Consider the following 56,717-nt stretch of genomic DNA (forward strand, 5'->3'; position numbering starts at 1 on the left):
GCACCCAGCGCCGTACCGCCGTCCGCCTCACGCTTGAACCAGATGTTCGGGAAGCCCAGGAAACGGTGCCACGCCACACCCATGTTGGTGTTGAGCGAGACCGTGATCATCCAGATCAGCGAGGTGCCGATCTTGATCATGGCGGTGAAGTAGATCAGCGTCTGGAGCGAGGAGACGCTCAGCCCGTCGAAGGCGAGGACCAGCGGGTACGACACGAAGTACGCGGCGTCGTAGCCGTCGACGTGGTGGATCGCGCCTTCGAGGCCGCGCAGCACCAGGATCGCCAGGCCGATCGTCAGGATGATGTATTCGACGAAGTACGCCTGCCAGGCCTTCGAGCCCGCGAAGCGCGACTTGCGGCCGGCCCGCGAGGGCAGGTTGAGCAGTCGGATCGCCATCAGGACGACGATGCCCAGCACCGTCATCAGACCGATGAACTCGATGTACATCTCGAACGGCAGGAAGCCGCCGATGACCGGCAGCACCCAGTCGGCCTGGAACAGCTGGCCGTATGCCTGGGCGAGGGTCGGCGGCAGCGTCAGGAAGCCGATCGCGACGAACCAGTGCGCGACGCCGACGATGCCCCACCGGTTCATCCGGCTGTGGCCGAGGAACTCCTTGGCCAGGGTGATCGTGCGCTGCTTCGGGTTGCCGGTGCGGCTGCCCGCGGGAACGGGCTGGCCCAGCTTGACGAACCGGTAGATCTGCGCGACGGCTCGTGCGATGAGCGCAACGCCGACCACGGTCAGGACCAGCGACACGATGATCGCGGCGAGTTGCATTTGGGGGCTCCTCGGGCCTGCGAGGGTGAGAAATTCGGGGGACGGCTGAGCATCTGAGGGATTACTAAGCGGTAACTTATTCAGCCCGTGCTGAGCGTACCCATTTATGCCGCCGCACTGTAGTTGGGCCGGCGGTGATCTGTGTCGCGTAAGGCTTCCCTCAGCACCTGGCGGCGAGGGCCGCGGGAACCGTACGGGCGAGGATGGCCAGGTCGAGGCCGAGCCAGTGCTGCTCGATGTAGTGCAGATCCAGTACGTCCATCTCCTCCCACGGCAGCTCGGAACGCCCGCCGACCTGCCACAGCCCGGTGATACCCGGCCGAACCACCAGCCTCACCCATGTCGCCGAAGGGTGGTCCGGCGGCAGTGGGCACGGCCCGACCAGGGACATCTCACCGCGCAGTACGTGAAGGAGCCGGGGCAGCACGTCCAGACGCGACCGGCGCAGCAGGCGGCCGGCCGCGGTGCGGGGATCGGTGCGGAGCGTCAGCATCCCGAAGGGGCGGCCGTGCAGGCCCGCGCGGGTCTTCCGTACGAGCAAAGGGCCCGGCGAGGTTACGGACGAGGTCATGGCGGTGAGGAGCAGTAGGGGGAGGGCGAGGGGCAGCAGGGCGGAGGTGACCGCCAGGTCGAAGATCCGCTTCGCGTGCATGGGTGTACCATTTCACGCCTTTCGTCATGATATGGCGCTCGGTCGGATGTGGGCGTGCCGTGCTCATGCCGATAAGGGCCGCATAAGAGTTGAGTCGCCCCCACTCAGGTCTGTTGACGCGAAAGGTTCCGTCATGCATCCTTGAGTCTGTTCCACTCAAGTCAGCTGGAGGAATCGAAATGGCACGTGCGGTCGGCATCGACCTGGGCACCACTAACTCCGTCGTCAGCGTTCTGGAGGGCGGCGAGCCCACCGTCATCACCAACGCCGAAGGCGCCAGGACCACGCCGTCCGTCGTCGCTTTCGCGAAGAACGGTGAAGTGCTGGTAGGCGAGGTTGCCAAGCGCCAGGCAGTCACCAACGTCGACAGGACGATCCGGTCGGTCAAGCGCCACATGGGCACCGACTGGAACATCGAGCTCGACGGCAAGAAGTTCAACCCGCAGCAGATGAGCGCCTTCATCCTGCAGAAGCTGAAGCGCGACGCCGAGGCGTACCTGGGCGAGAAGGTGGCCGACGCGGTCATCACCGTCCCGGCGTACTTCAACGACTCCGAGCGTCAGGCGACGAAGGAGGCCGGCGAGATCGCGGGCCTGAACGTCCTGCGTATCGTCAACGAGCCGACGGCCGCCGCCCTGGCGTACGGCCTCGACAAGGACGACCAGACGATCCTCGTCTTCGACCTCGGTGGCGGCACCTTCGACGTCTCGCTGCTGGAGATCGGCGACGGCGTCGTCGAGGTGAAGGCCACCAACGGTGACAACCACCTCGGTGGCGACGACTGGGACCAGCGCGTCGTCGACTACCTCGTGAAGCAGTTCCACTCCGGTCACGGCGTGGACCTCTCCAAGGACAAGATGGCGCTCCAGCGCCTGCGCGAGGCGGCCGAGAAGGCCAAGATCGAGCTGTCCTCCTCCACCGAGACCTCGATCAACCTGCCGTACATCACGGCGTCGGCCGAGGGCCCGCTGCACCTGGACGAGAAGCTCACGCGCTCGCAGTTCCAGCAGCTGACCGCCGACCTGCTGGACCGCTGCAAGACGCCGTTCCACAACGTCATCAAGGACGCGGGCATCCAGCTCTCCGAGATCGACCACGTCGTTCTCGTCGGTGGCTCGACCCGTATGCCGGCCGTCGCCGAGCTCGTCAAGGAGCTCACGGGCGGTCAGGACGCCAACAAGGGTGTGAACCCCGACGAGGTCGTCGCCATCGGCGCCTCGCTCCAGGCCGGTGTCCTCAAGGGTGAGGTCAAGGACGTCCTGCTCCTCGACGTCACGCCCCTGTCTCTCGGTATCGAGACCAAGGGCGGCATCATGACGAAGCTCATCGAGCGCAACACCACGATCCCGACCAAGCGTTCCGAGATCTTCACGACGGCCGAGGACAACCAGCCGTCCGTGCAGATCCAGGTCTACCAGGGCGAGCGCGAGATCGCGGCGTACAACAAGAAGCTCGGCATGTTCGAGCTGACCGGTCTGCCGCCGGCCCCGCGCGGCGTCCCGCAGATCGAGGTCGCCTTCGACATCGACGCCAACGGCATCATGCACGTCGCCGCGAAGGACCTCGGCACCGGCAAGGAGCAGAAGATGACCGTCACCGGTGGCTCCTCGCTGCCGAAGGACGAGGTCAACCGGATGCGCGAAGAGGCCGAGAAGTACGCGGACGAGGACCACAAGCGCCGCGAGGCCGCCGAGACCCGCAACCAGGCCGAGCAGCTCGTCTACCAGACGGAGAAGTTCCTCAAGGACAACGAGGACAAGGTCCCGGGTGACGTGAAGACCGAGGTCGAGACGTCCATCACCGAGCTGAAGGAAAAGCTCGCGGGTGAGGACACGGCCGAGATCCGCACGGCGACGGAGAAGGTCGCGGCCGTCTCCCAGAAGCTGGGCCAGGCCATGTACGCCAACGCCGAGGGCGCTCAGGCCGCGGGCGGCGACGCTCCCGGCGCCGAGCAGGCCAAGGCGGACGACGACGTCGTGGACGCCGAGATCGTCGACGACGAGAAGGACGCCGGCCGTCAGGGAGGCGCCGCATGACGGAGGAGACTCCGGGCTTCGAGGAGAAGCCCGACGTCCCTTCCGGCGCCACTCCCGAAGACGCCGAACCGCAGGCTGCCGCGCCCGAAACGGCAGGGACCGACTCCGTCGAGGAGTCGGGCCCGGCAGCCCCGGCCGGGGACGTACAGGACGTATCTCTGACCGCACAGCTGGACCAGGTACGCATGGCGCTCGGTGAGCGCACCGCGGACCTCCAGCGGCTGCAGGCGGAGTACCAGAACTACCGTCGCCGCGTGGAGCGGGACCGGGTCACGGTCAAGGAGATCGCTGTCGCGAACCTCCTGAGCGAGCTCCTCCCGACCCTCGACGACATCGGCCGCGCGCGTGAGCACGGCGAGCTGGTGGGCGGGTTCAAGTCGGTCGCCGAATCGCTGGAGACGGTCGCCGCCAAGATGGGCCTGCATCAGTTCGGCAAGGAGGGCGAGCCCTTCGACCCGACGATCCACGAGGCTCTGATGCACTCGTACGCACCGGATGTCGACGAGACCACGTGCGTCGCGATCCTGCAGCCGGGCTACCGGATCGGCGAGCGGACCATCCGCCCGGCGCGCGTAGCGGTGGCCGAGCCCCAGCCGGGGGCCACGCCCGCCAAGGCGGACGAGGCCGTGGCCAAGGCTCCGGACGAGGAGAACGGTGGCCCGGACGAGGGCTGACGTGACCAGTAGCGGTATCAGGTGTGGTAGCGGCAGCAGGAAGGAGGGACGTCGGGGATGAGCACGAAGGACTTCGTCGAGAAGGACTACTACAAGGTTCTCGGCGTCCCGAAGGACGCCACCGAGGCCGAGATCAAGAAGGCGTACCGGAAGCTCGCCCGCGAGTTCCACCCGGACGCCAACAAGGGCGACGCCAAGGCGGAGGACCGCTTCAAGGAGATCTCCGAGGCGAACGACATCCTCGGCGACCCCAAGCGGCGCAAGGAGTACGACGAAGCGCGTGCTCTGTTCGGGAACGGCGGCTTCAGGCCGGGCCCGGGCGCCGGCGGCGGCTCCTTCAACTTCGACCTGGGCGACCTCTTCGGAGGCGCCCAGGGCGGGGCCCAGACCGGCGGTGCCGGCGGGTTCGGCGGCGGCCTCGGGGACGTGTTCGGGGGCCTGTTCAACCGGGGCGGGCCGGGTACGCGTACGGGTACGCAGCCGCGCCGCGGCCAGGACATCGAATCCGAGGTGACGCTCAGCTTCACCGAGGCGGTCGACGGGGCCACGGTCCCTCTGCGGATGTCCAGCCAGGCGCCCTGCAAGGCCTGTTCGGGTACGGGCGACAAGAACGGCACACCGCGTGTGTGCCCGACCTGCGTCGGTACGGGCCAGGTGTCGCGCGGCGGCGGTGGCGGCTTCTCGCTCACCGACCCGTGCGTGGACTGCCGGGGCCGCGGGCTCATCGCCCAGGACCCCTGCGAGGTCTGCAAGGGCAGCGGGCGCGCCAAGTCGTCGCGCACCATGCAGGTCCGGATCCCGGCGGGCGTCTCCGACGGCCAGCGGATCCGGCTGCGCGGCAAGGGCAGTCCCGGTGAACGGGGCGGTCCGGCGGGTGACTTGTACGTCGTGGTCCATGTGGACACGCACCCGGTGTTCGGCCGCAAGGGCGACAACCTCACCGTCACGGTGCCCGTCACCTTCGTGGAGGCGGCGCTCGGCGGCGAGGTGAAGGTCCCGACGCTGGGTGGCCCGCCGGTCACCCTCAAGCTGCCGGCCGGCACGCCCAACGGCCGCACGATGCGCGCCCGCGGCAAGGGCGCGGTCCGCAAGGACGGCACGCGCGGCGACCTGTTGGTCACCGTGGAGGTCGAAGTGCCCAAGGACCTTGACGACAAGGCCCGTGAGGCGCTGGAGTCCTACCGTGAGGCGACCGCCGGGGAGGACCCGCGGGCGGAGCTGTTCCAGGCCGCGAAGGGAGCATGAGATGGACCCGCGCATGCGTCGTAACCCGTACCAGCTGACCGACGAGTCACCGGTGTACGTCATCTCCGTCGCGGCCCAGCTCTCCGGTCTGCACCCGCAGACCCTGCGGCAGTACGACCGCCTCGGCCTGGTCTCCCCGGACCGCACGGCCGGGCGCGGCCGGCGCTACTCGGCCCGCGACATCCAGCTGCTCCGTCAGGTGCAGCAGTTGTCGCAGGACGAGGGCATCAACCTGGCCGGCATCAAGCGCATCATCGAGCTGGAGAACCAGGTGACCGCGCTCCAGCAGCGCGTGGCCGAACTCTCGGCGGCGGTGGACGGCGCGGCGGCCGCGCTCCAGCAGCGCGAGGCGCAGGTGCACGCGTCGTACCGGCGGGACCTCGTCCGGTACGAGGACGTGCAGCAGGCGAGTGCGCTGGTGGTCTGGCGTCCCAAGCGGTCGTCGGAGTAGTCCGGCTCCGTACGCGCGTACGCGAGGAAGGCCCGTCACCCACGACTCGGGGTGACGGGCCTTCCGCTGTGTGTGCGCCCTAGTCCGTGGGCCTCACGGGCGCTTCCACGAGCGCCGGAACGGACTGCGTGCCGTCGGCGAAGACGCTGAGGCATGAAGTCGGGGAGCGCTCTCGGTCCGGTCTGAGGCACCAGGAGTGTGGGGGGCACGCCGGGCGTGATCGTCGCACGGTGCCCGGCGACCCGGCAACGGACCCCGCTACGGGACCGCGTCGGCCCTCGGTGTCGCGGAGACCTCCGCCGAAAGCGCCGCCTCGCCGCCTTCCGCGTCCACGGCCGCGACGGCGTAGTAGTACGTCGTCCCGTTGGTCACGTCCGTGTCCCTGAACTCGTTGTCCGTGGTCAGGGGCAGCGCGGTCGCGTTCTCCTTCGTGACGCCGGGCTGCGTCGCGCGGTACACGCGGTAGCCGGTGATCGCGGGCGCGCCCTCGTCGGCCTCCACGTGGTCCCAGACGAACCACACCATCCCGTCGTGGCCGGACACGTCGTAGATGCGGGTCGCGTCCGGCGGCCGGTGCGCCTGGTAGACCGGCTTGAAGGAACCGGAGGCGGGCGAGGCGACGCCGTACTGCGTCACGGCGACAACCGCGTAGAAGTGGTCGCGCTCGCCGGCCGGGATGTCGTCCACGGTCAGGGCGGGGGTCTGCGTGACGCGGAAGGGCTCGGTGCCGGCGTCGGTGGGGACGGGGCTCGTCGCGCTCTTGTAGACGCGGTACTCGGAGACCGGGACGTACGGGCCCGCCGCCCACGTCAGCTCCAGCCGGCCGCCGGTGAGCGTGCCGGTGAGCTCCCGGGGTGCGGTGGGTACGGCCCCGGGGCCGACCGCGCGCGTGCCGGACACCCAGTCGGTCCTCGCCGACTCGTTGCCCGCCGCGTCGACGGCGGCGACGCGGTAGCGGAACCGCTGTCCCGCCTGGCCGGTCGTGTCCTGGAACGTCAGCGCCTCGGTGGTGCCGACCTCGGTCTCGACGTCGAGGTCCTCGGGGGCGCGGTAGACGGTGTACGCCTTGGTGCCGGCCGCGGCCCCGCTCTGCCAGGCCAGGGTGACGCCCGTGTCGTCCTCGGCGGTGACGGCGGGCGCGGTGGGCGGCGCGGGCGGGGTGGTGTCCGCGACGGCGACGTGGGTGGCGTACGGCGACGCGTTCCCCGCCGCGTCGACCGCCTTGACCGTGTACTTGTACGACGTCACCGCCGGGTCGAGGGCGGTGTCGGCGTACGACGCGGTCTCCACCGTCGCGATCTTCGCGTAGTCGCGGGAGTCCCCGGCCGCGCGGTACACCTCGTACTTCGCCGCGTCCGTGACCGCCTGCCAGGTGAGGGAGTTGGCGGAGCCCCCGGACGTCCCCGCGAGGCCGGTGGGCGCGGCGGGCGGTGTCGCGTCCACGGTGGTGACGGGCATGTCGACGCTGCCGGGGCCCTCGCGGCCCGCCTTGTCGACGGCGCGGACCTCGTAGTACCAGACCTCGCCGGTCACCGGCGGGACGCCGACATACGTGGTGCCGGTGATGTGGGTGGCGCCCGTGACGTTGATATACGTACTGGTGCCCTTGAGGCGGCGGAAGACGCGGTATCCGGCCAGGTCCATCTCGGCGTTCGGCGACCAGGTCACGGTGGCCCTGCGGGTGGCCGTGTCGTACGTCGTCCTCGCGCCCGCGGGGGCGAGGGGCGGCGTGGTGTCGACGTCCGGCGAAGCGCGGGGCGTGTAGGCGAAGTTGACGCTCGCGGAGCCGGTGAAGGCGGCGTAGTCGACGCGCAGGGTGTGGACGCCCTGGGGGATGGCGATGTTGACCGTCTTCTTCTGGACGGTGGTGGCGTCCTGCCACAGGTCGATCCGGCGCACCCCGTCGACGTACACCCGGATGCCGTCGAGCGCCTCGGCGGTGAGCGAGAACGGCCCGCCGGAGCCGAAGTCGCGGGTGAGGGACCAGCGGACACCGAAGTGGTCGTTGGGGAGGGTGACGCCGGCCGGGTCGCCGGTCCCGTAGTTCTCGCTGATGGCGGCGTCGCAGACGGTCGCGGCGGGGGTGCCGGCGAAGGTCGTGTTCGGGAAGAACTGCGCCTGCCATTGCGGGAAGGCGCAGGCGGCGGCGGAGGCGGGGGTGACGCCGAGTGCGTACACGGTCCCGGTGCTCATGGCCAGGGCGGTGGCAGCGGCGGCGGCGCGGAGGGCGGCTCTGGAGTCCACGTACACGGCTGGGCAGCTCTTTCTGTTGAGGAAGAGAAGTCACAGACGTGGGGGGAAGGACGACTGTACAGGTGGCCATGGTGCGGAACTACTGGTTCTTCAGGCCAAGTTGAGGCTGTGCACGACCCCGTCGCGGCGACGGTCCCGGACTGTACGGCGACACGAATCTCAGAACTCGGAAGGAGCGTGGCCCTGGTCCAGGATGCCCGACCGTGCGATGAGGTAGCCGAGTTGTGCCCGGCTGCCGCTGCCCAGCGCAGTGTTCAGTTTTGCGATGTGGGCCCGGCAGGTGCGCACGTTCATGCCGAGGCGGCGGGCGATCGAGTCGTCGACGTGGCCCTCGACGAGAAGTTGGGCGATGGACCGCTGGACACCGCTGATGCCGTGGGGCGTCGGGTCGTACGGGACCTCGTCCAGCAGCGGGACCGCGCGCTGCCAGAGCTGTTCGAACACCTTGGTGAGGTAGTCGACCAGACCGGGATGGCGCAGTTCCAGAGCCACCTGGTCGTCGTTGCGAGCGGGAATGAAGGCGACGGTCCGGTCGCAGATGATGAGCCGCTCGATGAGCTCTTCGAGCGTGCGGATCTCGACCTTGGCGCCGGCCATGCGTTCCGCGTAGGCGAAGGTGCTCTGGCTGTGGCGGACCGTGTGCTGGTAGAGCGTACGGACGCTGATGCCTCGCTCGATCAACGGCTTGCTGCGCTCCAGCGCCTCGCTCAGGATGTGCTCGCTGCGGCCGCCCCCGGGCTGCACGGTGAGTACTTCGGTCCTGCTCTCGGCGATGGCGACGTCCAGGGCCGCGTTGATCCGGCCGAGGCCCTCGAGCACGGTGATCGCATGGGTGGTGGGGGGTCTCTGGGCGCTGATCGCCAGGAACGGCTCGAACGTGTCGGACAGGTCGACGGCGAGCCGCCTGCGGTCCTGGATCTCACGCTCTATGGGATGGAGCCGCTGCGCCAGCGCGGCCGACGGCGCGACGGGATGCAGCCAGTTCTCGTCGTCGGGATCCGGATGCAGCAGGGCGAATTCCAGGAGGCAGGGAGCCGAGCCGACCTCGGACCTGGCGATGCGCCCGGTGCTCAGTGCGCTGGCGTAAAGTCGCGCCCCCTCGTCGCAGAGTTCGGTGACGAGGTGCGGATGTGCCGCTTTTGAGTCGACTGTACGCAAATCTCCACCCCCCAGGGTCCTGAACGTACAGGAACATGATGCATCGTTCCTGTGGCGTTGACGTGCCTGAATGAGCCATCGTCTTGTGACGCGGGGGAGAGGAAATCATCAAGTGAGGACGAAGCCGACTATGTACAAGAAAATGCTTCGCTCAGTGCTTGTCGCCGCCTTTGCTGCTGCCGCGCTGATGATCGGTACGACTGCTAACGGCGACGTTGGCTGGGGCAGTGCTGGTCATACGGTTCAGGCTGGAGTAGGAGACGTGGGCTGGGGCACCGGCACACCGGCAAACGTAGACGTATGACCGTGCCACCGGACGACCGGACCTTCAGACGCGAGATGGCCACGGCGTACCGCTCGGGCTGGCACTTCATCGACCTGGTCACGGCCATTCCCCACCGTGGCGACTCGCTGATGGTCACCCTGTTCGGCGAGCCGATCCTGGTCGCGCGTGAAGAGGATGAGGACGTCCGTGCCTACCGGTGCCTTCGCAAGCCCCGGGGCGCCCCGCAACCCGTTCGCTGTGCCGTGCGGTACGGCATGGTCTTCGTCAATCTCGACCAGCGTGACCACCAGCTGATCGAGCCAGAAACCAGCACCGCCACCCCCCGCAGCGCCTGACGCGATTCCCCCGTCGTTGACAATCGCCCAGGCGCTCCCCCACACAGCGGCGCCATCGTGGACCTGAACACGATGGCGCCGTTGTGCTGCCCGGACGCGTTTCAGGTGGCGCTCGGGGCCCGGCCCATCGCGCGGTCCAGGGTGATCTCGATCAGTACGCGGTCCGGGTTCGGCGCCGGCGTGCGCTCGTAGCGCTCGGCGTAGCGGCGTACCGCCTCCGCGATCAGCTCCGGTTCCGTACGGACGACCGCGCGCCCCTCGAGCGTCGCCCAGTGGCCGCCCTTCACCTGGCAGACGGCGACCCGCGCGCCCTCCGGGCCGGCGGCCAGCACGTTCGCCACCTTCGTGCTGCCCTTGTTGGTGATGACGCGGGCGAGCCCTGCCTCGGGGTCGTACGTGGCACCCACCGGTACGACGTGCGGTGAACCGTCGGGTCGCAGGGTTGTCAGCGTGCACAGGTGGTACTCGCGCCAGAAGGCTAGGTACTCCGGGCTGGGGTTGCGTACGTCGTTGGCCATGAAGGGGAGGGTAGTCCGCCGCCCTCGAACGCCCTCCGACCGCCTTGAGTGGAATAGGCTCAACTTTGCGTATGCTGACTAAGTCAGAGCTTGCTTCGGGAGGAGAGAGGGCACGTGGACGCAGAGCTGACCAACAAGAGCCGGGACGCGATCCAGGCGGCGAGCCATCGCGCTGTGCAGGACGGGCACGCGGACCTCACCCCCGCGCATCTCCTGCTGGCCCTGCTCGCGGGCGAGGACAACGCCAACATCACCGACCTGCTGGCAGCCGTCGAGGCGGACCAGGCGGCCGTACGGGCCGCAACCGAGCGCGTGCTCGCCGCGCTGCCCAGCGTGACCGGAGCCACGGTCGCCCCGCCGCAGCCCAACCGGGAGCTGCTCGCGGTCATCGCCGACGCCTCGCAGCGGGCGAAGGAGCTGGGCGACGACTACCTGTCCACCGAGCACCTGCTCATCGCCCTCGCGGCCAAGGGCGGCAAGGCGGGGGACGTACTGTCCCAGGAAGGCGCCACCGCCGAGAAGCTGCTGGACACGTTCGAGAAGATCAGGGGAGGGCGCCGGGTGACCACCGCCGACCCGGAGGGCCAGTACAAGGCCCTGGAGAAGTTCGGCACCGATTTCACGGCCGCCGCGCGCGAGGGCAAGCTCGACCCGGTCATCGGCCGGGACCAGGAGATCCGCCGCGTCGTGCAGGTCCTGTCGCGGCGTACGAAGAACAACCCGGTGCTGATCGGTGAGCCGGGCGTCGGCAAGACGGCCGTCGTCGAAGGGCTCGCCCAGCGCATCGTCAAGGGCGACGTGCCGGAGTCGCTCAAGAACAAGCGGCTGGTCGCGCTCGACCTCGGCGCGATGGTCGCCGGTGCGAAGTACCGCGGCGAGTTCGAGGAGCGGCTGAAGACCGTCCTCTCCGAGATCAAGGAGAGCGACGGCCAGATCATCACCTTCATCGACGAGCTGCACACCGTCGTCGGCGCCGGCGCGGGCGGCGACTCCGCCATGGACGCGGGCAACATGCTCAAGCCGATGCTGGCCCGCGGCGAGCTGCGCATGGTCGGCGCGACGACCCTCGACGAGTACCGGGAGCGGATCGAGAAGGACCCCGCCCTGGAGCGCCGCTTCCAGCAGGTGCTGGTCGCCGAGCCGAGCGTCGAGGACACCATCGCGATCCTGCGCGGGCTCAAGGGGCGGTACGAGGCCCACCACAAGGTGCAGATCGCGGACTCCGCGCTGGTGGCGGCCGCGGCCCTCTCCGACCGGTACATCACGTCCCGGTTCCTGCCCGACAAGGCCATCGACCTCGTCGACGAGGCCGCCTCGCGGCTGCGCATGGAGATCGACTCCTCGCCGCTGGAGATCGACGAGCTCCAGCGCGCCGTCGACCGGCTGAAGATGGAGGAGCTCGCGCTCAAGAACGAGTCCGACCCGGCGAGCAAGCAGCGGCTGGACAAGCTCCGCCGCGACCTCGCCGACAAGGAGGAGGAGCTGCGCGGCCTCAACGCCCGCTGGGAGAAGGAGAAGCAGGGCCTCAACCGCGTCGGTGAGCTGAAGGAGAGGCTCGACGACCTGCGCGGCCAGGCCGAACGCGCCCAGCGCGACGGCGACTTCGACACCGCCTCCAAGCTGCTGTACGGCGAGATCCCCGGCCTGGAGCGCGAGCTGGAGGAGGCCGCGGCGGCCGAGGCCGAGGTCCGTACGGACACCATGGTCAAGGAGGAGGTCGGCCCCGACGACATCGCCGATGTGGTCGGTTCCTGGACCGGTATCCCCGCCGGACGCCTGCTGGAGGGCGAGACGCAGAAGCTGCTGCGCATGGAGGACGGGCTCGGCAAGCGGCTGATCGGCCAGCACGAGGCGGTGCGCGCGGTCTCGGACGCGGTACGCCGCACCCGCGCCGGCATCGCCGACCCCGACCGCCCGACCGGCTCCTTCCTCTTCCTCGGCCCGACCGGTGTCGGAAAGACCGAGCTGGCCAAGGCGCTCGCGGACTTCCTCTTCGACGACGAGCGGGCCATGGTCCGCATCGACATGAGCGAGTACGGCGAGAAGCACAGCGTCGCCCGGCTGGTCGGCGCTCCCCCCGGCTACGTCGGCTACGAGGAGGGCGGCCAGCTCACGGAGGCGGTCCGCCGCCGCCCGTACAGCGTCGTACTCCTCGACGAGGTCGAGAAGGCCCACCCCGAGGTCTTCGACGTCCTGCTCCAGGTCCTCGACGACGGCCGGCTGACCGACGGCCAGGGACGGACGGTCGACTTCCGCAACACGATCCTCGTCCTGACGTCGAACCTCGGCAGCCAGTACCTGGTCGACCCGCTGACCGGCGAGGAGGAGAAGAAGGAGCAGGTCCTGGAGATCGTACGGGCCTCCTTCAAGCCGGAGTTCCTCAACCGGCTCGACGACCTGGTCGTCTTCTCGGCCCTGTCCAGGGACGAGCTGGCGCACATCGCCGAGCTCCAGATCGGCCGGCTGGCCCAGCGCCTCGCCGACCGGCGCCTGACTCTCGACATCACGCCCGAGGCCCTGGCCTGGCTGGCGGACAAGGGCCAGGACCCGGCCTACGGGGCCCGGCCGCTGCGCCGCCTCATCCAGACGGCGATCGGCGACCGGCTCGCGAAGGAGATCCTCGCGGGCGAGGTCACCGACGGGGACACGGTCCGGGTGGACCGTCACGAGGACGGTCTGACGGTGGGCGCGGCGCGGTAAGCGGCATGGCGGCGGTTTCAGCGCAGGGCGAAGGACCGCCGCCCGCTTTCGCGACTAGGGTCGATGTCAGGCAGCCACGCGAAGACCGCACACGCGAGACCCCAGGAGTATTGAACATGTCTATCGACCCGTCCTCGATCCCGAACTTCGGGGGCCAGCCCGAACCGCAGCCCGAAGGCCCCGCCGGCCCGGTCGTCCCGGACCAGGACCTCGTCAAGCAGCTGCTGGAGCAGATGGAGCTGAAGTACGTCGTCGACGACGAGGGCGACCTCGCCGCGCCGTGGGAGGAATTCCGTACGTACTTCATGTTCCGTGGCGAGGACGACCAGCAGGTCTTCTCGGTACGGACCTTCTACGACCGGCCGCACCAGATCGAGGAGAAGGTCCAGCTCCTCGAGCTGATCGACGACTGGAACCGCCGCACGCTGTGGCCCAAGGTCTACAGCCACACCCACGACGACGGCACCGTCCGTCTCATCGGTGAGGCGCAGATGCTCATCGGCACCGGCGTCAGCCTCGAGCACTTCGTGTCGTCGACGGTCGGCTGGGTGCGCGCCTCGATCGAGTTCGACAAGTGGCTCGTCGAGCAGCTCGGCCTGGAGAAGGACGTCGACTCCGCCGACGGCGACGGCGGCGACGAGGCCTGAGCGGCGCCCTTCACAGCGGGACCGGGGCGATCGTCACCAGAAACGTCCCGTAGCTCAGCGAAAGCCCGGCCAGAGCGGCGGTCACCACGACCGCGGCCCTCGGCCGGGCTTTCGTCATGGCGTGCGCGAGGGGCAGGAGAAGGGGGAAGGCGGGGAGCAGGAAACGCGCCTTGGACTCGAAGAAGCCGGATCCGCCGACCGTGATGAGCACCAGTACGGCCGTGTAGACGAGCAGCGGCAGCGGCGGGCGGTCGCTCACGAGCATCAGGGCGAAGAGCACCAGCGCCGCCGCGACGATCACCAGCACCATCGGGAACGACAGGAGCTCGGCTTCGAGGAGCAGGTGCTTCGTGAAGCGCAGGGCGCCGGCGCCGAAGTCGAAGCGCGAGGTCCAGCCGTCCTGCACGGCGAAGTACCCGCCCAGCGGATCGCCCCGCCCGGCCCCCACCCACAGCACGAAGCCGGCCCAGCCGAGCGGCGCGAGGCCGGCCCCCGCCCAGATCCGCCAGGACACCCGGCCGCGGCGGCGCCACAGCTCGTACGCCGCCGCCGCGCCCACCGCCGCGGCCACCGCGATGCCGTTGGGCCTGGCCAGCCCGGCGAGCGCGGCCAGGGTGCCGGCCCAGAGCCAGCGGCCGGTGAGGAGGGCGTACAGCGACCAGGCGGCGAAGGCGGTGAGCACCGCCTCGGTGTACGCCATGGTCAGCACGACGGAGTGCGGCATCAGGCCCCACAGCACGACGAGCGCGCTCGCCGTGGGGCGGCCGTACAGCCGGTCGGCGACCAGGTAGATGCCGCAGGCGGCGGCCGCGGCGGCGGTCCAGGAGATGATCAGGCCGGCCGCCCCGCCGGAGAGGGGGACGGGGACGACGGTCGTGACCGCCTTGATGAGTGCGGGGTAGAGCGGGAAGAACGCCAGGTCGCTCTGGACCACGCCGTCGGGGAAGGTGAGGGTGCGCTGTCCGTAGCCGTGGGCGGCGATGCCCGTGTACCACTGGGAGTCCCAGGTGTCGCCGAGGCGCGCGAGCGGGTTCCTGCCGACGTACCAGGAGCACACGACCACCGCGAGCACGCCGGCCAGCCGGACGGCGGCGAACAGCGCGAGCGCGGGGGCCGCCCGGCGCAGCGCGCGTACCGCTCCGGGCACGGGCGTGCGGGTGGGCCGGACGGCGGCCCGGTCTGCGGTGTCGACGGACACGGGTGAGTACCTCCGCGGGCGCGAGTCGGTCATCCCGACGATGAGCGCAGCGCCGCACCCCCGCGACCGCTGGTCGGCCGACCGGCCTAGGGGGGGCGCGCTCGCGGGGTACGGCACTTGGCGGCTCAGCCGCGTGCGGGGCTTCGCCCGCGGCCCCTACGCGACGGCCAGCGCCTTGAGGCGGGCCACGGCGTCCTGGAGCACCTCTGTCCGCTTGCAGAAGGCGAACCGGACGAACGGCGCGCCCTGGTCGCGGTGGTCGTAGAAGACCGCGTTCGGGATGGCGACCACCCCGCACCGCTCCGGCAGCGCCCGGCAGAAGGCGAAGCCGTCGGTCTCGCCCAGCGGGCGGATGTCCGTGGTGACGAAGTAGGTTCCGGCCGGGCGGTAGACCTCGAAGCCCGCGTCGGCGAGCCCGGCGGACAGCAGGTCGCGCTTGGCGCGCAGGTCCTCGCGCAGGGCGGTGAAGTACGCGGCGGGCAGGCGCAGCGCCTCGGCGACGGCGTACTGGAAGGGGCCCGCCGACACGTACGTCAGGAACTGCTTCGCGCTGCGCACGGCGGTCACCAGGGCGGGGGAGGCCGTGATCCAGCCGACCTTCCAGCCGGTGAAGGAGAACGTCTTGCCCGCCGACGAGATGGTGACCGTGCGTTCCCGCATCCCGGGGAAGGACGCGAGCGGGATGTGTTCGCCGTCGAAGACCAGGTGCTCGTACACCTCGTCGGTGACGACGAGGAGGTCGCGCTCGACCGCCAGTGCGGCGATCGCCGCCAGCTCCTCGCGGGTCAGGACGGTGCCGGTGGGGTTGTGCGGGGTGTTGAGCAGGATGAGGCGGGTGCGCGGGGTGACGGCGGCGCGGAGTTCGTCGAGGTCGAGCACGTACCGGCCCTGGTGGGGCCGGAGCGTCACCGGGACGCGCGTGCCGCCCGCCATCGCGATGCAGGCGGCGTACGAGTCGTAGTACGGCTCCAGCGCGATCACCTCGTCGCCGGGCTCCACCAGCGCCAGCAGGGACGCGGCGATCGCCTCGGTGGCGCCGGCGGTGACCAGGACCTCGGTGTCGGGGTCGTAGGCCAGGCCGTAGCGGTGGTCCTGGTGCTCGGCGATGGCGGTCCGCAGTTCGGGAACGCCGGGGCCCGGCGGGTACTGGTTGCCGCGGCCGTCTCGCAGGGCGCGGACCGCCGCCTCCCTGACCTCCTCGGGGCCGTCGGTGTCGGGGAAGCCCTGGCCGAGGTTGATCGAGCCGGTGCTCAGGGCGAGCGCCGACATCTCCGCGAAGATCGTCGTTCCGAACTCGGCCAGCCTGCGGTTGAGGAGGGGGCGGGGGCGGGCGCTGTCGTCCTGGCCGCGTGCGTCGTGCTCTGTCGGCGTCGTCATGGCGGCCATCCTGGGCCGAACCTCTGGAGTTGCTCAAGTCTGCTTTGGCTTTTGACGGCCGGGGGCATCCCCCAGTCACGCAAGAAGCGCGCACCTCGCTTCGGGGGAACGAAAGGCGGTGAGGGCCGTGGGGATCATGGGATTCGGCCTGCTGGTGATCGTGGTGCTGGTGATCGTGGGCCTGACGGTGTCGGCGGGCCGGCGCGGCGGCCGGCGGCCCCGCAAGAGCGGGGGCAGCTGGTGGGAGGGCAGCCACGGCGGCGGCTCGACGTGCGGCGGCGGTTCCTGTGGGGGTGGCGGCGGCTGCGGTGGCGGTGGCGGAGGCGACTGACGGGGGCACGGCCGGTCCTGGGGTCGGACCGACACGGGGCACGGCCGGGCCGCCGGTCCGACTGACACGGGGCAGTCGGACCGGCGGCGACGCGGCCGCAGACCGCCGTGGTCCGCGTACCACCAGCACCGTTCCGAGCGTCAGGCTCGTTGCGCCCGCCGGGTTAACTCCCGCCGGGCGCTTCATTGTTGAACAGTTGAACGTGCAGCCCCCCAGGGGATGGAAACCACTCCAAGTTGGGTAAAAACGCTGTGAGCGCAGCGCACTTCGTGATTCCCTCGCAGTCGAGAACCTCAGCCCTCGGACCTCATGTGGACCCGAGCAGGCGGTCCCCGAACCTCCTCGTACCTCATCTTCCGGGTGACCCCGGTCCGCCATTCCAAACGCCTGTCTGCGGAGCCCACTCATGCTCACGACTCTCAAGACTGCCTACACCGACACGCGCGCCGCCGATCTCGCCTGGGCGCTGGGACGCGAGCCGCTGCCGGCCCTGGCCGTGCTCGACCTCCAACTCGACTGCGCCGTACTCCAGTTGAGGCTCCTCGGGGCCTCCCATCAAGTGCTCCTGGAGGAGGGCGAAGGTTCCTGCTCCGAAACGGTCGCCTGTATGCCGGGCAGCAGTACACCGCTCCCGCTGGGCGTCGCCAAGCGGCTCGGGGAATGGGAGTACGAGTTCGCCGCACGCGTCGAGACGCTGACCCAGGGCCAGTTCGCGGGGCGCGCGCAGGAGCTCCTCGCACTGGTCGCCGACCACCCCAACGGCCTCGCGGGAACGTTTCCCGGCAGTCCGCACGCGTTCACGGCGATGCTGGCTCAGCGGCACGAGGGGCAGGTGCGGTGGCGCACCTGGCACGCCTACCCCCAGGAGGGACAGCTGGTGGTGACAAGGTCACGTGTAGGCGTGCGTATGCCTGCCGCGCTCTAGTTGCACCCGTGTGGGTGACGGGTGGTGAGTCCCCTGTGACGTAGCGTTCGCATGGTGATCGATTCGCCTGTGTCGCTGTCGGTGCCGGAAGCTCCGGCCGCCCTGCCTGTGCGGCCGCGGACCGGCCGGTTCCTGGTGCTCGGTGTGGTGTTCGTCTGCGCCGCGTGCGGACTCGTGTACGAGCTGGAACTGGTCGCTCTCGCTTCGTACTTGATCGGCGACTCGGTCACTCAGGCGTCCGTCGTGCTCTCGGTGATGGTCTTCGCCATGGGCATCGGATCGCTGCTCGCCAAGCGGCTGCGGTGCCGCGCGGCCGTGGGCTTCGGCCTGCTGGAGGCCGCGCTGGCGCTGTGCGGCGGCAGTTCGGCGCTGGTGCTGTACGCGACGTTCGCCTGGGTGGGCGGGGCGCGGTATGCGCTGGTCGGCTTCTCGCTGGTGATCGGCGTGCTCATCGGCGCCGAGATTCCGCTGCTGATGACGCTGATCCAGCGCGTGTCCCGGCGCGGGGAGCGCCGTGACACGAGCGGCGACGTGGCGGACCTGTTCGCCGCGGACTACGTGGGTGCGCTGGTCGGCGGTCTCGCCTTCCCCTTTCTTCTGCTGCCGCTGCTCGGACAGTTGACCGGTGCGCTACTCACCGGCGCCGTCAACGCGGTGGCGGGCGGGGCACTGGTGCTGTGGCTGTTCCGGCACGAGCTGACGCGGCGTGAGCGCTGGCTGCTGGTGGTGGCGAACACGGTGGTGCTGGCGCTGCTCGCCACCGCGACCGCCCTCGTGGGCGACTTCGAGCGGGCGGCCCGGCGGGCGGTGTACGGGGAGCGGGTGCGGGTCGCCGTACAGACGGACCTCCAGGAGATCGTCGTCACGGGTGGCTCCGGCGGGCTCGACCTGTTCCTCGACGGGCGGCTGCGGGTGAGCGGCCGCGACGAGCACCGGTACCACGAAGCGCTGGTGCACCCCGCGATGCACGGGCGCCACGCGCGCGTGGCGATCCTCGGCGGCGGGGACGGGCTCGCGGCGCGCGAGGTGCTGCGCTACCCGGGGGTGGAGTCGGTCACGGTGGTCGAGCTGGACCCGGCCGTCGTCGAGCTGGCCCGTACGGACTCCGCCCTGTCGGCGCTGAACGGCGGCGCGCACCGGGACCCCAGGGTGCGGGTCGAAACGGCCGACGCGTTCAGCTGGCTGCGGGAGGAGGGGCGGAGCCGGCGTCCGTACGACGTGGTGATCTCGGATCTGCCCGATCCAGGCATCACCCCGAGCACGAAGCTGTACTCGCAGGAGTTCTACGGGCTGGTGTCGCGCGTCCTCGCCGGCGGCGGGCGCCTGGTAGTCCACGCGGGGCCCCTGGCGACCCGGCCGCGGGTCTACTGGACCGTCGACGCGACGCTGCGGGCGGCGGGGCTGCGGACGCGTCCGTACCGTGCGACCGGCCGCCTCTCCGGGTTCACGGCGGGCCCCGACCGGGTGTCGGGCACGGCGGAGGCCCCGCACGACTGGGGCTTCGTGCTCGCCGCGCGGAGCACGCGCCCCGGCCTCGGCCTGGCCGCCGACGCGCCCCGGCTGCGGTCGCTCTCACCGACGGCCCTGCGGACCGGGGAGCGGTCGGCGGAGGGGGCGCGGGTGCGGGGGGTCCGGCCTTCGACGCTGGTGCATCCGCGCTATACGTGATGAGCGCGGACCGGAGTGCGCCTTGAGCGCGGACCGGGCAGGCCGCTGCCCGCCCGGGGCACATCGGCGGCACACCTGAGGGCCACCCGCGGATCGCGTGTGCGGATTCCACGCAGAGTCGGGTGCGCGGCAGGTGTGCGTGAGTAGGCTCGGCTCCATGGAGCATGAGGTGTTCGTTCCGGTTCCGGCAGAGATCCTCCGACAGGCGCTGGGGGACCCCGCCCGGGTGGCGCGCTGCGTCCCAGGGCTCCAGCAGGACGCCGACGAGGCGTCCGGCCCGCTCGCGGGGCGGCTGAAGGTCCGCATCGACGGGCACACGATCACGTACCGGGGGACCCTGCGCGTCACAGGGCAGCCGGGTGGCGCCTTCGCCGTCGAGGGCGAGGGTACGGAGGCGCGCGGCACGGGCTCGGTCGAGCTGGCGCTCACGGTTCGCCTGACGGAGGCCGACGGCGGCACGACGGCGACGTACACCGGGACGGCGAGCGGCGAGGGCCGCATCGCGGAACTCGACGCGTCGGCGACGCTGGCCGCGTGCCATCGGTTGCTGGACCGCTTCACCACCCGGTTGGCGGACACGGCGGAGGAAGAGGCCGACGAGGCCGGTGACGCCGGTGAATCGCGGCCGTCGGTCTTCGAGACCGAGGTGTCGCCGCCGTCGCTGGACCCGATGGCCGAGGTGCCCGACGTTCCCGACGTACCCGATGTGCCCGACCTGGAGGACGTACCCGGGGTGCCCTCGCCTGCGGAGCCGCCGGCCGAGGCGGCCCACGCGCGGCGCACGATGATCGGCCGCAGCGCGGAGGAGGTCGACCACGCGCCGCCGCGCGGGCGTTACGCGCCGGTCCCGGCTCCGCAGTCGACGTCGACCACCGACACATTGCGCTGGATCGCCCCGGCGGCGGCGCTCGCGCTGGCGTCGGCGGTTGTGGTGAGCCGCGTACTGCGACGCAGGCGCTGAGCCCCGTTTACCGGCCGGCAGACCATAGGCTCGGAGTGTGAGCACCCAAGAGACGCTTCTGGCGGCGGGCGACGCCGAGCTGACCATCGCCCAGGACAACGGCTGCCGCATCACCGGCCTCCGCATCGCCGGCACCGAACTGCTGCGCCAGGGGGAGAGGTACGGCTGCTTTCCGATGGTGCCGTGGTGCGGCCGCCTGAACCACGGCAGGTTCCTCAACGGCGCGACCATGCACCAGCTGCCGCTCAACTCCCCGCCGCACGCGATCCACGGCACGGGCCGCGACGCGGCCTGGCACAGGGCGCGGGCTGAGAAGAGCGAGGCCGCGTTCACGTACGACCTGGCCGACCCGTGGCCGTACGAGGGCAGAGTCACCCAGGCGTTCGGGCTGACCGAGGACTCCCTCACCCTGACGATGGGGATCGAGACGTACGGCGACTCCTTCCCGGCGCAGGCCGGCTGGCATCCCTGGTTCCTCCGCAACCTCGGTGGCGGGGAGGACGTGCGGATCGACTTCGGCCCGGCCTGGCAGGAGGAGCGCGGTGACGACAAGCTCCCCACCGGGCGGCGGATCGCTCCCCGCCCCGCCCCCTGGGACGACTGCTTCGGGATGCCGGACGGTGTGGACGTCACGCTCACCTGGCCGGGGCAGCTGGAGCTGAAGGTGGCCAGCCGCGCCGAATGGGTCGTCGTGTACGACGAGCAGGCCGAAGCGGTGTGTGTGGAGCCGCAGTCGGGGCCGCCGAACGGGCTCAACACGATGCCCCGGTTCGTGACGCCCATCGAACCGCTGGAGATCGAGACCATCTGGACCTGGCGGCGGCTTTAAGCTCATGGCATGACTGACGTACGTGGTGAGCTGCTCCAGCAGATCAAGGACAAGGCCGTGGTGCACGGCAAGGTGACCCTGTCTTCGGGGATCGAGGCCGACTGGTACATCGACCTGCGCCGGATCACGCTGGACGGCGAGGCCGCGCCGATGGTCGGCCAGGTGATGCTCGACGCCACCACCGAGCTGGACTACGACTGCGTGGGCGGTCTGACGCTGGGCGCCGACCCGGTGGCCACCTCGATGCTGCACGCCTCCGCCGCGCGCGGGCAGCGGCTCGACGCGTTCGTCGTACGCAAGGCGGGCAAGGCGCACGGCATGCAGCGCCGCATCGAGGGCACCGACGTCAAGGGCCGCCGCTGCCTGGTCGTCGAGGACGTCTCGACCACCGGCGGTTCGCCGCTGACCGCCGTCGAGGCGGTCCGCGAGGCGGGCGGCGAGGTCGTCGGTGTCGCGGTGATCGTGGAGCGCGGGGCGGCTCCGAAGATCGCGGAGGCCGGTCTTCCGTACATCAATGCCTACTCGCTGGGTGAGCTCGGGCTCGCGTAGTCGCAGGAGTAGGCCGGTTGACCTGCGCTTCTCGTCAAGGGCGGACTGTTTCACGTGAAACAGTCCGCCCTTCGCACATGTCGGGGCAGTGCGCAGGGTGGAGCCGCGGCGAGAGTCTGGAAAGATAGGGGCGACGATGACGTCGCCCCCAGGTCAGGGCCCAGCACCACACACCCGCACGTCATAAGGAGCGGACAGATGCCCATCGCAACCCCCGAGGTCTACAACGAGATGCTCGACCGGGCGAAGGCAGGCAAGTTCGCCTACCCGGCCATCAACGTGACCTCGACCCAGACCTTGCACGCGGCGCTGCGCGGTTTCGCGGAGGCCGAGAGCGACGGCATCATCCAGATCTCCACCGGCGGCGCCGAGTTCCTCGGTGGCCAGTACTCCAAGGACATGGTGACCGGCGCCGTCGCGCTGGCCGAGTTCGCGCACATCGTCGCCGAGAAGTACCCGGTGACCGTCGCTCTGCACACGGACCACTGCCCCAAGGACAAGCTGGACACGTACGTACGTCCGCTGATCGACGTATCCGCCGAGCGCGTCGCAAAGGGTCTCAACCCGCTCTTCCAGTCGCACATGTGGGACGGCTCCGCCGAGACCCTCGCCGACAACCTGACCATCGCCCAGGAGCTGCTGGCCAAGGCCGCCGCCGCGAAGATCATCCTCGAGGTCGAGATCACCCCGACCGGCGGTGAGGAGGACGGCGTCACGCACGAGATCAACGACGAGCTCTACACCACCGTCGACGACGCGCTGCGCACCGCCGAGGCGCTCGGCCTGGGCGAGAAGGGCCGCTACCTGCTGGCCGCCTCCTTCGGCAACGTGCACGGCGTCTACAAGCCGGGCAACGTCGTGCTGCGCCCCGAACTGCTCAAGGACCTCCAGGCGGGTGTCGCCGAGAAGTACGGCAAGGTGTCCCCGTTCGACTTCGTCTTCCACGGCGGCTCGGGCTCCACGGCCGAGGAGATCGCCACCGCGCTGGAGAACGGTGTCGTGAAGATGAACCTCGACACCGACACCCAGTACGCCTTCACCCGCCCGGTCGCGGACCACATGTTCCGCAACTACGACGGTGTGCTGAAGGTCGACGGCGAGGTCGGCTCGAAGAAGACGTACGACCCGCGCACCTGGGGCAAGCTGGCCGAGGCGTCGATGGCCAAGCGCGTCACCGAGGCGTGCGCGAACCTGCGCTCGACGGGCACCAAGATCAAGTAGCACCCGGCTCCAGCGGGCGCGGGCTTGAGCAGACGCGTCAGCGAGCGGATGGGCCCGGTACCGGATGCGATACCGGGCCCCACTCATGTCCGGAGCGGTCGGTGGACCGCTCGTCGCCGGGCCGCGGCGAGGGTGACCTTCTCCGCGAAGACCTTGGCCGGCCAGTCCCACTCGCGGCCCAGCTCGCCAATCTGCCGGCCACGTCGGGCCTCCCCCGGGCCCGGCCGGCCGGCCTGCCCCCGGGCCGGCCGGACCCGCCCCCCCGGGGGCCGCTCGACCAGCCGCGGGAGCGCTCGACTAGCCCGCCGGGGCGCGAGCCGGGAGGATTCCCGCATGGACATTCGGCCGCCGGACATCCGGCTGTCCTCGGCCCGGGGCCGGTGGGTGGTGCTCACCACCGTGCTCGGGTCCGCCATGGCGATGGTGGACTCCACCGTCGTCAACGTCGCTCTGCCCCGCATCGGCGAGGACCTGGACGCCGATCTGGCGGCCCTCCAGTGGACCGTGAACGCCTACATGCTCACGCTCGCCGGGCTGATCCTGCTCGGCGGCGCGCTCGGGGACCGGTTCGGGCGGCGGAAGGTCTTCGTGACCGGCGTGGTGTGGTTCGCGGTGGCCTCGCTGCTGTGCGGCCTGGCGCCCAACGCGGGGATCCTCATCGCCGCACGCGCCCTCCAGGGCGTCGGCGGGGCTCTTCTCACGCCCGGCTCCCTCGCGCTCATCCAGGCCTCCTTCCACCCCGACGACCGGGCACGGGCGGTGGGCGTGTGGTCCGGGCTCGGCGGGGTGGGGGCGGCCGTCGGACCCTTCCTGGGCGGCTGGCTGGTGGACGGTCCGGGCTGGCGCTGGGTGTTCCTGCTGAATGTGCCGCTGGCCGCGCTCTGCGTCCCGGTCGCGCTCAAGCACGTACCGGAGTCGCGGGACCCGCAGGCGCACGGCCGCTTCGATGTGCTCGGCGCGCTGCTCGCCGCGCTGGCCCTGGGGCTCGTGACGTACGCCCTGATCGCGGCGCCCGACCAGGGCGCCTCGGCCGTGGTGGCTGGTTCCATGGTCGCCGGACTCGTGCTCGGGGCGGTCTTCCTGTACGTCGAGAAGCGGCGGCCCGATCCGATGATGCCGCTCACGCTCTTCGCCTCCCGGCAGTTCACGGCGGTCAACGCCGTGACGCTGTGCGTGTACGCCGCGTTCAGCGGCTTCTTCTTCCTCACCGCCCTCCAGCTCCAGGTCGTAGTCGGTTACTCCGCCCTCCAGGCCGGTACGGCGCTGCTCCCCACCACCGTCCTGATGCTCTTCCTGTCCTCGAAGTCCGGCGAACTGGCCCAGCACATCGGCCCGCGCATCCCGCTCACCGTCGGCCCGCTGCTCTGTGCGGGCGGGACGCTGCTGATGCTGCGGGTGGGTGAGGGATCGTCGTACGCGGCCGACGTGCTGCCCGCGATGCTGGTGATGGGCTCGGGCATGGTGACCCTGGTCGCGCCGCTCACCGCGACGGTGCTGGCGTCCGTGGCCACCGAGAGGGCGGGGCTGGCCAGCGGTATCAACAACGCGGCGGCGCGGGCGGCCGGCCTGATCGCGGTGGCGGCGCTGCCGCTGCTGGCCGGGATGGGGCCGGAGGCGTACCGGTCGGCGGCGGAGTTCGGGGAGACGTTCCGGAGGGCGATGCCGATGTGCGCGGGCCTGCTGGTGCTCGGGGCTTTCATCGCCTGGCTGACGGTGCGGACGCCGGGGCCGGAGTGCGGGGTGCCGGAGTGCAAGGTGCACTGCGGGGTGACGGCGCCGCCGCTGGAGCGTTCGACGGGCTAGGACCGGGGGGACATCCCGCGCGGCGGCCCGCCCGCCGTACCCATCGGTGACGCCCCGGCCGCGAGAGGGGGCAGACTGGGCTCATGGCCATTCACAAAGACCTGCTCGGGGGACCGCCCCCGACCCACCTGCCCGACGACCCGGAGCCGCGCGAGCTGCTCGCGAACGGCGCGGCGCCGACCGACGTCGCCGCGAAGTACCCCGTTTCCTCGCTCGCCTGGGCCCAGCTCGCCGACGAGGCGTTCGAGAACGGCCGGGTGATCGAGTCCTACGCGTACGCCCGCACCGGCTACCACCGGGGTCTCGACGCGCTGCGCCGCGCCGGCTGGAAGGGCCACGGCCCCGTGCCGTGGGAGCACGAGCCGAACCGCGGCTTCCTGCGCGCGCTGCACGCGCTCGCCCGCGCCGCGCAGTCGATCGGTGAGCAGGAGGAGTACGAGCGCTGCTCGACCTTCCTGCGGGACTCGTCCCCGGCGGCGGCCGACACCCTCGGCTGAGCGGGGCGGCAGCAGCGGAGGCCCGTGCCGGGAGGCACGGGCCTCCCGCGTTCCGCGGCCACCTCTTATGATGCCGGGAAGGGACCGGGGCTCCGTAGCCACAAGGAAGGGGCGGACCGCTACCTGGAAGTTCGTGTCGAGGAGACAGAAATGTCGCAATACCCCGATGCCCCGGGTACAGGTTCGGACACCCCGAACCTGGATTTCGCGGGCACCACTCCCTACGAGGACTACGTCCAGGCGGACGTGCTCACCCATCTCCAGCACACCCTCTCCGACGATCCCGGAGAGATGGTCTTCCTGGTGACGACCCAGGTCATGGAGCTGTGGTTCACCGTCATCGTCCACGAGTGGGAAACCGCGGCGAAGGCGCTCGGCGAGGACAACCTGCCGGTCGCCACGGACGCGCTCAAGCGCTCCCTGCGCGAGCTGGAGGCCCTCAACGCCTCCTGGCGACCGCTCGCCCACCTCACCCCCGCCCAGTTCAACTCGTACCGCAGCGCACTCGGCGAGGGCTCCGGATTCCAGTCCGCGATGTACCGGCGGATGGAGTTCCTGCTCGGCGACAAGTCCGCCTCGATGCTCGTCCCGCACCGCGGCGCCCCGCGCGTGCACGCCGAGCTGGAGAAGGCACTGCACGAGCCGAGCCTGTACGACGAGACGCTGCGGCTGCTCGCACGGCGCGGCCTGCCGGTGCCCGCCTCCGTACTGGACCGTGACCTGTCGCAGAAGTACGAGCCCTCCGCCGAGGTCGAGGCGGTCTGGACGGAGCTGTACCAGGGCGACCAGAACTCCGACCTGGTGCGCCTCGGTGAGCTGCTGACCGACGTCGGCGAGCTGGTGTGGCGCTGGCGCAACGACCACCTCGTCGCCACCCGGCGCGCCATGGGCTCCAAGGTCGGCACCGGCGGCTCCGCCGGTGTGGCCTGGCTGGAGAAGCGGGCCGGCAAGAACGTCTTCCCCGAGCTGTGGACGGCGCGCAGCCATGTCTGATGCCCTGAACGATCTTCAGCGGCGGGCCGCCGTCCTCGACTCCGCGGACCCGCTCGCCAAGCGCCGCGAGCTGTTCGCGCTCGACGACGCCGGCAGCGGCACGTACACCGTCTACCTGGACGGCAACTCGCTCGGCGCACTGCCCCGCCACGTCCCGGAGCGGATGGCCGACGTCATCACCCGCCAGTGGGGCGAGCTGCGCATCCGCTCCTGGGACGAGAGCGGCTGGTGGACCGCCCCCGAGCGGATCGGTGACCGGATCGCGCCGCTCGTCGGCGCGGCCGCCGGTCAGGTCGTGGTGGGCGACTCGACCAGTGTCAACGTGTTCAAGGCAGTGGTGGGCGCCGCGCGGCTGGCGCCGGAGTCCCGGGACGAGATCCTCGTCGATGCCTCGACCTTCCCCACGGACGGTTACATCGCCGAGTCCGCGGCCCGCATGACGGGCCGCCGCATCGTCCCCCTCGCCCCGGCCGACCTGCCGGCCGCCCTCGGGCCGCGCACCGCCGCGGTCCTCGTCAACCACGTCGACTACCGCACCGGGCGCCTCCACGACCTGCCCGGACTCACCGCCGCCGCGCACGAGGCCGGTGCTCTGGCCGTCTGGGACCTGTGCCACAGCGCGGGCGCGCTGCCGGTCGGGCTCGACACGCACGGCGTGGACTTCGCCGTCGGCTGTACGTACAAGTACCTGAACGGCGGACCCGGTTCGCCCGCCTACCTGTACGTCGCCGAGCGCCACCAGGCCGCCTTCGACTCCCCGCTGCCGGGCTGGAACTCGCACACCGACCCGTTCGGGATGACGCCCGGCTACGCCCCGGCGGACGGCGCGGTGCGCGGCAGGGTCGGCACCCCCGACATCCTGTCGATGCTGGCGCTGGAGGCCGCGCTCGACGTGTGGGAGGGCGTCGCCGTCGAGGACGTACGCGAGAAGTCGCTCGCCCTGACGGACTTCTTCCTGGAATGTGTGGACGCGTACGTGCCCCCGGGGCGGGTCACCTCAGTGACTCCGGCCGCGCACGGGGAACGCGGCAGCCAGGTCTCGCTGCGGTGCGAGGACGGCGGAGCGGGCGACGTCATGCGGGAGCTGATCGCACGCGGTGTGGTGGGCGACTTCCGCCGCCCCGACGTGCTGCGTTTCGGCTTCACCCCGCTGTACGTCGGCTTCGCGGACGCGGAGCGGGCGGCGCGTGTGCTGGGTGAAGTCCTGGCCGGGACCCGACCGGTACCCACCGGGACCTGAGCGGGCCCTCCGCCAGGTCCCCGGCGCGGGACCTGGCGGAGTCGCGTGCCCGGGGGCTGGTAGCGTCCCGACAGCTAGATCAAATGGCGGTACGTACCGAAGGGTTGGTCCCCGTATGCCGGACCCCTCAGCCGAACGGGACGCTGTCGAGGCGGAGTCGGCCTTCTCTCACCCGGCCGTCGCCCCCGACGCCACCGCGGCGTACGGCGAACACCCCGACCAGGTGATCGACTTCTACGCGCCGCGCGACGGCCGGGACCGGGCCCCGCTGGTCGTCGTGCTGCACGGCGGCGCCTGGCGGGCCCGGTACGACCGGCAGCACATCTCGCCGTTCGCGGACTTCCTGGCCCGCCGTGGCTTCGCCGTCGCCAGCGTCGAGTACCGCCGGGGCGGCGAACTCCCCCGGCAGCGCGGAGCGGAGCCGGTCGCGGGGCGCTGGCCGGAGACGTTCGACGACGTGGCCGCGGCGATGGACCTCCTGCCCGGTCTCGTACGGGAGGCCCTGCCCTGCGCCGACGTGCGGCGCATCGTCCTCACGGGCCACTCCGCCGGCGGCCACCTCGCGCTGTGGGCGGCCGCCCGCCACGTACTGACCCCCGATGCGCCGTGGCACCTGCCGAAGGCGCCCGCGCTGCGCGGTGTCGTCGCGCTGGCACCGATCGCGGAGTTCGCCGTCGCGGAGGAACTGGGGGTGTGCGACGGCGCGACCGCCCAGCTGCTCGGCGGCAAGGAGCACTTCGACGAGCGCCGACCGTACGCCGATCCGTCGGCGCTGCTGCCGACCGGTATCGCCACCGTCGTCGTGCAGGGCCGCACCGACATCGTCGTACCGCAAGCGGTCGCGGAGGCCTACACCGAAGCGGCGGCGAAGGCGGGCGAGCCGGTCTGGCTGACGCTGCTGGAAGACGTCGGGCACTTCCCGCTGATCGACCCGGCGGCGGACGCCTGCGCGGTCGTCGCGGAGGAGATCGAGCAGCTCGCGTACTGAGTCTCCGTCGCGGACAGAACCTGTCCGCAAGGGTTCCTACGGTGGTGGAACAAGCCGACCGGAGGAGCCCGTAATGACGATTCTCGTGACCGGAGCGACAGGGACCGTGGGCCGCCGGGTGGTGGCCGAGCTGGTCCGCAGGGGCGAGCGGGTGAGGGCGCTGACCCGGGACCCGGCGAAGGCGGGCCTCCCGGCCGGTGTCGAGACCGTACGCGGTGACCTGACCGACCCGACGACGCTGATCCCCGCGCTCGAAGGCGTCACCGGCCTGCACCTGATCACATTCGGGGGCGAGTACTTCGCGCCGCTGACCACCGGTCCCGAGATCGTCGCACTGGCGGCGAAGGCCGGCGTGCGGCGCATCACGGTCCTCAACGGGGGCGGCCCGAGCGGCGTCCAGGACGCGGTGGAGGCGGGGGGCGTCGACTGGACGCTGGTGATGCCGGTCGAGTTCATGGCGAACGCGCTGGAGTGGGCGGACGGGGTCCGTACCGGGGACACGGTGGCGGAGCCGTTCGTCGACCGTCTCAGCGCGATGGTCCACGAGGCGGACATCGGCGCGGTCGCGGCGGTCGCGCTCACCGAGGACGGGCATGCGGGCCGTACGTACACGCTCACCGGCCCCGAGGCGCTGACCGTCCGCGACAAGGTGCGGATCCTCGCGGCGGCGCGCGGCCGCGAGATCGGCCTGACCGAGCTGACCGCGGCGCAGGCGACCGAGCGGTGGCAGCGGTCGGGGATGGACCAGGGGACCATCGGCTTCCTGCTGGACGTGTACGGGAACACCCCGGAGGTGGGCCGGACCGTGGTGGACACCGTGGAGCGGGTCACGGGCAGCCCGGCGCGCACCTTCGCCGCGTGGGCGGCGGAGCACGCGGACGCGTTCCGGGCGCGGGCCTGAGGAGGGGCGCGTAGTACCTGGGACGGACGCGGGAGGATCCCCATCGTGGCTGACGACCGCGGCCGTCCCCTCGCCTACCTTCTTGTACGTGACCGAGAAGACCCGCAGTCCCGAGTTCCACCTGGCCATGGGCGCGCTCAGCGGCCTGCGCCAGGACCTCTTCCACGACGCCTTCGCGTACCGGCCGCTGCCGCCGATGCGCACGGACGGGGCGCTCACCCGGCGGCTGCCGGAGCGGCTGCGGAAGTACGCCGCCTGGACCCCGCACACCGTGGTCGTGGGGCTGGCCATGTTCGTGATGATGCTCTCCGCCGTCGTCGCCGACAGCGGCGGGGGCAGCCTCAGCGCCGCCCTGGCCGGCTTCATACCGGCCGCGGCCCTGGTGATGACGCTGGTCAGGCCGGCCGGGGCCTGGTGGGTCTCGCTGCTGTCCACACCCGTTGTGGGCGTCCTCGGTCACTCCTGGGACGGCTGGCCGTGGACGCCTTCCTCCTTCGTGGCGCACATCGGCGTGATGGTGGTCGTCGCGGCCCGGACCCGGCCGCGCACCGCCGCCTGGATGTGGGCGTGCACGGCGGCGTACTGCGTCTTCGCCGAGACCTTCCTGGGGCGCGGCTACGGCACGGACAGCCCGCAGATGCTCTTCTTCTCCGCGTTCGCGCTGCTCACCACCGCGCTGGTGAGCGTCCGCCGCGAGGCGCAGCGCGAGGTCACCGTCCAGCGGACGGTCACCGCCGTCGAGCGCGACCGGCGCACGTTGCTGGAGGAGCGGACGACGATCGCCCGCGAGCTGCACGACGTCGTCGCGCACCACATGTCGGTGGTCGCGATCCAGGCGGAGGCGGCCCCGTACCGGGTCGAGAACCCGCCGCCCGAGCTGGAGCAGGCCTTCGTGACGATCCGCGAGAACGCGGTGGCGGCGCTGACCGAGCTGCGGCGCGTCCTGGGCGTCGTACGGGCGGAGGACTACGCGGCACCGGACGCCCCGCAGCCGACCCTGGCGGACCTGGACGGGCTGATCGCGAACGTCAGGGACGCGGGCCTGACGGTGGACAGCACGGTGACCGGCTCCGTACGCGAACTCCCCCAGGGCGTGGAGCTCTCGGCGTACCGGATCATCCAGGAGGCACTGAGCAACACACTGCGCCACGCGCCGGGTTCGACGGCGAAAGTGGAGGTCTCGTACGTGCTCGGGGGCCTCGGCCTGCGGATCGTGAACACCGCGCCACAGGGCCTGGTCAAGCCGTCGCCCGGGGCCGGGCACGGAATCACGGGGATGCGGGAGCGGGTGTCGATGCTGAACGGAGAGATGACGGCGGAGGCGGTGGAGGGCGGCGGCTACGAGGTGGCGGCGTTCATCCCGGTGGCACCGGCCGCGCCCGTGGCGACGCCGGAGTCGGCCTCATGACCATCCGCGTACTGATCGTCGACGACCAGATCATGGTCAGAGAGGGCTTCTCGGTCCTCCTGAACGCGATGCCGGACATCGAGGTCGTCGGCGAGGCGGTGAACGGGCGCGAGGCGATCGCGCAGGTCGCGGCGCTGCGGCCGGACGTCGTACTGATGGACATCCGCATGCCGGAGCTGAACGGAATCGACGCGACCCGCGAGATCGTCGCCGCCGACGCGGACGCGAAGGTGCTGGTCCTGACGACGTTCGACCTGGACGAGTACGTCTATCAGGCGCTGCGGGCCGGCGCGTCGGGCTTCCTCCTCAAGGACGCCTCGGCGCGGCAACTGGCCGACGGGGTACGGGTGGTGGCGGCCGGCGAGGCGCTGCTGGCCCCGGCGGTCACCAAACGCCTGATCTCGGAGTTCTCGAAGCTCTCGGAGGCCCCGCGCCCGCCCGCGCTGGCCCAGGTCGGCGACCTGACGGAGCGCGAGACGGAGGTGCTGGTGCTGATCGCCCAGGGGCTGTCGAACGCGGAGATCGCCGCGCACCTGGTGGTGGCCGAGTCCACGATCAAGACGCACGTGAGCCGGGTCCTGGTGAAGCTGGGCCTGCGGGACCGGACACAGGCGGCGGTCTTCGCCTACGAGGCGCGGCTGGTGACTCCGGGGTAGAGAGGCACGTCCGCTAGCGTCTGACCATGGCAGAGACGTTCGATCCCTGGTCGCCCACCTTCGTCGCCGACCCGTACCCCGCCTACGCCGAGCTGCGCGCCCGTGGCCGCGCCCATTGGTACGAGCCGACGCGGCAGTGGCTGATCCCTCACCATGCCGACGTCTCCGCGCTGCTGCGCGACCGCCGCCTCGGCCGTACGTACCTTCATCGCTTCACGCACGAGGAGTTCGGCCGTACACCGCCGCCTCCCGGCCACGAGCCGTTCCACGTCCTCAACGACAGCGGCATGCTGGACCTCGAGGCCCCGGACCACACCCGCATCCGGCGGCTGGTCTCCAGGGCGTTCACGCCCCGTACGGTCGAACAGCTCGCGCCCACCGTGCGGCGGCTGGCGGCGGAACTGGTCGGGGCGTTCGTCGACGCCGGCGGCGGGGACCTGCTGTCGGCGGTCGCGGAGCCGCTGCCGGTCGCCGTCATCGCGGAGATGCTCGGCATCCCGGCAGCGGACCGCGGGCTGCTGCGCCCCTGGTCGGCGGACATCTGCGGGATGTACGAGCTGAACCCGCCGGAGGAGACGGCGCGGCGCGCGGTCCGGGCGTCGGCCGAATTCTCGGCGTACCTGCGGGAGTTGATCGCCGTACGTCGCGAGAGTCCCGGCCAGGACCTGATCTCGGGCCTGATCGCCGCGCACGACGAGGGCGGCGACCGGCTGAGTGAGCAGGAGATGATCTCCACCTGCGTGCTGCTGCTGAACGCGGGGCACGAGGCGACGGTGAACACGACGGCCAACGGCTGGTGGACGCTGCTGCGCCACCCGGAGCAGCTGGCTGCGTTGCGCGCGGACCATGGGCTTGTCCCTTCCGCCGTCGAGGAGTTGCTGCGCTACGACACCCCGCTGCAGCTCTTCGAGCGGTGGGTGCTGGACGACATCGAGGTCGGCGGGACGGTGATCCGGCGCGGATCGGAGGTGGCGCTGCTGTTCGGTTCGGCGAACCGGGACCCGGCGGCTTTCGACCGCCCCGAGGAGCTGGACCTGACCCGGTCCGACAACCCGCACGTCTCGCTGGGGGCGGGCATCCACTACTGCCTGGGAGCACCGCTGGCCCGCCTGGAACTGGCGGCGTCTTTCGGCGAGTTGCTGCTCCGGGGACCGGAGATGCGGCTGGTGGACGCCCCCGAGTGGAAGCCGGGGTATGTGATCCGGGGACTGCGCGAACTCCGCGTGGAGTTCTGACCGGCCCAGCCCCACTCCTCGAGGCAGCACCCCGGCCGGTCCGGCGCCAGGGGCCCCCGGCCGGCCTCACGCCGGCAGCGTCAGCGACCACGCTCCCGGGCGCACCGTCCACGTACGCCGGCGGACCGGTCCCGCCACCAGCGTGTCCGCCCGGTACCGGAAGTCCGGTCCCGACACCGTCACGGCGAGCGCCTCCACCCGTACCTGCTCACCGCCCTGCGGGCGGATCACCACCTCGGCGCGTCCGGCGCGCGAGCACACCGACACGTCCTCCACCGGCCGGTCGAGGTCGTTGAGCAGGACTCCGTCCGCCTCGACGCGCAGCTTGTACGTGCGCACCGGTGACGGCGGCGCGGACTGCGGCGCGGGCCGCACCAGCGTGCGCACCAGCGAACGGCACGTCCCCCAGACGGACGCGGCGGCGGCCGCGGGCGACGGGGCGGCCGGAATCCGCAGGTCGCCCAGCACCACCCCGTCGCTGTCGTCCACCAGCAGGTCCAGCCGCCGCACGGCGCCGTCCAGGACCGCGCGGGCCGCGGCCACCGCCCCTATCGGCACGCCGAGAGCCTGCGCGATGTCCACGGAGGCACCTACCGGGATCAGCGAGAGCGCCCCCGCGCCGAGCTCCCTCTCCCGGTGCAGCAGGGCCACCGCGCGCAGCAGCGCCCGGTCGTCGCCGACGACCACGGGGCGGCGACTGCCCCGGCGGGCCAGGGCCCGCGCGAACTCTTCCGGCCCCTCGGGGAGGCAGATTCTGACGTTGGCGCCGGCGCACAGGACGTCCTTGGCGATACGTACGGACTCGCCGTCCGTACGCCGGGCGACCGGGTCGATGACCACCAGCAGCGGATGCGCGGTGTTCGCGGCGGGCTCTGGAGCCGACACCTCGGTCCTTCCTCGGGTAGCATCTTTGTGCAAGAGCCCCTTGCGCTATTGCGCCAGGGGCTTCGTCTATTCCGGGGCAACCGGTCCGACGGCTCAGTATCGGGTGTACGCCGTGCGTACGCCCCCTGACCTTGGACATGCCCCGCCCGGAAGGGGTGTACGCCTGTGCCCGCACTTGTGCTGCTCGGTGCTCAGTGGGGTGACGAAGGCAAGGGAAAGGCCACCGACCTGCTCGGTGGATCCGTTGACTATGTAGTGCGTTATCAGGGCGGCAACAACGCCGGCCACACGGTTGTCGTCGGCGACCAGAAGTACGCGCTGCATCTTCTCCCTTCCGGAATCCTCACGCCAGAGTGCACGCCGGTCATCGGTAACGGCGTCGTCATCGACCCGTCGGTCCTGCTCTCCGAGCTGAGCGGTCTGAACGAGCGAGGCGTCGACACGTCCAAGCTCCTGATCAGCGGCAACGCCCACGTCATCACGACGTACAACGTCACGGTCGACAAGGTGACGGAACGCTTCCTCGGCAAGCGCAAGATCGGCACCACGGGCCGCGGTATCGGCCCGACGTACGCGGACAAGATCAACCGCACCGGCATCCGCGTGCAGGACCTCTACGACGAGTCGATCCTGACCCAAAAGGTCGAGGCGGCTCTGGAGATCAAGAACCAGCTGCTCACGAAGCTGTACAACCGCCGCGCGATCGAGGCCGGCCAGATCGTCGAAGAGCTGCTGACGCACGGCGAGAACATCAAGCAGTACGTCGCCGACACGACGCTGATCCTGAACAACGCGCTCGACGAGGACAAGGTCGTCCTGTTCGAGGGCGGCCAGGGCACGCTGCTCGACGTCGATCACGGCACGTACCCCTTCGTGACCTCGTCGAACCCGACCGCCGGCGGTGCCTGCACGGGTACCGGCGTGGGCCCGACGAAGATCAGCCGAGTCATCGGCATCCTCAAGGCGTACACCACCCGCGTCGGCGCTGGTCCGTTCCCGACCGAGCTGTTCGACGAGGACGGCGAGGCGCTGCGCCGCATCGGCGGCGAGCGCGGCGTCACCACCGGCCGCGACCGGCGCTGCGGCTGGTTCGACGCTCCGATCGCGCGGTACGCGACGCGGGTCAACGGTCTGACGGACTTCTTCCTCACGAAGCTGGACGTGCTGACCGGCTGGGAGCAGATCCCGGTGTGCGTGGCGTACGAGATCGACGGAAAGCGCGTCGAGGAGCTCCCGTACAGCCAGACCGACTTCCACCACGCGAAGCCGGTGTACGAGAACCTCCCCGGCTGGTCCGAGGACATCAGCAAGGCCAAGACCTTCGACGACCTTCCCAAGAACGCCAAGGCGTACGTGAAGGCTCTGGAGGAGATGTCGGGCGCGCCGATCTCGGCGATCGGTGTCGGTCCCGGCCGCACCGAGACGATCGAGATCAACTCGTTCATCTAGGCATGCGGGCCGCGGAACGCGGTACGGCTCGGGGCCCCGGCGGGTTTTCCTTTCGCCGGGGCCCCTTGGCGTGTTCCGGGGCGTGCGTGGCGTCAGTTCGCTCTTTCGTACGTGAGGGACTCGCCGTTCGCGGGGTTCACCCTGCGCAGGCGGCCGTCGGGGAGCAGGGTCACCTCGGTCGCGGCGCCGGGGGAGCAGGAGCTCATCGGCTCGCCCACGGTGACCCGGGACGGGCCGATGCGGAGGGGGGAGCCCGTGCCGTCCGGGACGGCGGACAACTCTGCCTGGAAGACGCAGTGGTACGTGCCGCCGCCCTGCGACGGGCCGTCCGCGGTCAGGGACAGGACGGTGTCGCCGACCCGACCCTGCTGGATGACCAGGCGCCTGGTGCTGTGGCCCGCCGCGCTGTCCAGGCCGCCGGTCCAGGTGCCCACGTACTCGGCGGGTATCGCCGAGCTCTTCGGGGTGGGCTTGGTGGGGGCCGTGGTGGAGGCGGGGGGCTGCTGCTGGTCCGGGGTGTGCTGCGCGGGGGAGTCGTCGCCCGTGCGGGCCGTGTCCGAGTGGGACTTGTCGCCCGCGTTCATGAAGGCGTACACGGAGCCGCCCGCACCCAGCGCCACGACCAGCGCCACCGCGATCAGCGCGGCGGTCGAACGCGCACTGCGGGGCGGCGGCTCGGCCGGCGGCGGCTGGTAGACGTACTGGGGTGACGGGTAGCCGTACTGGCCCGGCGGGGTGTGCTGCTGCGGCAGCGTGTAGCCGGCGGGCAGCGGGGGGAGCGTACCGGGGGGCGGCGGCTGCCGGGGGACGTGCCCTTGCGGCGCGACGACCGTCGGCGTCGCGTGCAGGGCGGCGCCGGGGGCCGGGCCCGCGGGGGCGGTGCCGCGCCGGGGCGTCTCCTCGGGCGCCGAACCTCCGGCAGGGTGATCGGCTCGGGGTGGCTGCGTTCCGCGCCCCGCGGGAAGCGCCGGAGCGCCGCCCCTCCCGGCAGCGTGGCCGGGGGTGCCCGGTGCCGCGGACGGCCCGGAATCGGCCGGGTCCTCGGTGTCCAGGAGCTCTATCGCGTGCCGGCCCAGCTGGGCCACCAGGGCCGCCGGGAGCCAGGGGTCGCCGCCGTCGCCGCCGCGCGTCTGCTCCAGTACCCGGTCGAGGGAGGGGCGCGCCCCGGGGTCCTTGTGCAGACAGGAACGGATCAGGTCCTGGAGGCCCTCCGGGATTCCGTCCAGCGTCGGGGGCTCGGTCGCTATGCGGTACATCATCGCGTGGACCCCGCTGTCGGCCGTGCCGAACGGGAGGCGGCCCGTCGCGGCGTACGCCAGGACCGAGCCGAGGCAGAAGATGTCGCACGCCGGGCCGATCCGCTCGCCGCGGACCTGTTCGGGGGCCATGAAGCCGGGGGAGCCGACCAGGGCGCCCGTTCTGGTCAGGCCGGCCGCCTCCGTGACCGTCTCCAGGGCGCGCGCGATGCCGAAGTCGATGACGCGCGGGCCGTCGATGGTGATCAGGATGTTGGACGGCTTCAGGTCGCGGTGGATGAGGCCCGCCGCGTGGATGTCCCGCAGTGCGTGGGCCAGACCCGTCGCCAGGATGTGGACGGAGCGCTCCGGCAGCGGGCCGTGGCTGCCCCCGGAGACGACGGTGTGGAGGTCGGGGCCCGCGACGTACCCCGTGGCCACCCACGGGACCACCGCTTCCGTGTCGGCGTCGAGAACCGGAGCGGTCCACTGCCCCCCGACGCGTCTGGCCGCCGCCACCTCCTGACGGAAGCGGGCGCGGAACTCCTCCTGTTCGGCGAGCTCCTGGCGTACCAGCTTGACGGCGACCGTACGGCCACGGCCCGAGCGGGCCAGGTAGACCTGCCCCATCCCGCCCGCGCCGAGTCGCGCCAGCAGCCGGTAGGCACCGATCTGTTGCGGGTCGTTCGGTCCCAGTTTCTCCATGGCAGCGCCACCCCTCCCCCGGGACGTCCCCCAGTGGCCCGAGGATAGTGCGCCGGTACGTCAACGACGGGCCCCGAGCGCCCTATGGTTCCGGGATCGGTTCCCCCACTGCCTCCAGCGCCTTGGAGAGCCGTTCCAGCACGCGTACCGTCTCGGCGAACCCCTCCTCGCCCAGTTCGGCCCCGAGCCGCGCGGCCAGCGCCGCGTGGCCTGGTGCGATCTTCCGTACGGCCTCCCGGCCCGCCTCCGTCGGGCGCAGCAGCTTGGCCCTGCGGTGGGCGGGGTTGGGGGCGTACTCCGCGAGCCCCTTCGCCACGAGCAGGTCCGCGATGCGCTGCACGCTCTGGCGGGTGATGCCCATGGTGCGGGCGATGCCGGCGACGGGCAGCGGATCGCGCAGTACGGCGCCGATGACCTGCCACCAGGCGGCGGTCAGACCGGCCGGGCGGGCCAGTTCCTCGGAGATCGCGAGGAACTGGCCGTTGAGGCGGAAGGTGCCGAGCGCCGTGCGGCTCAGCCGCTCCTGCTCCCGGGTGCCGCTCACGACTCCAGCACCTCGAAGGCGGACGCGTCCGAGTCGTGGAACAGGCGGTACCACGCGTCGAGCTTCTCGCCCTCGTACACGCCGAGCCGGGCGAAGACCTCGCGGGCGAACGCGACGGGCTCGGTCGGGCCGGCGGTGATCAGGAGACCGTCGTCGTCCGTCACCGCGTCCTCGTCGCGGTAGTGGTCGCCGCCTTTGTAGCCGGTGGCGGCCAGGTAGAAGGAGACGGCGCTGGTGTGCGCGCGGTCGTCGAGCACGCCCTCGCGTGCCAGACCGGCCGTGGCGCCGCAGATCGCGGCCACCGGCACACCCGCGTCGAGGAACGCGCGCGCCTTGCGGGCGAAGGGCGCGAGGTCGTCGGACGTGTCCCACAGGCTCGCGCCGGTGAGGATCAGCAGCGCGCTGTCCTCGGGGCCGAGGTCGTCGAGCGTGAGGTCCGGCTGGATGCGTACGCCGCCCATGGTCGTCACGGGGTCGCCGGTCGCGGCGACGGTCTTCACGGTGTAGCCGTTCTGGGTGAGGTGGGCGGTGGTGTGGCCCGTCTCCCAGTCGGCGAAGGTGTCGTAAACAGCGAGGTGCACGGTCTTGCCTGCCATGACGTCTCCTCGGGCCGAAGCTCCGGAACTCTGCTGCTCGAAGCTTGATGACAATATGCTGTCGTAATGACAGTTTGTTGTCAATGATTGGGGGTGGAGTGCCGATCCATCGACACCCTGCCCACCAAAGTGGCGCAGGCCATACAAGGTGGCCATGTCGGGCCCCACCAGCGCGTCTCTACCCTGGGCCCATGACCCCTCATGTCGACCCCCAGGCCGGCGCGGCCGTGAAGGCCGCAGACCGCGCGCACGTGTTCCACTCCTGGTCCGCCCAGGGCCTGATCGATCCGCTCGCCGTCGCCGGCGCCGAGGGTTCGTACTTCTGGGACTACGAAGGCAACCGCTACCTCGACTTCACCAGCGGCCTCGTCTTCACCAACATCGGCTACCAGCACCCGAAGGTCGTCGCGGCGATCCAGGAACAGGCCGCGAAGCTCTCCACCTTCGCGCCCGCCTTCGCCGTCGAGCCGCGCTCCGAGGCCGCACGCCTCATAGCCGAGCGCACCCCCGGCGACCTCGACAAGATCTTCTTCACCAACGGCGGCGCCGAGGCCATCGAGAACGCCGTCCGCATGGCCCGTCTGCACACGGGCCGCCACAAGGTCCTGGCCGCGTACCGCTCGTACCACGGCGGCACCACGACCGCGATCAACCTGACCGGCGACCCGCGCCGCTGGGCCTCCGACAACGGCACGTCGGGCACCGTCCACTTCTGGGCGCCCTTCCTGTACCGCTCGGCCTTCTACGCCGAGACCGAGGCCGAGGAGTGCGCCCGCGCGCTCCAGCACCTCGAGGACACCATCGCCTTCGAGGGTCCGGCCGCGATCGCCGCGATCGTGCTGGAGACGATCCCGGGCACGGCGGGCATCATGACGCCGCCGCCCGGCTACCTGGCCGGCGTACGCGAGATCTGCGACCGGTACGGCATCGTCTTCGTCCTCGACGAGGTCATGGCGGGCTTCGGCCGTACCGGCAAGTGGTTCGCCTCCGAGCACTTCGACGTCGTACCGGACCTGATGACCTTCGCGAAGGGCGTGAACTCCGGTTACGTTCCGCTGGGCGGCGTGGCCATCTCCGGCGCGATCGCCGAGACCTTCGAGAAGCGCCCCTACCCGGGCGGGCTCACGTATTCCGGCCACCCGCTGGCGTGCGCCGCCGCCGTCGCCACCATTCAGGTCATGGAGGAGGAGCGCGTCGTCGAGAACGCCGCGCACGTCGGCGAGACGGTCGTCGCCCCCGGCCTGCGCGAGCTGGCTGAGCGCCACCCGAGCATCGGCGAGATCCGCGGTACGGGCATGTTCTGGGCCCTCGACCTGGTCAAGGACCGCGAGACCCGCGAGCCGCTCGTCCCGTACAACGCGACGGGCGAGGCCAACGCCCCCATGGCGGCCTTCGGCGCCGCCTGCAAGAAGAACGGCCTGTGGCCCTTCATCAACATGAACCGCACGCACGTCGTCCCGCCCTGCAACGTCACCGAGGCCGAGGCGAAGGAGGGCCTGGCCGCCCTCGACATCGCCCTCTCCGCCGCCGACGAGCACACCACTTCCGCCTGACAGCGGCAGTGACCGCGCGGGCGCGGACGACCTCCCCGTCCCCGCCCGCGCGGGACTCTCCGGCAGGCTCCGGGCCGCACCGCCTATGGTGTCCGGAGCCATCCGAAGGGGAAAGACGCCATGCCCGCGAGCGGACCTGTGACCCGCAACACCCTGCGGCAGCAGATAGCCGACGCGCTGCGTGACGAAGTGCTCGCGGGGCGTTTGCGGCCGGGTCAGGAATTCACCGTCAAGCAGATCGCCGACCAGTACGGGGTCTCCGCGACGCCCGTGCGGGAAGCGCTCGTCGACCTGGCGGCGCAGAGCCTGCTCGACTCCGACCAGCACCGCGGCTTCCGCGTCTGCGAGATCTCCGTGGCCGACTTCCGCGGCATGGTCGAAGCCCGGTCCCTGATCACCGACGGCGTCTTCCGCAAACTCGCCGAAGGCGGCTGGAGCGGTGCGCGCGCCGAGGTGCTCGTGGCCATCGGGCGCCGGGCCGACGAGGCGGCGCGTGCGGCGCGCGCGGGGGACCTGGACATCTTCATCGGGTACGACCTGCGCTTCTGGCGCGAACTCGGCGCCCTCATCGACAACCCGCACATCTCCGGCTTCCTGCACCAGCTGCGGCTGCGCTGCTGGGTCTTCTCCGTGCCCCACCTGCGGGCGGAACCCGGTCTCAGGGACCGGATGTGGAAGGACCACTCGGTGGTCGTGGAGGAGGTGACCCGAGGGGACGCCGAGGCGGTACGGGCGGTCATCGCGGAGTACCACGCGCAGATGCTGGCGTGGGCGGAGAGCCTCGGGAGCGGCGAGCGGCTGGAGCGTCCGCACCAGTGAGAGCCGATCTGACGGTCGTCGTCCCCGCCTACAACGAGGAACGGCGCCTGGGTCCCACCCTGGACGCGATCTGCGCCCACCTGAACGCGAACCCCGGCCGCTGGAACACCTGGGAACTGATCGTCGTCGACGACGGCTCCACGGACGGTACGGCCGACGCGGTACGGGCGGCCGCCGCCCGGGAGCCCCGCATCCTGCTGGTGGAGGCCGACGAGACCGGCAACCGGGGCAAGGGGCACGCCCTGCGGCGCGGCGTCATCGCCTCGCGCGGCGCCCGGGTGCTCGTCACGGACGCGGACCTCGCCACCCCCGTCGAGGAACTCGACCGCCTCGACAAGGAGCTGTCCCAGGACGACGAGGGGCACGCCGCCGCCATAGGGTCGCGCGCCCACCCCGAGTCGTCCATCGACGTACACCAGCGGCGCCTGCGCGAGTGGCTCGGACGGATGGGAAACCGGCTCATACGGGCCGTCGCCGTGCCCGGCATACGGGACACCCAGTGCGGCTTCAAACTCTTCGACGGCGACAAGGCGCGGGCCGCCTTCGCGGACGCCCGTCTCGACGGGTGGGGGATAGACGTCGAGATCCTCCAGTTCTTCCGGCGGGCGGGCTGGCAGGTCGCCGAAGTCCCGGTCCGCTGGGCCCACCAGGAGGGCTCCAAGGTCAGGCCGGCCGACTACGGCAAGGTGCTCCTGGAGCTCGTACGGCTGAAGGCCCGGCGCGTGCGGCGCGTCGACCTCGCCGTCACCGCCCTCTTCCTCCTCGCCTCCGTGCTGCTCTACAAGGGCCTCTGGGCGGACCTCGACCACCACTATCTCGCCGACTCCGGGCAGGACCAGAACCAGTGGGAGTGGTTCTTCTCGGTCACCGCCGACAACGTGACCGCGTTGCGCAATCCGCTCTTCACGACGGCGCAGAACCATCCCGACGGCGTCAACCTCATGGCGAACACCGTCATGCTGGGCCTGTCCGTGCCGTTCATCCCCGTGACGCTGGTCTTCGGGCCGACCGTGACCTGGGCGCTCGTCCTGACCGGCGGCCTGGCCGCGACCGCCGTCGCCTGGTACTGGCTGATCGCGAAGCGGCTCGTACGCGGACGCTGGGCGGCGGCCGCCGGAGCCGCGCTGTGCGCCTTCGCGCCGCCGATGATCTCGCACGCCAACGCGCACCCCAACTTCGCCGTGCTCTTCATGATCCCGGTGATCGTCGACCGGGCGCTGCGGCTGTGCGAGGGGGAGCGGGTCGTGCGGGACGGCGTCCTGCTGGGGCTGTTCGCGACGTACCAGATCTTCCTCGGCGAGGAGCCGCTCCTCCTCGCCGCCATGGGCATGCTCCTCTTCGCGCTGTTCTACGCGCTCGCGCACCGCGAGGCGGCGCGTGCGGCGTGGCGTCCGCTGCTCAAGGGGCTCGGGGTGGCGGCCGCCGTGTGCCTCCCGCTGGTCGCCTTCCCGCTGTACTGGCAGTTCTTCGGCCCGCAGAGCTACCACAGCGTTCTGCACGGCGACAAAGCCGGCAACAGCCCGCTCGCCTTCCTGGAGTTCTCCGGGCGCGCGCTGCTCGGCGACGAGGCGCGGGCCGACCCGCTCGCCATGAACCGCACCGAGCAGAACGCCTTCTACGGCTGGCCACTGGCGGGACTGGCCTTCGCCGTCGCGCTGGCCCTGTGGCGGCTGCCGCTGGTCAGGGCGCTCACTTTCACCGGCCTCGCGGCGGCGCTGCTGTCGCTGGGCCCGAAGTTCCGCATCCCGTACACCGAGGTGATTCTGCCGGGGCCGTGGCGGGCGCTCGCCCATCAGCCGCTCTTCGAGTCCGTCATCGAGTCGCGGGTTGCGATGATCTGCGCGCCGGCGCTGGGCATCCTGGTGGCGCTGGCGGCCGACCGTATGCGTACCGCTCCCGACCGTCTGTCGCGCACCCTCGGGATCACGGCGATCGCTCTCGCGCTCCTGCCGATCGTGCCGACGCCGATGCCGGTGCGCGAACGCCCCGACGTCCCGGCGTTCATCACCGAGGGGATGTGGAAGAAGTACGTCGCCGAGGGCGAATCGGTGGTCCCCGTCCCGCTCCCGGACGCCGGCAACGCGGAGGCGCTGCACTGGCAGTCCGCGACGGTGCCCGATTTCGCCGTACCCGGCGGGTACTTCAACGGCCCGTGGGGCCCGGACCGCATCGGTATCTACGGCGCGTCCCCCCGCCACACCTCGAACCTCCTGCGCGACATCCGCTACGGCGGCGCGATCCCGGTGATCGGCGACAACTGGCGGGCGCAGGCGCGCGCCGACCTGGATTTCTGGCGGGCGGGAGTGGTCGTACTCGCGCCGCAGGACAACGCAGCGGCGCTGCGGAACGCGGTGTCACAGCTGCTCGGCGAGCCGGGGAAGCCGGTGGGCGGGGCCTGGATCTGGGACGTGGGCGCCGTCCGGTGACGGGACTGGGCCCTACCCGCCAACTGTGCGCGGCGACTTGCTAGCACTACGCTGTCCCGACTGTCGCACGAACCCAGTGGAGAGCGAGCCGTACGTGGCCTGTGACCTGTGGCTGGTCCCCCTCGTCGATGTGCTGTGCCACAGCCCCGACAATCCCTTCGCCGAAGAGATCGCGTCGTACGACAAGGCCCTCACCGACGCGGGCCTGCCGACCGTTCCCGTATTCGCCTACATGCCGGGCCTCTCGGGCGACGTAGCCCCGGTCGCGGGCTTCGACTACGACGCCCTGCACTTCCTGCGGCGCGCCTACCTGCTCCAGCTCTGCGGCCTCGAAGTGACGCCGGTGGACGCCCTGGGCGGCGACTACGAGCAGCTCCTGGAGATGTTCGAGTCGACGGCCCAGCAGTCCCACCTGGTCTGGCACTACGACCACGCGGGCGCGTACGTCCCCGTGGACTACGCCGCTCCCCTGTCGAACGAGGAACTCCTCGCGGGCGGCGGGCCGCTGGGCTCCACGCAGGGTCTCCTGCGGGAGCTGGAATTCGTCGCCCCTTCGATCGGCATCGACCCGGCGAACCCGCCGTCGGCGCCCCGGCCGCCGGAGCGCCCGACCACGCTGGAGGAGCCGGCCGACGCTCTTCCGTACGACGAGAGCCCCTTCGCCCGCGAACGTCACGTGTGGCTCGGCCTGCACGCGGCGGCGACCCGTAGCCTCGGCCAAGGCTCAATGATCATCTTCAGCTAGCGGCCGCCGGCCCTGCGATCAGCGCGACCGATACCGGATCCACGAAAACACCGCACCCGCCCCGCTCACGTCACCGGGGCGATTCCGGGGGCCGCTGCCGAGGCATGTTCGGCCGCGTACCCGGGGGCAGTGTGTACCGCCCGGCCGAGGCGCCGCCGTCCGGCCGGGCGGCGCCCGGCCCGCCCGCCGACTGCATCACCATCGGCGCGGGTCCCGCCCGGAACTCGACCATCCAGTCCGCCGTCTCCGACCGCACCAGCTCCGAGATGTCCTCCGAGAACCGCCGCAGCACGCCGAGGCAGCGTTCGGCAGCCTCGCTGGCCGTCCCCTCGGCGGGCCCGAGCATCTCCCGTACGCTCTCCGACGCCCAGTCGAACTGGAGGGCCTGCAACCGCCGCTGCACCGCCTGCGCCGCCGCCACGTCCCGCATCCACCCCGACGTGAGCCCGAAGTACCGGTCGCAGGCCAGGCACGCCGCTCCCAGCAGCAGCGGCAGGTAGCCCCACCCGGCCGCGCCGTCCACCGCCCCGGCGAGGTCGACGAGCGGCAGCGCGGCCCCGACGGTCACACCGGCGGCCGTTCCTACGCGCAGGGCGCGCGCCGCGCGGCGCTTGCGCGCCCGGTCGGCGAGGTACCAGTCGGCGGTGTGCAGCGCGCCCGCCTCCACCCACCGGTAGAGCTCGTCGAGACGCTCCGCCGGCTCGCCCCAGTCGCCGAGCGGAAACGGCCGCCCGGTCAGATCGTCCTCGTCGTGCGACTGCTCGGTGGCACCCCCGCCCTCCTTCCGGGCGGGCCCCTCGGGCTGCATCTCCGGCTGGCTCACCGGGCACTCCTCTGCGCTTGCGCTCTGTCCGTGACCTTGCGAGTAGTGGTGCGACGTCGTGCGACGCATCGCGACGCTGTGCGACGTGATGTGACGTGGTGTGACCTGCGATGCGCGCGTGCGGACCGATACGCAAGTCGCACCACGCATACGCATGCCCTTCCTACCGCCGAATGGTGGGCCGTGGGGCCGATACACCGGCATTTCCAGCCGGAACCACGCCGTGGTCAGGTATAGGAGCCCGCAAGTCTCACTCGAAAGAGGCGGTTGGTACGGCATGGCGCGCGGCGTCCGGCGAACACGTAGGCTCGCCTTACCGAAACAATCGTCGTCGAAGTGCCAGGAGTGACCGTGATTCCCGGTGGTGGCCAGCCCAACATGCAGCAGCTGCTTCAGCAGGCCCAGAAGATGCAGCAGGACCTTGCCAAGGCCCAGGAGGAGCTGGCGAGGACCGATGTCGACGGACAGGCCGGCGGTGGTCTGGTCAAGGCGACCGTCAACGGCTCGGGAGAGCTCCGTGGCCTGGTGATCGACCCCAAGGCGGTCGACCCCGAGGACACCGAGACCCTCGCGGACCTGATCGTCGCCGCCGTCCAGGCCGCGAACGAGAACGCGCAGCAGCTCCAGCAGGAGAAGCTCGGCCCGCTGGCCCAGGGGCTGGGCGGAATGCCGGGACTGCCCTTCTAAGGCGGCCCCGCACCAACTACCGTACGTACCAGGCAAGACCGGCAGGGCAAGGAAGGCAATCCGTTGTACGAAGGCGTGGTCCAGGACCTCATCGACGAATTGGGCAGGCTGCCCGGCGTCGGTCCCAAGAGCGCGCAGCGGATCGCCTTCCACATCCTCCAGGCCGAGCCGACCGATGTACGCCGCCTCGCCCATGCCCTCCTCGAGGTCAAGGACAAGGTCCGTTTCTGCGCGGTGTGCGGCAATGTCGCGCAGGAGGAGCAGTGCGGGATCTGCCGTGATCCCCGCCGCGACCCGGCGGTCATCTGCGTCGTCGAAGAGCCCAAGGATGTCGTCGCGGTCGAGCGGACGCGGGAGTTCCGTGGCCGTTACCACGTGCTCGGCGGGGCGATCAGCCCCATCGAGGGCGTCGGCCCCGACGACCTGCGGATCCGCGAGCTGCTGGCGCGCCTCGCGGACGGTGCCGTCACCGAGCTGATCCTCGCCACCGATCCCAACCTGGAGGGCGAGGCCACGGCCACCTACCTCGCCCGGATGATCAAGCCGATGGGTCTGCGGGTGACACGCCTGGCCAGTGGACTCCCCGTCGGGGGAGATCTTGAGTACGCCGACGAGGTCACGCTGGGCCGTGCCTTCGAGGGGAGACGATTGCTCGATGTCTGACGCCAACGCAAAGCTGCTGCACGCGGTCGCGCAGGACCCGGACGATTTCGCCGTCCAGATCGCCGACCAGATCGAGAGCTTCATCGTCGCCGTCACGGAAGTGGCCAAGGGCGACGAGCCGGACAGTGCTGTCCCGTTCCTGCTGCTCGAGGTCTCCCAGCTCCTCCTGGCGGGGGGCAGGCTCGGCGCGCACGAGGACATCATTCCCGACGAGCGGTACGAGCCGGACCTCGGCGCGGAGCCCGACCCGGACGACCTGCGGCAACGTTTCGCCGTCATGCTCGATCCGATCGACGTGTACTCCGAGGTCTTCGACCCGTACGAGCCGCGCAAGGCACCCGTGCCCTGCCGCATCTCCGACGACCTGGCCGACGTCATCACCGATCTGCGCCACGGCCTGGCCCACTACCGGGCGGGCCGCACCACCGAGGCGCTGTGGTGGTGGCAGTTCTCCTACTTCTCCAACTGGGGCTCCACGGCCTCCGCCTGCCTGCGCGCCCTCCAGTCCCTGGTGGCGCACGTCCGCCTTGACCAGCCGCTCCAGGAGCTGGACGGCCTCGACACGGACGAGGACCTGGGCGAGGAGGACCTCGAGAAGGAGGCGGGCAAGGTCATGGCCGAGGAGCTGGCGGGCCCGCTGGGTCTGCGTACGGTGACCTGAGCCGACCGGCCGGCAGCGTGACCTGCGCCGACCGGCCGGCAGCGCGAACGGGGTGGGGGCGGCCAGGAAATCCTGGCCGCCCCCACCCCGCGTCCGTACCCCGAGTCCGTGGAACTCGGGTGCTTGCTCAGGTGCGACGGTGGCGGCCGTAGTAGACGCCTACCTGCTCGTGGTAGCCCACGTCGCCGACGTGCTTGTCCCGGTCGAACTCGGGCGCGTCCTTGATCTGGTCCTTGGTCAGGTCGATGTAGATCTTCTCCTCGGCGGCGTCCACGCGGGCCACCGTGCCGGCCGGCAGCAGGACGTGCTTTCCGAAGATCCAGACGCCGGTGTCGACAACCAGGTAGGACGATCCGACCTCATCGGAGTGCTTGTCCACCTTTCCGATGCTCCCGTCGGTCGCCTCGACCTTGTATCCGGTGAGGGTATTTCCTGCGGTGTGGCCGGTCGTCGGCTGGTAGCCCCAGATGTCAGTCATGAGAAATGACTCCTTTTATCGGCGTGCGGCCGGAATGAGCGGCACGAATTATGGTGCCTGTTTCGTTCGCCTGTCGATTTGCGTGCCCCGGTTCTCGGATTTCACACCGTATGGCCGGAGCGGGAATTCTTCCGGGTGTTGACCGGGCACCTGTGCGGTGCCGAAGGGGCCGGACGCGTCCGTGCCCGTGGGTGGGCGCCGCGCCTCGGCCCAAGCCCCGCCCGGAGGTTGTGCGGCGGTGTGGCTCTACCAGCGGTACCAGCGGCCGCGCTTTCCTCCACTTGCGGCGGGCCGGATGACGAATCCGAGAATCCACACCACCAGAATGATGACGGCAATCCACCACAGAGCCTTCAGTGCGAATCCCGCACCGAAAAGGATGAGGGCGAGCAGCAGGACGAGTAGCAGGGGAACCATATGTATCAACCTCCGGAACATCGTGTGCCCCGAACAGTTCCCGCCACACACATTGTTTTCCGGTCCTGCGTTTACTGGATTCCCGGGCCGGGGGCCGGGCGGCTCCCCTCGGGCGGGCCGTGCCGCCGTGAGAGCTGTCGGCCCGGGAACTCGCCCGGCCCGCGTGCGACCATGTGACCCACCCCACGTTCTGCGTACCGTGTGGAACCCGGGGCAGGCATCTCCACCGAGCAGGCCGGGGGCCGCCCCGGGTTTTGGCCGGATCGCATCATGAGCGGGACATCTCAGGATCCGATACGGCGTGGGCGGGCCCGGTCCGCTCGGTAAACTGAGCCGACCGCAGTAATGACTAACGAGGAGCGCACGTGGGCCTTGTCGTGCAGAAGTACGGAGGCTCCTCCGTTGCCGATGCCGAAGGCATCAAGCGGGTCGCCAAGCGAATCGTCGATGCCAAGAAGAACGGCCACCAGGTCGTTGTCGTGGTCTCGGCGATGGGCGACACGACGGACGAGTTGATCGATCTCGCCGAGCAGGTATCCCCGATCCCTGCCGGACGTGAATTCGACATGCTGCTGACCGCGGGTGAGCGGATTTCCATGGCCCTGCTGGCCATGGCGATCAAAAACCTGGGCCACGAGGCCCAGTCGTTCACGGGCAGCCAGGCAGGTGTCATCACCGACTCGGTCCACAACAAAGCGCGCATCATCGATGTCACGCCGGGCCGGATCCGCACCGCCCTCGACGAGGGCAACATCGCCATCGTCGCCGGGTTCCAGGGTGTGTCCCAGGACAAGAAGGACATCACCACCCTCGGCCGGGGCGGGTCGGACACGACCGCGGTCGCCCTCGCAGCGGCGCTCGACGCCGAGGTCTGTGAGATCTACACCGATGTGGACGGTGTCTTCACCGCCGACCCCCGGGTCGTGAAGAAGGCCCAGAAGATCGACTGGATCTCCTTCGAGGACATGCTGGAGCTCGCAGCCTCCGGCTCCAAGGTGCTGCTGCACCGGTGCGTGGAGTACGCACGCCGATACAACATCCCGATCCACGTGCGGTCGTCCTTCTCGGGACTGCGCGGCACCTGGGTCAGCAACGAGCCGCAAGGGGACCAGCAGGTGGAGCACGCCATCATCTCCGGAGTCGCCCATGACGTCTCCGAAGCCAAGGTCACCGTCGTCGGTGTGCCGGACAAGCCGGGCGAGGCCGCGGCGATCTTCCGGTCCATCGCGGACGCCGAGATCAACATCGACATGGTCGTGCAGAACGTCTCGGCCGCGTCGACCGGTCTGACCGACATCTCTTTCACCCTTCCCAAGACCGAGGGCCGCAAGGCCATCGACGCCCTGGAGAAGACGAAGAGCGCCATCGGGTTCGACTCGCTCCGTTACGACGACCAGATCGGCAAGATCTCCCTGGTCGGCGCCGGTATGAAGACGAACCCGGGCGTGACGGCGGGCTTCTTCGAGGCGCTGGCCGACGCGGGCGTGAACATCGAGCTGATCTCGACCTCGGAGATCCGCATCTCGGTCGTGACCCGCGCCGACGATGTCAACGAGGCCGTGCGCGCGGTGCACTCCGCCTTCGGCCTCGACAGCGACTCCGACGAGGCAGTCGTCTACGGCGGCACCGGAAGGTGACCCGCCAGTGACGGGCAAGCCGACGCTCGCGGTCGTCGGAGCGACCGGAGCCGTCGGCGCCGTCATGCTCCAGATCCTGTCCCAGCACGCCGATGTCTGGGGCGAGATCCGGCTCCTCGCATCCCCGCGCTCGGCCGGCCGCAAGCTGGTCGTGCGCGGGGAGGAGACCGAGGTGCTGGCGCTGTCGGAGGACGCCCTCGACGGCGTCGACGTCGCCATGTTCGACGTACCCGACGACGTGGCCGCGCACTGGGCGCCGATCGCCGCCGCCAAGGGCGCGGTGGTGGTGGACAACTCCGCGGCCTTCCGCATGGACCCGGACGTTCCGCTGGTCGTTCCCGAGGTCAATCCGCATGCCGCACGGGTCCGCCCGCGCGGCATCGTGGCGAGCCCGAACTGCACCACGCTGTCGATGATCGTGGCCGTGGGCGCGCTGCACGCCGAGTTCGGCCTCGCCGGCCTCGTCGTCTCCTCGTACCAGGCGGTCAGCGGTGAGGGCCGGGCCGGCGTCGACACGCTGCGCGGCCAGCTCTCACTCGTCGCCGGTACGGAGCTGGGTACGAACCCGGGCGACGTACGACGGGCGGTGGGCGACGACACCGGGCCCTTCGCCGCTCCGATCGCGCTGAACGTGGTGCCGTGGGCCGGGTGGCTCGTGGACGACGGCTGGTCGTCCGAGGAGATGAAGGTCCGCGCCGAGTCGCGCAAGATCCTGGACCGGCCCGGTCTGCCGGTGTCGGTCACCTGCGTCCGCGTGCCGGTGCTCACGACGCACTCGCTGGCCGTGCACGCGCGGTTCGAGGACGAGGTCTCGGTCGAGCGGGCGCACGAGATCCTGGCGACCGCGCCGGGCGTGGTGCTGTTCGACAATCCGGCGGCGGGGGAGTTCCCGACGCCGGCCGACGTCGTGGGTACGGACCCGACGTGGGTGGGGCGGGTACGGCGGTCGCTGGACGACCCCACCGCGCTCGAACTCTTCGTGTGCGGGGACAATCTCCGCAAGGGCGCGGCGCTGAACACCGCCCAGATCGCCGAGTTGGTGGCCGCCGAAATCGGGGCGGCGTGAACCGGAACTCTGCGTAGAATCTGTGAACGCTCTGTGAGTAAGTCGAAGTCTGGACTACTTGAACTGGGGCGTTGTTCTGTTCGATTATTCGCTCCCCCCTTACTGCAACCGGCAGTCGGGAGGGGAGCGTCTTTGCGGTCGCCCCGGCGAAGTGTCGCGACAAATGGGGCATTCAGGAGGGCGAGTGCGCATGTGGGCGTTTGTCACACCGTCAAAAGCGGTGCCTCGTGCGTACAACCCTGTCGGGGGGAAGAGTGTCCAACAGGCGTGGCAGAGGTTCTCGACATCACAGTGGTCCCGGTTCGCGGCGCGGCAGTGCGTCCCCTCCGGCGGCCCCGCACGCCCGGCGGCATGCCGGTGATCGCCCCCATGCCGACGACACGTACCGCCCGTATACCGTCCCCGCGCGACGGCGCTGAAGACGGCATGACCGCGGGCACCACAGTTGACCATCTGACCGAGACCTATCGAGCCCACTACCGCTCCCTGCTCGGGCTCGCGGCCCTGCTGCTCGACGACACGGCCTCCTGCGAGGACGTGGTCCAGGAGGCGTTCATACGCGTCCACTCGGCACGCAACCGCGTACGTGACCCGCAGAAGACCCTGGCCTATCTGCGCCAGACCGTCGTGAACCTCTCGCGCTCCGCGCTGCGCCGCCGCATTCTCGGGCTGAAGCTGCTGTCGAAGCCCATGCCGGACATGGCGAGTGCGGAGGAGGGGGCGTACGACCAGCTGGAGCGCGACGCGCTGATCAAGGCGATGCGCGGACTCCAGCGACGTCAGCGCGAGGTGCTGGTCCTGCGGTACTTCGCGGACATGACCGAGGCCCAGTGTGCCGAGACTCTGGGCATATCCCTGGGCTCGGTGAAGGCGTACGGCTCACGCGGCATCGCGGCGCTGCGCGTCGCCATGGAGGCCTCGGCATGAGCAGCAAGCAAGAGCGGCACGGGCCGGACGGGCCGTTGAACGACCTGACTGGAAATGCGACTGTGAACGACGGGCCGAACGAGCGCGAAGAGGGCAACGAGCCGGCCACCGGGCCGGCCGTCGAGCCGGACAACGAGCGGGCCACCGAGTCGGCCGTCGAGTCCGGCTCCATGGACGGTGGCCTCGACAACGCCATAGACAATGCCATCGACGACCGCATCGACAACGACGGGTTCGGCTCCGACGAGCTGGCCCTGCGCCGCATGCTGCGCGGCGCCGTGGAAGAGCTGGAGCCCTCGCGGGACGCGCTGGACCACCTGCGCAAGGCGGTCCCGGCGCGGCGCGCCAGGCGGCGCCAGGCCGTCGTGGGCATGGCGGCCGCCGCGCTCTTCGTGGGTACGGCCGTCCCCGCCTTCGTCCACGTGGCGAACTCCGGCGACGCGGCCGACGCCCGCCCCTCGATAGCGGGCCACGGCCAGGACACGCACGGTGGCACCGGCTGGCAGAAGGGCGCCGAGGGCGGCAAGAAGGAGGCGGACAGGCCTTCCGACGAGTCGACCTCCAAGAGCGACAAGGAAAAGCAGAAGGACAAGGAGAAGGGCCCCAGGAAGGGCTCTTCGGGCACCGGTACGGGCGCCGGCACCGGTGGCGGCGGCGACGACACCGCCGGCAGCGTGCCCGCGTCCACCCCGACGTGCGGTGCGAGCCAGCTCGCTGTCGCCCTGGCGGGTGCGAACGCGCCCGACGCCGAGGGCAAGGTGTACGGGACGTTCCGGATCTCCAACGTCTCCGAGATGGCGTGTGCGGTCGCAGGCAGCGGCTCGGTGAGCTTCCAGCCGATGGGGGCGGCCGACCCCGGCCGCATCAACGTCGTCGACCACACCTCGGGGGACGCGGCGGCGGGCCTGCCGGACCCGTCCCTGGAGACGACCGGACTGCTGCTGGAGCCGGACATGGCGTACGAGGTGAAGTTCGCCTGGGTTCCGACGGCGACCTGCCCGACGACCGGCACCTCGCCCGACCCCACGCCCACGGAAGACCCGGGCGGCGGGACGGCGGACGGCGGCACGGGAACCGGGGACGGCAGCGGCGGCGGTGGGGCCGGCGGCGGCGAGGGCGAGGCGGAGCAGACCGGCACGGAGCCGCAGCTCGGCACCGAGGACGGCGGCACGGCGGACGGCAGCGTCTCCGTGAGCCACACGCCTGAGGCGGGCGCGCCGACGGCAGTGACGACGATTCCGAACGCGTGCGCCGGAACGATCTACCGCACGGGCGTGCTGGCCGCGCAGTAACGCGGAGAGGGAAAGGGAGCGGGGCGGGCGCAGCCGGAGACGGCGCCCGCCCCGCTGCCGTACGCGTCAGCCGCGACCGGAGCCGGAATCGGACGCCGCACCCGCACCCAGGGCCCCTTCGGCGCCCTCAGGACCCACAGGACCACCTGGCTCTCCCGGCCCCTCCGGCGCAATGCCGAGGGCGAGATCGCGGGCGGCCTCCGCCTCGCGGCGCATCAGCCGGAACCACATGAAGAGCACGAAGGCGGCGAAGACGAACCACTCGCCGGTGTAGCCGAGGTTCTGGAACGCCTTGAGATCGAGACCGCTGCCCTGCGGCGCGACCGCGGGGACGGGCAGCATGCCCGAATCGCTCTCGGTGAGCGTGATCCAGGCGTCGTACACGTCGTAGGGAACGAGATTGACGAGCGAAGCGGCACTGATCATCCCCAGCTGCCCCTCCGCCAGCCCGCCACCGGCGTGCACACCGTCGGTGCCCGAGTTCTCGGACGCTTGCAGCGCACCGGTGACGGTGACTTCGCCCGAGGGCGCCGAAGGGACCTCGGCCCCGGCGGGCAGCCAGCCGCGGACGACGGGAAGTGCCTTGCCGCCGTCCGTACGGAGCAGAGCCAGCACGTACGAGCCGCGCCTGCCGTCGATCTTCCGCTCGGGCACGACGAACTGCTCGGCGTAACGCCCGCTCGCGGTGGCCGGCCGCCCGGAGGTCTCCTTGTCGACGGGCATCAGCTCGTCGAGCGGTACGGCGGCCTGCGTGCCGGGGTCGGGCTTCTCCTCGGTGGCCTGGTGGGTCTCGACGCGGTCTTCGAACCGCCCGAGCTGCCAGGACCCCATGAAGACACAGAAGGGGATGGCCAGCACGACGAAGAGGTGGAGCCCCCACCAGCGGGGCGTCAGCAGGAACCGGTACACCCCACCAAGGTACGGGCCCGCCCATGCCCACCCACAGCCCGGGGCCCCGCCCACAGGTTGTGGGACCGGCGCCCCGGTTCGGGGCTTGGGGCGGGCGGGGAAACAAGCCCGCCCCCGCGCACCCACCACCCCCACCGACTACCCGACGTACCGCCCGGCGAATTCGATCTCCAGCCGGACCTGCTTGATCCGCTCCTCCACCACCAGCGACCCGTGCCCCGCGTCGTACCGGTACACCTCGTACACGGCCCCCCGCGCCGCCAGCCGGTCCACGTAGTTCTCGACCTGACGGATCGGACAGCGCGGATCGTTGACGCCCGCCGAGATGTAGACCGGCGCCCGCACCGCGTCGACGTACGTCAGCGGCGACGAGGCCGCGAAGCGCTCCGGCACCTCCTCCGGCGTGCCGCCGAGCAGCGTCCGGTCCATCGCCTTCAGCGCCTCCATCTCGTCGTGGTACGCCGTCACGTAGTCGGCGACCGGCACCGCCGCCAGCCCCACCGCCCACGCATCCGGCTGCGTACCGAGCCCGAGCAGCGTCAGATACCCGCCCCACGAACCGCCCGCCAGCACCAGCTTCGCCGGATCCGCGAGCCCGGAGGAGACCGCCCATTCCCGGACCGCCGCGATGTCCTCCAGCTCGATCAGCCCGACCCGGTGCTTCAGCGCGTCCGTCCACTCGCGCCCGTACCCGGTCGAACCGCGGTAGTTGACCCGCACGACCGCATAGCCGTGGTCCACCCACGCCGCCGGCCCGGCGGCGAACGCGTCACTGTCGTGCCAGGTCGGCCCGCCGTGGATCTCGAAGACCGTCGGGAACGGCCCCTCACCCGTGGCCGGCCTCTGCACGAGCGCGTGGATCCGCCCGCCGGGCCCCTCCACCCACGCGTCCTCCACCGGCACGGAAGCCGGTGCCTTCATCCCCGGCGGGTCGAGCACCACGCGCCCCGACGTCGACCGCACCACCGGCGGCTCGGCCGCCGAGGACCACAGGAACTCCACCGAGCCGTCCGGCCGGGCCGTCGCCGCCGACACCGTCCCGGCCGGCGTCGGTACCGCCACCAGCTGCCGTGTGGTCAGGTCGTACCGCCACAGCTCACTGCGCGCCTCGAAGCTGTGGGAGACGAGCAGTGCGGACCCGTCCGGGTACCACTCGGCCGACACGTCGCCCGGCAGCTCGATCCCGAGCTCGGTTTCCGCGCCCGACAAGACGTCCCACACCATCGGCTCCCAGCGCCCGCGCCGCTGGTGCCGGACGAGCAGTCGGCTGTCGCCGTCGACCGGCGCGAAGCCGAGCACCTCCAGCCCCAGCTCGACCTCGCCGCCCCGGGTGTCGTCCAGGTCGGCCACCGCGGCGCCGTCGAGCCGCAGCACCCGCAGCGCGGAGTGCATCGCGTCACCGTGCTCGGTGTGCTCGACCGCGATCAGCGTTCCGTCGTGCGACAGGTCCCCGACTCCGGCGGACTCCCGGTGGCGGTAGACCTCGACGGGCCCGGCGCCCGGCCGCACGACATGCACCGTGGACCCGTCCTCGTCGGTCGAGCGCCCCACGACCGCCGTCCCGTCCCGCCCGAGCGCGAGCCCGGCGGGATACGACGACGCCAGGCCCGGCGCCGCGGGCTCGTCCGCGCCGCCCGCGAACGGCTGCCGCATCCAGACCCCGAACTCGTCCCCGTCCGTATCGCTGAACCACCAGATCGACTCGCCGTCGGGTGTCAGTACCCCGTCCGTGGTGCCGTTCGGCCGGTCGGTGGCCTGCCGCTGCGCGCCGGTCGCCCGGTCCCACGCGTACAGCTCGTACGTACCCGTAGCGTTGGAGACGAACAACGCGCGGTCCGGCGCGTGCTCGGCCCAGTCGGGCAGCGACACGCGCGGCGCGCGGAAGCGCTTCTCCCAGTCGGGCATGGACATGGCCTGTGCGGACCCGGTGCTCTCAGTCATGCGCCCATTCTGCTCCGCCCCACTGACATAGCCCGTGGGGAGTGTCAGTGCCGGGGTGGAGACTCGCCGTATGACCGAGCTGCACAAGAGAGTTGAGACGTACTGGTCCGCCGCCGAGGCGACGCATTTCGCCGTAGGCCTGGAGGAGATGTACGCCGTCAGCTTCTTCACCGGTGACGCCGACGGCCGCATCGTGGCGATCACCGACTTCTGGCCCGAACCGTACGAACCCCCGGCCGGCCGCGCACACCTGGTGGAGGGCTACTGAACACGAGGCTTCCGCTGTGGCCCAGCGGCCCGGGGACCTGTCAGGGGCGTGCGCCCGGCTTGTTGACGACGCCCCAGGCATTGCGGACGCTGATCATGGCGGGGTTCGGGTCCTCGGACTCCATCGGTGGTGGGCTCATGCCTTCGGGGTATTCGACCGGCGCGGGGCGCGCGACCTCTCCCAGATACGCGTACGTCTTCGGGTCGAAGAAGAGCTCCTGCTTGCCCAGGTAGCCCGAGGCGCTGGGCTCGGTGTAGTTGACGGCCACACCGATGGCCGGGCGCCCGACGGGGTCCTTGACGCCCTTCTCCACCCGGGTGCCGGGGATCTTCGCCAGCGACCGGAACAGGCCCGCCTGCACGTTCGGCGGGATCAGGACGGAACGGTAGAGGACGTGGATCTCCCGCCAGTCACGCTCCGCCACGGTCTCGCCCTTGATGTCGCCGATGGCGTGCTCCTCGCGGATGCGCTGCATCATGCGGTCGGGGTCGCTCGGCAGCGTGGCGAGGAAGCGGTAGAACTGGCGTTGGGAGCGGTCGTCGTAGCCCTCCTTCTTCCACTTCTCTTCCTGGTTGGGCCCGTACCAGACCTGGAGCTTGTCCGGGTCGAAGCCCGAGATGTCACCGGCCGGAGGAATGCCGGGCAGGCGTGCCGATCCCGTGCCGTCCCAACGGGTCCACTCCTCCGACGTCTGGGGCTCGCCCTGGCCGAGAGACGTGCTCTTCTCGTAGACCCACTGCTTGGGGCCGGGCTCGGCGGCGCCGAGCTTCTCGACCGTGGCCGCGGCCAGTTCGAGTGTGTCGGCCGAGGCCCGCGCGGACAGCAGCTGACGGCCGGTGGCGGCGGGGACGGTGCCTGGGGTGTGGCTGGGCAGCGAGGCCACGACCCCGCCGGTCACGGCGAGGGCCGCCGTCGCCGCGGCGGTCACCAGGACGATCCTGCGGCGGGGGAGCGAGGTGCGCACCGCGGCGGGCCGGCGGCCGTCGGCCTCCTGCCGCAACGCCTCCGTGAGTCCGGCCCGTTGAGCCGCGAGCCGGTCGCTGTCGGGCAGAGGGGTGTCGGCGCGCAGCGCACGTGCTTCGGACAGCTCGTTCATGCGAGGTCACCTTCCGGTACATGCGGTTCGAACGGTTCGCTGAAGGGGCTGTGCACACCCGTCGCGGCGCGCAGCTTCCTGCGGGCCCGGTTGAGCCGGGACCGGACGGTGCCCACGGGAATGTCCAGGGCCTCGGCTATCTCCTGGTAGGTGAAGTCGGCCCAGGCGAAAAGCAGCAGCGCGTTCCGGTCCCCTTCGGAGAGCTTGGCCAGCGCCCTGGCCAGGGGCCGGGAGGCGGCCTGCGCGGCGATGCGGTCGTCGGCGGAGTCGGACCAGGTCGCGGCCACCGGGTCGTGGCCGGTACGGGCGAGGATCTTCAGCGCCTTGATCTCCTCACGGCGGTGCCGGCTGATCAGCTTGGCCGCGATGCCGTGCAGC

At 71.0% G+C, this 56,717-nt stretch carries 52 protein-coding genes and 2 pseudogenes (1 of these 54 running past the window's edge); 36 read left to right on the forward strand and 18 right to left on the reverse strand.

Annotation, left to right across the window (positions count from 1 at the left end; translation table 11 throughout):
- Together ACWIHY_RS21215 and ACWIHY_RS21220 are read right to left on the reverse strand one after the other, a co-directional pair.
- Positions 1 to 782 (reverse strand): annotated as a pseudogene (locus ACWIHY_RS21215) (Fe-S oxidoreductase); the annotation flags it as partial.
- Positions 783 to 942: 160 nt separating this feature from the next.
- Positions 943 to 1,434 carry a sugar transferase gene (locus ACWIHY_RS21220; protein ID WP_454377217.1) on the reverse strand — a complete coding sequence of 164 codons (492 nt, stop codon included), beginning with the start codon at positions 1,432 to 1,434 and terminating at the stop codon, positions 943 to 945.
- A 179-nt stretch (positions 1,435 to 1,613) separates the two neighbouring features.
- On the opposite strand from ACWIHY_RS21220, the gene dnaK reads away from it, so the two are divergent.
- From dnaK to ACWIHY_RS21240, 4 genes are read left to right on the forward strand one after another with little or no spacing between them, the layout of a single operon-like run.
- A complete protein-coding gene (gene dnaK / locus ACWIHY_RS21225; RefSeq protein WP_454377218.1) occupies positions 1,614 to 3,470 on the forward strand; it encodes a molecular chaperone DnaK in 1,857 nt (618 codons plus the stop codon).
- Complete coding sequence (gene grpE, locus ACWIHY_RS21230) at positions 3,467 to 4,144, forward strand: nucleotide exchange factor GrpE (protein ID WP_454377219.1); 678 nt, start codon at positions 3,467 to 3,469, stop codon at positions 4,142 to 4,144. The genes dnaK and grpE overlap by 4 nt, the downstream gene beginning before the upstream one ends.
- 57 nt (positions 4,145 to 4,201) lie before the next feature.
- On the forward strand, positions 4,202 to 5,389 hold the full coding sequence (dnaJ, locus tag ACWIHY_RS21235; RefSeq protein WP_454377220.1) for a molecular chaperone DnaJ: 1,188 nt from the start codon (positions 4,202 to 4,204) through the stop codon (positions 5,387 to 5,389).
- A 1-nt stretch (position 5,390) separates the two neighbouring features.
- Positions 5,391 to 5,840, forward strand: a complete 450-nt coding sequence (locus ACWIHY_RS21240) for a heat shock protein transcriptional repressor HspR (RefSeq protein WP_454377221.1) — start codon at positions 5,391 to 5,393, stop codon at positions 5,838 to 5,840.
- Positions 5,841 to 6,098: 258 nt separating this feature from the next.
- Here the strand turns inward: ACWIHY_RS21240 and ACWIHY_RS21245 are convergent, their stop codons facing one another.
- Complete coding sequence (locus tag ACWIHY_RS21245; protein ID WP_454377222.1) at positions 6,099 to 8,090, reverse strand: cellulose 1,4-beta-cellobiosidase; 1,992 nt, start codon at positions 8,088 to 8,090, stop codon at positions 6,099 to 6,101.
- Positions 8,091 to 8,252: 162 nt separating this feature from the next.
- Complete coding sequence (locus ACWIHY_RS21250; protein ID WP_454377223.1) at positions 8,253 to 9,251, reverse strand: helix-turn-helix transcriptional regulator; 999 nt, start codon at positions 9,249 to 9,251, stop codon at positions 8,253 to 8,255.
- A 300-nt stretch (positions 9,252 to 9,551) separates the two neighbouring features.
- Here ACWIHY_RS21250 and ACWIHY_RS21255 point away from each other — a divergent pair, with 300 nt between their 5' ends.
- A complete protein-coding gene (locus ACWIHY_RS21255) occupies positions 9,552 to 9,872 on the forward strand; it encodes a Rieske (2Fe-2S) protein (protein WP_214909602.1) in 321 nt (106 codons plus the stop codon).
- Positions 9,873 to 9,973: 101 nt separating this feature from the next.
- Here the strand turns inward: ACWIHY_RS21255 and ACWIHY_RS21260 are convergent, their stop codons facing one another.
- On the reverse strand, positions 9,974 to 10,390 hold the full coding sequence (locus tag ACWIHY_RS21260; protein WP_454377224.1) for a pyridoxamine 5'-phosphate oxidase family protein: 417 nt from the start codon (positions 10,388 to 10,390) through the stop codon (positions 9,974 to 9,976).
- Positions 10,391 to 10,504: 114 nt separating this feature from the next.
- Between ACWIHY_RS21260 and clpB the strand changes: the two genes are divergently transcribed.
- Entirely contained in the window at positions 10,505 to 13,090 is a 2,586-nt protein-coding gene (gene clpB, locus ACWIHY_RS21265; protein ID WP_454377225.1) for an ATP-dependent chaperone ClpB, read from the forward strand.
- 116 nt (positions 13,091 to 13,206) lie between these two features.
- Positions 13,207 to 13,737 (forward strand): YbjN domain-containing protein, encoded by a 531-nt coding sequence (locus ACWIHY_RS21270; protein ID WP_454377226.1) that lies wholly within the window; start codon positions 13,207 to 13,209, stop codon positions 13,735 to 13,737.
- Between the two features lie 10 nt (positions 13,738 to 13,747).
- On the opposite strand, the gene ACWIHY_RS21275 is transcribed toward ACWIHY_RS21270, so the two are convergent.
- Positions 13,748 to 14,935 carry a hypothetical protein gene (locus tag ACWIHY_RS21275; protein ID WP_454377227.1) on the reverse strand — a complete coding sequence of 396 codons (1,188 nt, stop codon included), beginning with the start codon at positions 14,933 to 14,935 and terminating at the stop codon, positions 13,748 to 13,750.
- Between the two features lie 156 nt (positions 14,936 to 15,091).
- Positions 15,092 to 16,312, reverse strand: coding sequence for a pyridoxal phosphate-dependent aminotransferase (locus tag ACWIHY_RS21280; RefSeq protein ID WP_454377228.1), 1,221 nt, complete (start codon positions 16,310 to 16,312; stop codon positions 15,092 to 15,094).
- Positions 16,313 to 16,448: 136 nt separating this feature from the next.
- Here ACWIHY_RS21280 and ACWIHY_RS21285 point away from each other — a divergent pair, with 136 nt between their 5' ends.
- From ACWIHY_RS21285 to ACWIHY_RS21360, 16 genes are all read left to right on the forward strand, one after another.
- Positions 16,449 to 16,643 carry a hypothetical protein gene (locus ACWIHY_RS21285; protein ID WP_454377411.1) on the forward strand — a complete coding sequence of 65 codons (195 nt, stop codon included), beginning with the start codon at positions 16,449 to 16,451 and terminating at the stop codon, positions 16,641 to 16,643.
- Positions 16,644 to 17,049: 406 nt separating this feature from the next.
- Entirely contained in the window at positions 17,050 to 17,568 is a 519-nt protein-coding gene (locus tag ACWIHY_RS21290) for a DUF2617 family protein (RefSeq protein WP_454377229.1), read from the forward strand.
- A gap of 54 nt (positions 17,569 to 17,622) precedes the next feature.
- On the forward strand, positions 17,623 to 19,236 hold the full coding sequence (locus tag ACWIHY_RS21295; RefSeq protein WP_454377230.1) for a polyamine aminopropyltransferase: 1,614 nt from the start codon (positions 17,623 to 17,625) through the stop codon (positions 19,234 to 19,236).
- Between the two features lie 157 nt (positions 19,237 to 19,393).
- Positions 19,394 to 20,197, forward strand: a complete 804-nt coding sequence (locus ACWIHY_RS21300) for an SRPBCC family protein (protein WP_454377231.1) — start codon at positions 19,394 to 19,396, stop codon at positions 20,195 to 20,197.
- A gap of 37 nt (positions 20,198 to 20,234) precedes the next feature.
- Positions 20,235 to 21,026, forward strand: coding sequence for an aldose epimerase family protein (locus ACWIHY_RS21305; protein ID WP_454377232.1), 792 nt, complete (start codon positions 20,235 to 20,237; stop codon positions 21,024 to 21,026).
- Positions 21,027 to 21,035: 9 nt separating this feature from the next.
- Positions 21,036 to 21,575 carry an orotate phosphoribosyltransferase gene (gene pyrE / locus ACWIHY_RS21310; RefSeq protein ID WP_454377233.1) on the forward strand — a complete coding sequence of 180 codons (540 nt, stop codon included), beginning with the start codon at positions 21,036 to 21,038 and terminating at the stop codon, positions 21,573 to 21,575.
- Between the two features lie 198 nt (positions 21,576 to 21,773).
- Positions 21,774 to 22,796 carry a class II fructose-bisphosphate aldolase gene (gene fbaA / locus ACWIHY_RS21315; protein ID WP_454377234.1) on the forward strand — a complete coding sequence of 341 codons (1,023 nt, stop codon included), beginning with the start codon at positions 21,774 to 21,776 and terminating at the stop codon, positions 22,794 to 22,796.
- A 333-nt stretch (positions 22,797 to 23,129) separates the two neighbouring features.
- A complete protein-coding gene (locus ACWIHY_RS21320; RefSeq protein ID WP_454377235.1) occupies positions 23,130 to 24,599 on the forward strand; it encodes an MFS transporter in 1,470 nt (489 codons plus the stop codon).
- A gap of 83 nt (positions 24,600 to 24,682) precedes the next feature.
- The gene (locus ACWIHY_RS21325) at positions 24,683 to 25,096 is read left to right on the forward strand and encodes a DUF3151 domain-containing protein (RefSeq protein ID WP_454377236.1); all 414 of its coding nucleotides are present in this window, start codon (positions 24,683 to 24,685) and stop codon (positions 25,094 to 25,096) included.
- Between the two features lie 150 nt (positions 25,097 to 25,246).
- Complete coding sequence (locus ACWIHY_RS21330; protein ID WP_454377237.1) at positions 25,247 to 26,089, forward strand: tryptophan 2,3-dioxygenase family protein; 843 nt, start codon at positions 25,247 to 25,249, stop codon at positions 26,087 to 26,089.
- Positions 26,082 to 27,329 carry a kynureninase gene (gene kynU / locus ACWIHY_RS21335; protein ID WP_454377238.1) on the forward strand — a complete coding sequence of 416 codons (1,248 nt, stop codon included), beginning with the start codon at positions 26,082 to 26,084 and terminating at the stop codon, positions 27,327 to 27,329. Before ACWIHY_RS21330 ends, kynU begins: the two co-directional genes overlap by 8 nt.
- 115 nt (positions 27,330 to 27,444) lie before the next feature.
- Entirely contained in the window at positions 27,445 to 28,317 is an 873-nt protein-coding gene (locus ACWIHY_RS21340; protein ID WP_454377239.1) for an alpha/beta hydrolase, read from the forward strand.
- Positions 28,318 to 28,390: 73 nt separating this feature from the next.
- Positions 28,391 to 29,218, forward strand: coding sequence for an SDR family oxidoreductase (locus ACWIHY_RS21345; protein WP_454377240.1), 828 nt, complete (start codon positions 28,391 to 28,393; stop codon positions 29,216 to 29,218).
- Between the two features lie 88 nt (positions 29,219 to 29,306).
- The gene (locus ACWIHY_RS21350; RefSeq protein WP_454377241.1) at positions 29,307 to 30,626 is read left to right on the forward strand and encodes a sensor histidine kinase; all 1,320 of its coding nucleotides are present in this window, start codon (positions 29,307 to 29,309) and stop codon (positions 30,624 to 30,626) included.
- Positions 30,623 to 31,282: a response regulator gene (locus ACWIHY_RS21355; RefSeq protein ID WP_454377242.1), complete on the forward strand. Its 660-nt coding sequence runs from the start codon at positions 30,623 to 30,625 to the stop codon at positions 31,280 to 31,282. Before ACWIHY_RS21350 ends, ACWIHY_RS21355 begins: the two co-directional genes overlap by 4 nt.
- 26 nt (positions 31,283 to 31,308) lie before the next feature.
- Positions 31,309 to 32,517: a cytochrome P450 gene (locus tag ACWIHY_RS21360; RefSeq protein ID WP_454377243.1), complete on the forward strand. Its 1,209-nt coding sequence runs from the start codon at positions 31,309 to 31,311 to the stop codon at positions 32,515 to 32,517.
- A 66-nt stretch (positions 32,518 to 32,583) separates the two neighbouring features.
- On the opposite strand, the gene ACWIHY_RS21365 is transcribed toward ACWIHY_RS21360, so the two are convergent.
- Positions 32,584 to 33,402, reverse strand: coding sequence for a diacylglycerol kinase (locus ACWIHY_RS21365; protein ID WP_454377244.1), 819 nt, complete (start codon positions 33,400 to 33,402; stop codon positions 32,584 to 32,586).
- A 165-nt stretch (positions 33,403 to 33,567) separates the two neighbouring features.
- Here ACWIHY_RS21365 and ACWIHY_RS21370 point away from each other — a divergent pair, with 165 nt between their 5' ends.
- A complete protein-coding gene (locus ACWIHY_RS21370) occupies positions 33,568 to 34,851 on the forward strand; it encodes an adenylosuccinate synthase (protein WP_454377245.1) in 1,284 nt (427 codons plus the stop codon).
- A 92-nt stretch (positions 34,852 to 34,943) separates the two neighbouring features.
- Here ACWIHY_RS21370 and ACWIHY_RS21375 read toward each other — a convergent pair whose 3' ends face one another.
- The 3 genes from ACWIHY_RS21375 to ACWIHY_RS21385 all read right to left on the reverse strand — a co-directional run bounded on the left by ACWIHY_RS21375 (position 34,944) and on the right by ACWIHY_RS21385 (position 37,931).
- Complete coding sequence (locus ACWIHY_RS21375) at positions 34,944 to 36,791, reverse strand: protein kinase domain-containing protein (RefSeq protein ID WP_454377246.1); 1,848 nt, start codon at positions 36,789 to 36,791, stop codon at positions 34,944 to 34,946.
- An 82-nt stretch (positions 36,792 to 36,873) separates the two neighbouring features.
- Entirely contained in the window at positions 36,874 to 37,335 is a 462-nt protein-coding gene (locus ACWIHY_RS21380; RefSeq protein WP_454377247.1) for a MarR family winged helix-turn-helix transcriptional regulator, read from the reverse strand.
- The gene (locus ACWIHY_RS21385; protein WP_454377248.1) at positions 37,332 to 37,931 is read right to left on the reverse strand and encodes a DJ-1/PfpI family protein; all 600 of its coding nucleotides are present in this window, start codon (positions 37,929 to 37,931) and stop codon (positions 37,332 to 37,334) included. The genes ACWIHY_RS21380 and ACWIHY_RS21385 overlap by 4 nt, the downstream gene beginning before the upstream one ends.
- 191 nt (positions 37,932 to 38,122) lie before the next feature.
- On the opposite strand from ACWIHY_RS21385, the gene ACWIHY_RS21390 reads away from it, so the two are divergent.
- The 4 genes from ACWIHY_RS21390 (at position 38,123) to ACWIHY_RS21405 (ending at position 43,474) form a co-directional block, all read left to right on the forward strand.
- A complete protein-coding gene (locus ACWIHY_RS21390) occupies positions 38,123 to 39,484 on the forward strand; it encodes an aminotransferase class III-fold pyridoxal phosphate-dependent enzyme (protein WP_454377249.1) in 1,362 nt (453 codons plus the stop codon).
- 120 nt (positions 39,485 to 39,604) lie between these two features.
- A complete protein-coding gene (locus ACWIHY_RS21395; RefSeq protein ID WP_454377250.1) occupies positions 39,605 to 40,303 on the forward strand; it encodes a GntR family transcriptional regulator in 699 nt (232 codons plus the stop codon).
- Entirely contained in the window at positions 40,300 to 42,729 is a 2,430-nt protein-coding gene (locus ACWIHY_RS21400) for a glycosyltransferase (RefSeq protein ID WP_454377251.1), read from the forward strand. The genes ACWIHY_RS21395 and ACWIHY_RS21400 overlap by 4 nt, the downstream gene beginning before the upstream one ends.
- Before the next feature lie 94 nt (positions 42,730 to 42,823).
- Positions 42,824 to 43,474: a hypothetical protein gene (locus ACWIHY_RS21405; RefSeq protein ID WP_454377412.1), complete on the forward strand. Its 651-nt coding sequence runs from the start codon at positions 42,824 to 42,826 to the stop codon at positions 43,472 to 43,474.
- Between the two features lie 70 nt (positions 43,475 to 43,544).
- Here ACWIHY_RS21405 and ACWIHY_RS21410 read toward each other — a convergent pair whose 3' ends face one another.
- Positions 43,545 to 44,297 (reverse strand): SLATT domain-containing protein, encoded by a 753-nt coding sequence (locus tag ACWIHY_RS21410; RefSeq protein ID WP_454377252.1) that lies wholly within the window; start codon positions 44,295 to 44,297, stop codon positions 43,545 to 43,547.
- A gap of 351 nt (positions 44,298 to 44,648) precedes the next feature.
- Here ACWIHY_RS21410 and ACWIHY_RS21415 point away from each other — a divergent pair, with 351 nt between their 5' ends.
- From ACWIHY_RS21415 to ACWIHY_RS21425, 3 genes are all read left to right on the forward strand, one after another.
- Positions 44,649 to 44,984, forward strand: coding sequence for a YbaB/EbfC family nucleoid-associated protein (locus ACWIHY_RS21415; protein ID WP_138896391.1), 336 nt, complete (start codon positions 44,649 to 44,651; stop codon positions 44,982 to 44,984).
- A gap of 63 nt (positions 44,985 to 45,047) precedes the next feature.
- Entirely contained in the window at positions 45,048 to 45,647 is a 600-nt protein-coding gene (gene recR, locus ACWIHY_RS21420; RefSeq protein ID WP_028810454.1) for a recombination mediator RecR, read from the forward strand.
- On the forward strand, positions 45,640 to 46,308 hold the full coding sequence (locus ACWIHY_RS21425) for a DUF5063 domain-containing protein (RefSeq protein WP_454377253.1): 669 nt from the start codon (positions 45,640 to 45,642) through the stop codon (positions 46,306 to 46,308). Before recR ends, ACWIHY_RS21425 begins: the two co-directional genes overlap by 8 nt.
- A 127-nt stretch (positions 46,309 to 46,435) precedes the next feature.
- On the opposite strand, the gene ACWIHY_RS21430 is transcribed toward ACWIHY_RS21425, so the two are convergent.
- Both ACWIHY_RS21430 and ACWIHY_RS21435 read right to left on the reverse strand, forming a co-directional pair.
- The gene (locus ACWIHY_RS21430; RefSeq protein ID WP_454377254.1) at positions 46,436 to 46,786 is read right to left on the reverse strand and encodes a PRC-barrel domain containing protein; all 351 of its coding nucleotides are present in this window, start codon (positions 46,784 to 46,786) and stop codon (positions 46,436 to 46,438) included.
- A gap of 246 nt (positions 46,787 to 47,032) precedes the next feature.
- Positions 47,033 to 47,203 carry a hydrophobic protein gene (locus ACWIHY_RS21435; RefSeq protein ID WP_454377255.1) on the reverse strand — a complete coding sequence of 57 codons (171 nt, stop codon included), beginning with the start codon at positions 47,201 to 47,203 and terminating at the stop codon, positions 47,033 to 47,035.
- A 365-nt stretch (positions 47,204 to 47,568) separates the two neighbouring features.
- On the opposite strand from ACWIHY_RS21435, the gene ACWIHY_RS21440 reads away from it, so the two are divergent.
- From ACWIHY_RS21440 to ACWIHY_RS21455, 4 genes are all read left to right on the forward strand, one after another.
- Positions 47,569 to 48,840: an aspartate kinase gene (locus ACWIHY_RS21440; RefSeq protein ID WP_214976971.1), complete on the forward strand. Its 1,272-nt coding sequence runs from the start codon at positions 47,569 to 47,571 to the stop codon at positions 48,838 to 48,840.
- A gap of 7 nt (positions 48,841 to 48,847) precedes the next feature.
- On the forward strand, positions 48,848 to 49,906 hold the full coding sequence (locus tag ACWIHY_RS21445; protein ID WP_454377256.1) for an aspartate-semialdehyde dehydrogenase: 1,059 nt from the start codon (positions 48,848 to 48,850) through the stop codon (positions 49,904 to 49,906).
- 267 nt (positions 49,907 to 50,173) lie between these two features.
- On the forward strand, positions 50,174 to 50,833 hold the full coding sequence (locus ACWIHY_RS21450) for a SigE family RNA polymerase sigma factor (RefSeq protein WP_454377257.1): 660 nt from the start codon (positions 50,174 to 50,176) through the stop codon (positions 50,831 to 50,833).
- Positions 50,830 to 52,125 (forward strand): hypothetical protein, encoded by a 1,296-nt coding sequence (locus ACWIHY_RS21455; RefSeq protein WP_454377258.1) that lies wholly within the window; start codon positions 50,830 to 50,832, stop codon positions 52,123 to 52,125. The genes ACWIHY_RS21450 and ACWIHY_RS21455 overlap by 4 nt, the downstream gene beginning before the upstream one ends.
- Positions 52,126 to 52,191: 66 nt before the next feature.
- Here ACWIHY_RS21455 and ACWIHY_RS21460 read toward each other — a convergent pair whose 3' ends face one another.
- Positions 52,192 to 53,034: an SURF1 family protein gene (locus ACWIHY_RS21460; RefSeq protein ID WP_454377259.1), complete on the reverse strand. Its 843-nt coding sequence runs from the start codon at positions 53,032 to 53,034 to the stop codon at positions 52,192 to 52,194.
- 138 nt (positions 53,035 to 53,172) lie between these two features.
- The gene (locus ACWIHY_RS21465; RefSeq protein WP_454377260.1) at positions 53,173 to 54,975 is read right to left on the reverse strand and encodes a prolyl oligopeptidase family serine peptidase; all 1,803 of its coding nucleotides are present in this window, start codon (positions 54,973 to 54,975) and stop codon (positions 53,173 to 53,175) included.
- A 121-nt stretch (positions 54,976 to 55,096) separates the two neighbouring features.
- Between ACWIHY_RS21465 and ACWIHY_RS21470 the strand changes: the two are divergent.
- Positions 55,097 to 55,243 (forward strand): annotated as a pseudogene (locus ACWIHY_RS21470) (nuclear transport factor 2 family protein); the annotation flags it as partial.
- A gap of 40 nt (positions 55,244 to 55,283) precedes the next feature.
- On the opposite strand, the gene ACWIHY_RS21475 reads toward ACWIHY_RS21470, so the two are convergent.
- Together ACWIHY_RS21475 and ACWIHY_RS21480 are read right to left on the reverse strand one after the other, a co-directional pair.
- Positions 55,284 to 56,339 carry a CU044_5270 family protein gene (locus ACWIHY_RS21475; RefSeq protein WP_454377261.1) on the reverse strand — a complete coding sequence of 352 codons (1,056 nt, stop codon included), beginning with the start codon at positions 56,337 to 56,339 and terminating at the stop codon, positions 55,284 to 55,286.
- Positions 56,336 to 56,717, reverse strand: the 3' portion of a protein-coding gene (locus ACWIHY_RS21480) for an RNA polymerase sigma factor (protein WP_454377262.1). 266 nt of this gene lie beyond the right edge of the window; only the last 382 of its 648 coding nucleotides appear in the window; its start codon lies off the right edge, out of view — the gene reads right to left on this strand; it ends in the stop codon at positions 56,336 to 56,338. The genes ACWIHY_RS21475 and ACWIHY_RS21480 overlap by 4 nt, the downstream gene beginning before the upstream one ends.

This window comes from Streptomyces sp. NPDC055287, assembly GCF_053646035.1.

Coding starts and splice junctions, on each gene's coding strand:
- ACWIHY_RS21465 (WP_454377260.1), bottom strand. CDS start 54,975: ATGACTGAGAGCACCGGGTCCGCACAGGCCATGTCCATGCCCGACTGG.
- ACWIHY_RS21260 (WP_454377224.1), bottom strand. CDS start 10,390: ATGGCCAACGACGTACGCAACCCCAGCCCGGAGTACCTAGCCTTCTGG.
- ACWIHY_RS21385 (WP_454377248.1), bottom strand. CDS start 37,931: ATGGCAGGCAAGACCGTGCACCTCGCTGTTTACGACACCTTCGCCGAC.
- ACWIHY_RS21330 (WP_454377237.1), top strand. CDS start 25,247: ATGTCGCAATACCCCGATGCCCCGGGTACAGGTTCGGACACCCCGAAC.
- ACWIHY_RS21425 (WP_454377253.1), top strand. CDS start 45,640: ATGTCTGACGCCAACGCAAAGCTGCTGCACGCGGTCGCGCAGGACCCG.
- ACWIHY_RS21320 (WP_454377235.1), top strand. CDS start 23,130: ATGGACATTCGGCCGCCGGACATCCGGCTGTCCTCGGCCCGGGGCCGG.
- ACWIHY_RS21220 (WP_454377217.1), bottom strand. CDS start 1,434: ATGCACGCGAAGCGGATCTTCGACCTGGCGGTCACCTCCGCCCTGCTG.
- ACWIHY_RS21395 (WP_454377250.1), top strand. CDS start 39,605: ATGCCCGCGAGCGGACCTGTGACCCGCAACACCCTGCGGCAGCAGATA.
- pyrE (WP_454377233.1), top strand. CDS start 21,036: ATGACTGACGTACGTGGTGAGCTGCTCCAGCAGATCAAGGACAAGGCC.
- ACWIHY_RS21270 (WP_454377226.1), top strand. CDS start 13,207: ATGTCTATCGACCCGTCCTCGATCCCGAACTTCGGGGGCCAGCCCGAA.
- ACWIHY_RS21240 (WP_454377221.1), top strand. CDS start 5,391: ATGGACCCGCGCATGCGTCGTAACCCGTACCAGCTGACCGACGAGTCA.
- ACWIHY_RS21340 (WP_454377239.1), top strand. CDS start 27,445: ATGCCGGACCCCTCAGCCGAACGGGACGCTGTCGAGGCGGAGTCGGCC.
- ACWIHY_RS21300 (WP_454377231.1), top strand. CDS start 19,394: ATGGAGCATGAGGTGTTCGTTCCGGTTCCGGCAGAGATCCTCCGACAG.
- ACWIHY_RS21355 (WP_454377242.1), top strand. CDS start 30,623: ATGACCATCCGCGTACTGATCGTCGACGACCAGATCATGGTCAGAGAG.
- ACWIHY_RS21475 (WP_454377261.1), bottom strand. CDS start 56,339: ATGAACGAGCTGTCCGAAGCACGTGCGCTGCGCGCCGACACCCCTCTG.
- ACWIHY_RS21360 (WP_454377243.1), top strand. CDS start 31,309: ATGGCAGAGACGTTCGATCCCTGGTCGCCCACCTTCGTCGCCGACCCG.
- fbaA (WP_454377234.1), top strand. CDS start 21,774: ATGCCCATCGCAACCCCCGAGGTCTACAACGAGATGCTCGACCGGGCG.
- ACWIHY_RS21280 (WP_454377228.1), bottom strand. CDS start 16,312: ATGACGACGCCGACAGAGCACGACGCACGCGGCCAGGACGACAGCGCC.
- grpE (WP_454377219.1), top strand. CDS start 3,467: ATGACGGAGGAGACTCCGGGCTTCGAGGAGAAGCCCGACGTCCCTTCC.
- ACWIHY_RS21375 (WP_454377246.1), bottom strand. CDS start 36,791: ATGGAGAAACTGGGACCGAACGACCCGCAACAGATCGGTGCCTACCGG.
- ACWIHY_RS21325 (WP_454377236.1), top strand. CDS start 24,683: ATGGCCATTCACAAAGACCTGCTCGGGGGACCGCCCCCGACCCACCTG.
- kynU (WP_454377238.1), top strand. CDS start 26,082: ATGTCTGATGCCCTGAACGATCTTCAGCGGCGGGCCGCCGTCCTCGAC.
- ACWIHY_RS21285 (WP_454377411.1), top strand. CDS start 16,449: ATGGGATTCGGCCTGCTGGTGATCGTGGTGCTGGTGATCGTGGGCCTG.
- dnaK (WP_454377218.1), top strand. CDS start 1,614: ATGGCACGTGCGGTCGGCATCGACCTGGGCACCACTAACTCCGTCGTC.
- ACWIHY_RS21255 (WP_214909602.1), top strand. CDS start 9,552: ATGACCGTGCCACCGGACGACCGGACCTTCAGACGCGAGATGGCCACG.
- ACWIHY_RS21290 (WP_454377229.1), top strand. CDS start 17,050: ATGCTCACGACTCTCAAGACTGCCTACACCGACACGCGCGCCGCCGAT.
- ACWIHY_RS21390 (WP_454377249.1), top strand. CDS start 38,123: ATGACCCCTCATGTCGACCCCCAGGCCGGCGCGGCCGTGAAGGCCGCA.
- dnaJ (WP_454377220.1), top strand. CDS start 4,202: ATGAGCACGAAGGACTTCGTCGAGAAGGACTACTACAAGGTTCTCGGC.
- ACWIHY_RS21435 (WP_454377255.1), bottom strand. CDS start 47,203: ATGGTTCCCCTGCTACTCGTCCTGCTGCTCGCCCTCATCCTTTTCGGT.
- ACWIHY_RS21345 (WP_454377240.1), top strand. CDS start 28,391: ATGACGATTCTCGTGACCGGAGCGACAGGGACCGTGGGCCGCCGGGTG.
- ACWIHY_RS21430 (WP_454377254.1), bottom strand. CDS start 46,786: ATGACTGACATCTGGGGCTACCAGCCGACGACCGGCCACACCGCAGGA.
- ACWIHY_RS21455 (WP_454377258.1), top strand. CDS start 50,830: ATGAGCAGCAAGCAAGAGCGGCACGGGCCGGACGGGCCGTTGAACGAC.